General features: G+C 72.0%; 54 protein-coding genes (1 of these 54 running past the window's edge). 14 read left to right on the forward strand and 40 right to left on the reverse strand.

Annotated elements, in window-relative coordinates:
• Positions 1–2: 2 nt before the first annotated feature.
• A complete protein-coding gene (locus LEL83_RS10245; RefSeq protein ID WP_225558733.1) occupies positions 3–917 on the forward strand; it encodes an alpha/beta hydrolase in 915 nt (304 codons plus the stop codon).
• A 42-nt stretch (positions 918–959) separates the two neighbouring features.
• On the opposite strand, the gene LEL83_RS10250 is transcribed toward LEL83_RS10245, so the two are convergent.
• Positions 960–2141, reverse strand: coding sequence for a cysteine desulfurase family protein (locus LEL83_RS10250; RefSeq protein WP_225558734.1), 1182 nt, complete (start codon positions 2139–2141; stop codon positions 960–962).
• 60 nt (positions 2142–2201) lie between these two features.
• Between LEL83_RS10250 and LEL83_RS10255 the strand changes: the two genes are divergently transcribed.
• From LEL83_RS10255 to glgB, 3 genes are all read left to right on the forward strand, one after another.
• Complete coding sequence (locus tag LEL83_RS10255) at positions 2202–4274, forward strand: glycogen debranching protein (RefSeq protein ID WP_225558735.1); 2073 nt, start codon at positions 2202–2204, stop codon at positions 4272–4274.
• A gap of 259 nt (positions 4275–4533) precedes the next feature.
• Positions 4534–6534 (forward strand): alpha-1,4-glucan--maltose-1-phosphate maltosyltransferase, encoded by a 2001-nt coding sequence (locus LEL83_RS10260; RefSeq protein WP_198656104.1) that lies wholly within the window; start codon positions 4534–4536, stop codon positions 6532–6534.
• The gene (gene glgB / locus LEL83_RS10265; protein WP_225558736.1) at positions 6531–9083 is read left to right on the forward strand and encodes a 1,4-alpha-glucan branching protein GlgB; all 2553 of its coding nucleotides are present in this window, start codon (positions 6531–6533) and stop codon (positions 9081–9083) included. Before LEL83_RS10260 ends, glgB begins: the two co-directional genes overlap by 4 nt.
• A 202-nt stretch (positions 9084–9285) precedes the next feature.
• Here the strand turns inward: glgB and LEL83_RS10270 are convergent, their stop codons facing one another.
• Together LEL83_RS10270 and LEL83_RS10275 are read right to left on the reverse strand one after the other, a co-directional pair.
• Positions 9286–10278 (reverse strand): tetratricopeptide repeat protein, encoded by a 993-nt coding sequence (locus LEL83_RS10270; protein WP_225558737.1) that lies wholly within the window; start codon positions 10276–10278, stop codon positions 9286–9288.
• On the reverse strand, positions 10275–12017 hold the full coding sequence (locus tag LEL83_RS10275; protein WP_225558738.1) for a DUF8094 domain-containing protein: 1743 nt from the start codon (positions 12015–12017) through the stop codon (positions 10275–10277). Before LEL83_RS10275 ends, LEL83_RS10270 begins: the two co-directional genes overlap by 4 nt.
• Before the next feature lie 185 nt (positions 12018–12202).
• Here LEL83_RS10275 and LEL83_RS10280 point away from each other — a divergent pair, with 185 nt between their 5' ends.
• Entirely contained in the window at positions 12203–14047 is a 1845-nt protein-coding gene (locus LEL83_RS10280) for a coiled-coil domain-containing protein (protein ID WP_225558739.1), read from the forward strand.
• Positions 14048–14130: 83 nt separating this feature from the next.
• Here the strand turns inward: LEL83_RS10280 and LEL83_RS10285 are convergent, their stop codons facing one another.
• From LEL83_RS10285 to LEL83_RS10330, 10 genes are all read right to left on the reverse strand, one after another.
• On the reverse strand, positions 14131–14862 hold the full coding sequence (locus LEL83_RS10285) for an alpha/beta hydrolase (RefSeq protein WP_225558740.1): 732 nt from the start codon (positions 14860–14862) through the stop codon (positions 14131–14133).
• Positions 14859–15161 carry an Rv1322 family protein gene (locus LEL83_RS10290; protein WP_198656110.1) on the reverse strand — a complete coding sequence of 101 codons (303 nt, stop codon included), beginning with the start codon at positions 15159–15161 and terminating at the stop codon, positions 14859–14861. Before LEL83_RS10290 ends, LEL83_RS10285 begins: the two co-directional genes overlap by 4 nt.
• Positions 15162–15173: 12 nt before the next feature.
• Positions 15174–16007 carry an aggregation-promoting factor C-terminal-like domain-containing protein gene (locus LEL83_RS10295; protein WP_225558741.1) on the reverse strand — a complete coding sequence of 278 codons (834 nt, stop codon included), beginning with the start codon at positions 16005–16007 and terminating at the stop codon, positions 15174–15176.
• Positions 16008–16215: 208 nt separating this feature from the next.
• The gene (locus LEL83_RS10300) at positions 16216–16764 is read right to left on the reverse strand and encodes a DivIVA domain-containing protein (protein ID WP_198656111.1); all 549 of its coding nucleotides are present in this window, start codon (positions 16762–16764) and stop codon (positions 16216–16218) included.
• 101 nt (positions 16765–16865) lie between these two features.
• Entirely contained in the window at positions 16866–17810 is a 945-nt protein-coding gene (locus LEL83_RS10305) for a phosphatidate cytidylyltransferase (RefSeq protein ID WP_198656112.1), read from the reverse strand.
• 65 nt (positions 17811–17875) lie between these two features.
• Positions 17876–18430, reverse strand: a complete 555-nt coding sequence (frr, locus tag LEL83_RS10310) for a ribosome recycling factor (protein WP_198656113.1) — start codon at positions 18428–18430, stop codon at positions 17876–17878.
• Between the two features lie 47 nt (positions 18431–18477).
• A complete protein-coding gene (gene pyrH / locus LEL83_RS10315; RefSeq protein ID WP_198656114.1) occupies positions 18478–19197 on the reverse strand; it encodes a UMP kinase in 720 nt (239 codons plus the stop codon).
• A 154-nt stretch (positions 19198–19351) separates the two neighbouring features.
• Complete coding sequence (tsf, locus tag LEL83_RS10320) at positions 19352–20179, reverse strand: translation elongation factor Ts (protein WP_198656115.1); 828 nt, start codon at positions 20177–20179, stop codon at positions 19352–19354.
• 85 nt (positions 20180–20264) lie between these two features.
• The gene (rpsB, locus tag LEL83_RS10325; RefSeq protein WP_225558742.1) at positions 20265–21191 is read right to left on the reverse strand and encodes a 30S ribosomal protein S2; all 927 of its coding nucleotides are present in this window, start codon (positions 21189–21191) and stop codon (positions 20265–20267) included.
• Positions 21192–21512: 321 nt separating this feature from the next.
• The gene (locus tag LEL83_RS10330) at positions 21513–22955 is read right to left on the reverse strand and encodes a sugar porter family MFS transporter (protein ID WP_225558743.1); all 1443 of its coding nucleotides are present in this window, start codon (positions 22953–22955) and stop codon (positions 21513–21515) included.
• Between the two features lie 459 nt (positions 22956–23414).
• On the opposite strand from LEL83_RS10330, the gene LEL83_RS10335 reads away from it, so the two are divergent.
• Positions 23415–24053 (forward strand): murein hydrolase activator EnvC family protein, encoded by a 639-nt coding sequence (locus LEL83_RS10335; RefSeq protein WP_225558744.1) that lies wholly within the window; start codon positions 23415–23417, stop codon positions 24051–24053.
• Positions 24054–24195: 142 nt separating this feature from the next.
• Here the strand turns inward: LEL83_RS10335 and LEL83_RS10340 are convergent, their stop codons facing one another.
• The 9 genes from LEL83_RS10340 to rplS form a co-directional block, all read right to left on the reverse strand.
• A complete protein-coding gene (locus LEL83_RS10340) occupies positions 24196–25146 on the reverse strand; it encodes a tyrosine recombinase XerC (protein WP_225558745.1) in 951 nt (316 codons plus the stop codon).
• 25 nt (positions 25147–25171) lie between these two features.
• Entirely contained in the window at positions 25172–26410 is a 1239-nt protein-coding gene (gene dprA / locus LEL83_RS10345; RefSeq protein ID WP_225558746.1) for a DNA-processing protein DprA, read from the reverse strand.
• The gene (locus LEL83_RS10350; RefSeq protein ID WP_225558747.1) at positions 26407–27930 is read right to left on the reverse strand and encodes a YifB family Mg chelatase-like AAA ATPase; all 1524 of its coding nucleotides are present in this window, start codon (positions 27928–27930) and stop codon (positions 26407–26409) included. The genes dprA and LEL83_RS10350 overlap by 4 nt, the downstream gene beginning before the upstream one ends.
• Positions 27927–28316 (reverse strand): YraN family protein, encoded by a 390-nt coding sequence (locus LEL83_RS10355; RefSeq protein WP_225558748.1) that lies wholly within the window; start codon positions 28314–28316, stop codon positions 27927–27929. Before LEL83_RS10355 ends, LEL83_RS10350 begins: the two co-directional genes overlap by 4 nt.
• Positions 28317–28470: 154 nt before the next feature.
• Positions 28471–28821 (reverse strand): histone-like nucleoid-structuring protein Lsr2, encoded by a 351-nt coding sequence (locus LEL83_RS10360; protein ID WP_198656141.1) that lies wholly within the window; start codon positions 28819–28821, stop codon positions 28471–28473.
• A gap of 114 nt (positions 28822–28935) precedes the next feature.
• Positions 28936–29259, reverse strand: coding sequence for a DUF2469 family protein (locus LEL83_RS10365; protein ID WP_017888251.1), 324 nt, complete (start codon positions 29257–29259; stop codon positions 28936–28938).
• Between the two features lie 89 nt (positions 29260–29348).
• Positions 29349–30056, reverse strand: coding sequence for a ribonuclease HII (gene rnhB / locus LEL83_RS10370; protein ID WP_225558749.1), 708 nt, complete (start codon positions 30054–30056; stop codon positions 29349–29351).
• A complete protein-coding gene (lepB, locus tag LEL83_RS10375) occupies positions 30053–30796 on the reverse strand; it encodes a signal peptidase I (protein WP_225558750.1) in 744 nt (247 codons plus the stop codon). The genes rnhB and lepB overlap by 4 nt, the downstream gene beginning before the upstream one ends.
• A gap of 133 nt (positions 30797–30929) precedes the next feature.
• Entirely contained in the window at positions 30930–31286 is a 357-nt protein-coding gene (rplS, locus tag LEL83_RS10380) for a 50S ribosomal protein L19 (protein WP_198656144.1), read from the reverse strand.
• A gap of 168 nt (positions 31287–31454) precedes the next feature.
• Here rplS and map point away from each other — a divergent pair, with 168 nt between their 5' ends.
• Complete coding sequence (gene map, locus LEL83_RS10385; protein ID WP_225558751.1) at positions 31455–32246, forward strand: type I methionyl aminopeptidase; 792 nt, start codon at positions 31455–31457, stop codon at positions 32244–32246.
• A gap of 158 nt (positions 32247–32404) precedes the next feature.
• Here the strand turns inward: map and trmD are convergent, their stop codons facing one another.
• From trmD to LEL83_RS10410, 5 genes are all read right to left on the reverse strand, one after another.
• On the reverse strand, positions 32405–33097 hold the full coding sequence (gene trmD / locus LEL83_RS10390; protein ID WP_198656146.1) for a tRNA (guanosine(37)-N1)-methyltransferase TrmD: 693 nt from the start codon (positions 33095–33097) through the stop codon (positions 32405–32407).
• Positions 33098–33102: 5 nt separating this feature from the next.
• Positions 33103–33648, reverse strand: a complete 546-nt coding sequence (gene rimM, locus LEL83_RS10395; RefSeq protein ID WP_225558752.1) for a ribosome maturation factor RimM — start codon at positions 33646–33648, stop codon at positions 33103–33105.
• Between the two features lie 19 nt (positions 33649–33667).
• Entirely contained in the window at positions 33668–33904 is a 237-nt protein-coding gene (locus LEL83_RS10400; RefSeq protein WP_017888258.1) for an RNA-binding protein, read from the reverse strand.
• Positions 33905–33907: 3 nt separating this feature from the next.
• The gene (rpsP, locus tag LEL83_RS10405; protein WP_198656148.1) at positions 33908–34321 is read right to left on the reverse strand and encodes a 30S ribosomal protein S16; all 414 of its coding nucleotides are present in this window, start codon (positions 34319–34321) and stop codon (positions 33908–33910) included.
• 164 nt (positions 34322–34485) lie between these two features.
• Entirely contained in the window at positions 34486–36621 is a 2136-nt protein-coding gene (locus LEL83_RS10410) for an FAD-dependent oxidoreductase (RefSeq protein WP_225558753.1), read from the reverse strand.
• An 88-nt stretch (positions 36622–36709) separates the two neighbouring features.
• Between LEL83_RS10410 and LEL83_RS10415 the strand changes: the two genes are divergently transcribed.
• Positions 36710–37849 (forward strand): glutamate--cysteine ligase, encoded by a 1140-nt coding sequence (locus LEL83_RS10415; RefSeq protein ID WP_198656150.1) that lies wholly within the window; start codon positions 36710–36712, stop codon positions 37847–37849.
• A gap of 72 nt (positions 37850–37921) precedes the next feature.
• Here LEL83_RS10415 and ffh read toward each other — a convergent pair whose 3' ends face one another.
• Positions 37922–39475 carry a signal recognition particle protein gene (ffh, locus tag LEL83_RS10420; RefSeq protein WP_198656151.1) on the reverse strand — a complete coding sequence of 518 codons (1554 nt, stop codon included), beginning with the start codon at positions 39473–39475 and terminating at the stop codon, positions 37922–37924.
• A gap of 70 nt (positions 39476–39545) precedes the next feature.
• On the opposite strand from ffh, the gene LEL83_RS10425 reads away from it, so the two are divergent.
• A complete protein-coding gene (locus tag LEL83_RS10425) occupies positions 39546–40340 on the forward strand; it encodes a nucleotidyltransferase domain-containing protein (protein ID WP_225558754.1) in 795 nt (264 codons plus the stop codon).
• 38 nt (positions 40341–40378) lie between these two features.
• Here the strand turns inward: LEL83_RS10425 and LEL83_RS10430 are convergent, their stop codons facing one another.
• The 3 genes from LEL83_RS10430 to LEL83_RS10440 all read right to left on the reverse strand — a co-directional run bounded on the left by LEL83_RS10430 (position 40379) and on the right by LEL83_RS10440 (position 42462).
• Entirely contained in the window at positions 40379–41056 is a 678-nt protein-coding gene (locus tag LEL83_RS10430; protein WP_225558755.1) for a VOC family protein, read from the reverse strand.
• A gap of 93 nt (positions 41057–41149) precedes the next feature.
• On the reverse strand, positions 41150–42028 hold the full coding sequence (locus LEL83_RS10435; protein WP_225558756.1) for a hypothetical protein: 879 nt from the start codon (positions 42026–42028) through the stop codon (positions 41150–41152).
• Between the two features lie 80 nt (positions 42029–42108).
• Entirely contained in the window at positions 42109–42462 is a 354-nt protein-coding gene (locus LEL83_RS10440) for a PadR family transcriptional regulator (protein ID WP_225558757.1), read from the reverse strand.
• Positions 42463–42556: 94 nt separating this feature from the next.
• Between LEL83_RS10440 and lipB the strand changes: the two genes are divergently transcribed.
• Positions 42557–43222: a lipoyl(octanoyl) transferase LipB gene (lipB, locus tag LEL83_RS10445; protein ID WP_225558758.1), complete on the forward strand. Its 666-nt coding sequence runs from the start codon at positions 42557–42559 to the stop codon at positions 43220–43222.
• Positions 43219–44202: a lipoyl synthase gene (lipA, locus tag LEL83_RS10450; RefSeq protein WP_225558759.1), complete on the forward strand. Its 984-nt coding sequence runs from the start codon at positions 43219–43221 to the stop codon at positions 44200–44202. Before lipB ends, lipA begins: the two co-directional genes overlap by 4 nt.
• 190 nt (positions 44203–44392) lie before the next feature.
• Here lipA and LEL83_RS10455 read toward each other — a convergent pair whose 3' ends face one another.
• Positions 44393–45418 carry a TerC family protein gene (locus LEL83_RS10455; protein ID WP_225558776.1) on the reverse strand — a complete coding sequence of 342 codons (1026 nt, stop codon included), beginning with the start codon at positions 45416–45418 and terminating at the stop codon, positions 44393–44395.
• A 232-nt stretch (positions 45419–45650) separates the two neighbouring features.
• Between LEL83_RS10455 and ftsY the strand changes: the two genes are divergently transcribed.
• Together ftsY and LEL83_RS10465 are read left to right on the forward strand one after the other, a co-directional pair.
• The gene (ftsY, locus tag LEL83_RS10460; RefSeq protein ID WP_198656156.1) at positions 45651–46520 is read left to right on the forward strand and encodes a signal recognition particle-docking protein FtsY; all 870 of its coding nucleotides are present in this window, start codon (positions 45651–45653) and stop codon (positions 46518–46520) included.
• 83 nt (positions 46521–46603) lie between these two features.
• Entirely contained in the window at positions 46604–46762 is a 159-nt protein-coding gene (locus tag LEL83_RS10465) for a DUF4175 domain-containing protein (protein WP_137767577.1), read from the forward strand.
• A gap of 196 nt (positions 46763–46958) precedes the next feature.
• On the opposite strand, the gene LEL83_RS10470 is transcribed toward LEL83_RS10465, so the two are convergent.
• The 7 genes from LEL83_RS10470 to LEL83_RS10500 form a co-directional block, all read right to left on the reverse strand.
• The gene (locus tag LEL83_RS10470; RefSeq protein WP_225558760.1) at positions 46959–50726 is read right to left on the reverse strand and encodes an AAA family ATPase; all 3768 of its coding nucleotides are present in this window, start codon (positions 50724–50726) and stop codon (positions 46959–46961) included.
• A gap of 31 nt (positions 50727–50757) precedes the next feature.
• Complete coding sequence (gene mutM / locus LEL83_RS10475) at positions 50758–51729, reverse strand: bifunctional DNA-formamidopyrimidine glycosylase/DNA-(apurinic or apyrimidinic site) lyase (RefSeq protein ID WP_225558761.1); 972 nt, start codon at positions 51727–51729, stop codon at positions 50758–50760.
• Positions 51730–51733: 4 nt separating this feature from the next.
• A complete protein-coding gene (rnc, locus tag LEL83_RS10480) occupies positions 51734–52459 on the reverse strand; it encodes a ribonuclease III (protein WP_225558762.1) in 726 nt (241 codons plus the stop codon).
• A 13-nt stretch (positions 52460–52472) separates the two neighbouring features.
• Positions 52473–52676: a 50S ribosomal protein L32 gene (gene rpmF / locus LEL83_RS10485; RefSeq protein ID WP_017888273.1), complete on the reverse strand. Its 204-nt coding sequence runs from the start codon at positions 52674–52676 to the stop codon at positions 52473–52475.
• Positions 52677–52731: 55 nt separating this feature from the next.
• A complete protein-coding gene (locus LEL83_RS10490; RefSeq protein ID WP_225558777.1) occupies positions 52732–53331 on the reverse strand; it encodes a YceD family protein in 600 nt (199 codons plus the stop codon).
• A 93-nt stretch (positions 53332–53424) separates the two neighbouring features.
• Positions 53425–53910, reverse strand: coding sequence for a pantetheine-phosphate adenylyltransferase (gene coaD, locus LEL83_RS10495; protein WP_225558763.1), 486 nt, complete (start codon positions 53908–53910; stop codon positions 53425–53427).
• A 38-nt stretch (positions 53911–53948) separates the two neighbouring features.
• Entirely contained in the window at positions 53949–56177 is a 2229-nt protein-coding gene (locus LEL83_RS10500) for an ATP-dependent DNA helicase RecG (RefSeq protein WP_225558764.1), read from the reverse strand.
• A 97-nt stretch (positions 56178–56274) separates the two neighbouring features.
• Between LEL83_RS10500 and LEL83_RS10505 the strand changes: the two genes are divergently transcribed.
• Positions 56275–56832, forward strand: a complete 558-nt coding sequence (locus LEL83_RS10505; protein ID WP_198656162.1) for an RsmD family RNA methyltransferase — start codon at positions 56275–56277, stop codon at positions 56830–56832.
• Positions 56833–56865: 33 nt separating this feature from the next.
• Here LEL83_RS10505 and thiL read toward each other — a convergent pair whose 3' ends face one another.
• A protein-coding gene (thiL, locus tag LEL83_RS10510; RefSeq protein WP_225558765.1) for a thiamine-phosphate kinase crosses the window boundary here: on the reverse strand, positions 56866–57671 show its 3' portion. Its footprint extends 190 nt past the window's final position; 806 of the gene's 996 nt are visible here — the last part of the coding sequence; the start codon falls outside the window, past its right edge; the stop codon is at positions 56866–56868.

The following is a 57671-nucleotide window of genomic DNA, read 5'->3' on the forward strand; positions in this document are numbered from 1 at the left end:
CGCTGGACGAACGCGGCGGCTTCCACCTGACGGCCGAGATGCTGCCGGGGATGCGCGAACTCGGCATGACGGAGGCCCAGCTCGACGAGGGCCTGCGTGCCCGCGGTCTCGAGCGGCGCAGCGTCACCGTCCCGGGACACCTCGGCGACCCGATCTCCCTCGCCGTGATCCAGCGCACCGGGCGGACCGGGCCGGCGGCGTGCGCGTACGCCATCCACGGCGGTGGCATGGTGTTCGGCCACCACCTCGGCAACCTCGACTCCTACGACGAGTGGCTGCTCGTGCACGACGTGGTGCTGGTGAGCCCGGACTACCGCCTCGCCCCCGAGCACCCCGACCCCTACCCGGTCGAGGACTGCTACGCCGGGCTGGTCTGGACCGCCGCGCACGCCGACGAGCTCGGCATCGACCCGGAGCGCATCCTGCTGGTCGGGCAGAGCGCCGGCGGCGGGCTCGCGGCCGGGACCGCCCTGCTGGCCCGCGACCGTGGCGGCCCCGAGGTGATCGGACAGGTGCTCATCAGTCCCATGCTCGACGACCGCGACGCGACCTGCTCGGCGCGGCAGTTCGACGGCGTCGGCGTCGCCGACCGTGCGATGGTCGGGTTCGGCTGGGACGCCTTGCTCGGCGACCGGCGCGGTGGCGACGACGTGTCGGCCGCCGCAGCTCCGGCGCGGGCGAGCGACCTGGGCGGGCTGCCGCCCGCGTACGTCGACTGCGGCAGCGCCGAGGTGTTCCGCGACGAGACCGTCGCCTTCGCGAGCGCCCTCTGGGCGGCCGGCGTGCAGGCGGAACTGCACGTCTGGCCAGGCGCGTTCCACGGATCGTCGAGCATGCTGCCGACGGCGACGCTGTCCCGACGCGCGACACATGCCGTGCGGGAGTGGACCGGTCGCCTGCTCGGTCCCGACGCCTGACCGGGCGGCGGCACCGCGCTCCCGCCCGGGCGCGGTGCCGCGCTACCGCCCCAGCAGCGGCTCGCGCGAGGCCATCCCCGCCGCACCGGCCCGTGCGACCGCGTCCGGCAGGGCAGCCAGGAACGCGTCGACGTCGGCGTCCGTCGAGGTGTGCCCCAGCGTGATGCGGAGCGCGCCGCGGGCGTCCTGTTCGGACAGGCCCATCGCGAGCAGCACGTGCGAGGCCTCGGGGACCCCGGCCTGGCAGGCCGACCCGGTCGACACGGCGACCCCGGCGGCGTCGAGCAGGAACAGGAGCGAGTCCCCCTCGCACCCGGGGAACGTGAAGTGCGCGTTGCCGGGCAGCCGGTCGGTCGGGTCCCCCATCAGCACCGCCGACGGCACGGCCGCGCGCACGCCGTCGACCAACCGGTCACGCAGGGCGGCGAGCGACGGGTGCGGCAGGGGCTCGGCGACGGCCGCGGTGGCCGCGACGCCGAACGCGGCCGCCGCCGGGGCGTCCTGCGTGCCGCTCCGCACCTGCCGCTGCTGCCCACCGCCGTGGATCAGGGGCTCGACCGTGGCCCGCCGACCGAGCACGAGGGCACCGATGCCGACCGGGCCGCCGACCTTGTGCGCCGAGACGCTCAGCGCGTCGAGGCCGGACGCGGCGAACGACACGGGCACCTGCCCGTAGGCGGCGACGGCGTCGCTGTGCACGGGCACGCCGACGGCGTGCGCGAGGTCCACGATCCGTGACACGGGCTGGACGGTGCCCACCTCGTTGTTCGCCCACAGGAACGTGACCAGGGCGACGTCGTCGGCGGAGGCGAGTCGCGCCTCCAGGCCGGCCAGGTCGACGCGACCGTGCGCGTCCAACGGGACCACGTCGATCACCGCGCCCTCGTGCGTCTCCAACCAGGTGAGGGTGTCGACCGTGGCGTGGTGCTCGCCGCCCGGGACGACGATGCGCGGTCGCGCGCGGTCGCGCTGGCGCGCCCAGAACAGGCCCTTCACGGCGAGGTTGATGCTCTCGGTCCCGCCCGAGGTGAACACCACCTCGACCGGGTCGGCGTCGAGCGAGCGGGCGACGGCCGCGCGGCCGTCCTCGAGCAGCATCTTCGCGCGCTGCCCGGCGCTGTGGATCGACGAGGGGTTGCCGACGGTGCCGAGCGCCTCGGTGAAGGCGGCGAGCGCCTCCGGCAGCATCGGCGTCGTCGCGGCGTGGTCGAGGTAGACCGTCACGTGCACCCCTTCGGATCGAGCGATGTCCAGGATACGCGCCGGTCCTCGTACCCTTGACGCGTGCACGAGACAGCGATCGACCACACGCCGGGGTTCTCCCTCGGGGGGACCGTCCCGCGGTTCACCCTGCGGTCCGCCTCGGCGACGGACGTCGTGCTGGTGGTGCAGGGCGCCGGTGGTCCGCCGGTCCGGCACCCGCTCGACCGCGTCGCCGGGACCGACGTGTGGACCGTCGAGGTCCCCGGGGTCGCACCGGGCGACCGGTACCACCTGCTCGTCGACGGGCCGTCGGGGCCCCGCCACGAGTTCGACCCGGGCCGACCACTGCTCGACCCGTACGCGCGCGGCATCGCGCCGACCGGCTCCGACGAGCACGACGGCCCGCGCTGGACCAGCGTCGTCGTCGACGAGGCGTTCGACTGGGGCGGGGTCACGAAGCCACTGGTCCCCCTCGACCGGGCCGTGGTCTACGAGGCGAACGTCCGGACCCTGACCGCGGCGAACCCGCACCTGCCGGAGCACCTGCGCGGCACGTACGCCGGGGTCGCGCACGAGAGCACGATCGCGCACCTGCACCGGATCGGCGTCACGACGCTCGAGCTGCTGCCCGTGCACGCGTTCGACACCGAGCGGTGGCTGCGCGACGCCGGTCGGGAGAACGCATGGGGCTACAACACGCTCGGGTTCTTCGCGCCGCACGCCGCGCACGCCTCGGTACCCGCCCGGCACGAGGGCGCCGGCGCCGTCCTGCGGGAGTTCAAGGGCATGGTCCGGCTGCTGCACGAGGCCGGCATCCAGGTCGTCCTCGACGTCGTCTACAACCACACGGCAGAAGAGGGCCTGGGTGGTCCGACGACGAGCCTGCGGGGCATCGACGGTGCGGACCGCTACCGCTGGGCGCCGACCGACCCGCCACGCCGGGACGCGTACTTCGACACCACCGGGTGCGGGAACACCCTCGACACCTCGGTGGAGGCCACCGCCGACCTGGTCGTCGACAGCCTGGTGTACTGGGCGCGCGAGGTGCAGGTCGACGGGTTCCGCTTCGACCTGATGGCCGCCCTGGCCCGCGACGGCGAGCACCGCTTCGACCCGTCGCACCCGGTGCTCGAACGCATCCGGAACCACCCCGACCTGCAGGACACCCTGGTGATCGCCGAGCCGTGGGACGTCGGCCCGGACGGTTGGAAGACGGGAGCGTTCGGAGCAGCGGGATCCCGCACGAGCGAGTGGAACGACGGGTTCCGCAACACGGTCCGCCAGTTCTGGCTCACCGACATCGCCGAGGAACGCCGCACCGGGCTGCCCCAGACGGGGATCGGCGCGCTCGCCGGAGCCCTGACCGGGTCGCGTCACGTGTTCGGCGCCGAGCGCGGCCCGCTGGCGAGCGTCAACTTCGTGACCGCGCACGACGGCTTCACCCTGCTCGACCTGGTGTCGTACGACGGCAAGCACAACGAGGCCAACGGCGAGGACAACCGGGACGGGTCGAACGACAACCGGTCGTTCAACCACGGCATCGAGGGCGACACCGCCGACCGCGGGGTGCGCGCTGCACGGGGTCGGTCGATGCGGAACCTCGTGGCGACGCTCATGCTCTCCGCCGGGGTCCCGATGCTCACCGCCGGCGACGAGCGCAGTCGCACCCAGCACGGCAACAACAACGCCTACGTGGTCTCCGACGACCTGACGCCGGTGGACTGGTCCGACGACGAGGACGCCGAGGCCATGACCGAGGCCGTCGCGGCGCTCGCCCGGCTGCGGGCCGCGCACCCGGCGCTCCGCCCGACCCGGTTCGGCGTCGACGGGCAGGAGACGCCCGGTGCGTCGCGCATGTCCTGGTACGGGCCGGACGGCCACCCGATGACCGTCGAGGGCTGGGACCAGCCGGTGCACCGCGCCCTGCAGTACTTCGTCGCGTCGACGCCGGAGGACGGACCGTCCGACCGCGTGCTCGTCGTGGTGCACGGCAGCGGCCGCACGCGCGACCTGACCCTGCCGGTGCACGAGGACGTGACCGGGTACCGGCTCGCCTGGTCGAGCGAGAAGCACCGCGACCACGAGCGCCTGCGACCGGCCGGCCAGGTCTTCACGGCGTACGGGCCCGGCATCCACCTGTTCGAGGTGGCGTAGGGCGGGGGCTCGCGCGGGCGCTCGCGCGCGCTCGTCCGTCGCGTCGCGCCCCGCTGCCGCCGTCGCGCCCCGGAGCGTCGGGGCGCGACGACCCTAGCGGGGCGCGACACGGTCGTGACCGACAGGCGGACGGGAGGCCCGTGGCGGCCCCGTCCCGCGCCTCCCGTCCGTCCCTGCACAGGCACGGGCGGCCGGCGCGCCGTCCACACGACACGCGTTCCGGGGAACGTCCGGGCGGCTTCCGGGTAGCGTCGCCTCCGTGGCCACCGCAGACCGACCCCGCCGCCCGAAGATCGGGCGCATCCCGATCACCGAGCTCGCCCCGAGGACGCCCAACGGCTTCCCCGGCAAGGCATTCGACGGCGAGGTGATCACGTTCGGTGCGACCGTCTTCCGAGAAGGACACGGCATCATCGGCGCCGACCTCGTCCTCGAGCGCCCCGACGGTGGCACCCGCACCGTCCCCCTGACCCTCGGCACGCCCGGGACCGACCGCTACGAGGCGACCGTGCAGGTCGACCACGTCGGCGTCTGGACCTGGCACGTCGAGTCCTACTCCGACGACTGGGCCAGCTGGCTGCACGCCGCACGCCTGAAGATCGCGGCCGGCGTGGACACCGAGGCCACCCTGCTCGACGGCGCCGTGCTGCTCGACCGCCTGGCCGACGAGACCGGCTCCCCCGCCGCCACCCGGGCGGCCGCGCGCATCCGCGACACCGACCTGGACCCGGCCGAACGGCTCGCCGCCGTCGACGACCCGCGGATCGTCGCCGAGGTCGAGGACGCCCCGCTCACCTCGCTGCGCACGCACTCCGCCACGCAGCTGCTCGACGTCGAACGCACCCGCGCCGGCGTCGGCTCCTGGTACGAGTTCTTCCCCCGGTCCGAGGGCGCGAAGAAGAACCCCGACGGCTCCTGGAAGAGCGGCGACTTCCGCACCGCTGCCCGTCGTCTGCCCGCCGTCGCCCGCATGGGCTTCGACGTGATCTACCTGCCGCCGATCCACCCCATCGGCACGACCGCGCGCAAGGGGCCGAACAACACCCTCACCCCCGGACCGCACGACCCGGGCAGCCCCTGGGCGATCGGCTCCCCCGAGGGCGGCCACGACGCCATCCACCCCGACCTCGGCACCGAGGACGACTTCCGCGACTTCGTCGAGACCGCGAAGAACACCGGCATGGAGGTGGCGCTCGACTTCGCCCTGCAGTGCTCCCCCGACCACCCCTGGGTCACCGAGCACCCGGAGTGGTTCACCCAGCGCGCCGACGGCTCCATCGCGACGGCCGAGAACCCGCCGAAGCGGTACCAGGACATCTACCCGATCCAGTTCGACACCGACCCCGAGGGGCTCGTCGCCGAGGTCGAGCGAGTCCTGCGGCACTGGATCGCGTTCGGCATCCGCATCTTCCGCGTCGACAACCCGCACACCAAGCCGCTGTGGTTCTGGGAGCGGGTCATCCGCGAGATCCGCGACGAGCACCCCGACACGGTGTTCCTCGCCGAGGCGTTCACCCGCCCGGCGATGATGCGCGCCCTCGCCGAGGCCGGGTTCCAGCAGTCGTACTCGTACTTCACCTGGCGAAACACGAAGGAGGAGATCGAGGAGTACTTCACCGAGCTCTCCCACGAGACGAGCGCGTACCTGCGTCCGAACCTCTTCGTGAACACGCCCGACATCCTCACCGAGTACCTGCAGTTCGGCGGCCGTGCCGGCTACAAGGTGCGTGCGGCGCTCGCCGCCACCGGTGCCCCGACCTGGGGCATGTACGCCGGGTACGAGCTCTTCGAGGACGTCGCCCGCCCGGGCTCGGAAGAGAACATCGACAACGAGAAGTACGAGTACAAGCCCCGCGACTTCGCGCTCGCCGAGGCCGAGGGCGCGTCCCTCGCGCCGTACGTCACGATGCTCAACCGCCTCCGCGCCGCGCACCCCGCCCTGCGGCAGCTGCGGAACCTGCACGTGCACGCCGCCGAGGACCCGGCGATCGTCGTCTACTCGAAGCACCTGCCGGGAGCGTTCATCCGGTCGGGCCGCGACGACACCGTGATCGTCGTCGCCAACGTCGACCCGCACTCCGCTCGTGAGACCACCGTGCACCTGGACCTCGCCGCCCTCGGCCTGCCCGCCGACGGCCTGTTCGACGTCCGTGACGTCGTGACCGGCCAGCGCTGGGTCTGGGGCGCGTCGAACTACGTGCGCCTGGACGCGTTCCAGGAGCCCGTGCACCTGCTCGTCGTGGAAGGACCGCACCGATGACCAACGACCCGACCGACCCCACGAAGCGCGGACCGGGCGTGCCCCCGGTGCCGCCTCCGCCGCCGGCCGTGCGCCGCACCGAGCCGCGGGTCTCCGCCCCGCACGAGGACCTGCCGGGCGCCCCGACGCCCGAGCGCGAGGCCCCCGACCGCGGTGTCGACGAGTCCGCCACGCTCGCCGGACACCCGGCCGACGCGACGCACCCGCGGGTGCCGCCCGTCGACGCCGCCCCGACCGCCGCCGTCCCCGGCGTGCAGAGCGTCCCTCCGGGAGGCGCCACCCCCGTCGTCCCGCCGGCCTCCGTCGAGACGCCGGTCGCCACGACGGCCGCGCCCCCGGCTCCTGCAGGTGCCCCCACGGACCCCCGTCCCGCTCCGATCGAGGACTGGCTGCGCCAGCAGGTCGCCGAGGGCCGCTGGTCGCAGCCGCACGACGTGCTCGGCCCGCACCCCGTCGACGGCGGTACCAGCGTGCGGGTCGTCCGGCACCTCGCCCGAGCGGTGCGGATCGTCCGCCCCGACGGCGACGACGTCGAGCTCACCCACGAGGGCGACGGCCTCTGGGCCGGTGCGACGTCCGACGACCTCGGGCGCTACCGGGTCGAGGCAGACTACGACCGCGACGAGTCGAACGACGACGACGCCACCTGGACCACCGACGACGCGTACCGGTTCGCGCCGACGCTCGGCGAGCTCGACCTGCACCTGTTCGGCGAGGGCCGTGACGAGCAGCTCTGGCACCACCTCGGCGCCCACGTCCGCACGGTCGACGGCGTGGACGGCGTCGCCTTCGCCGTGTGGGCGCCCCGCGCCACCGCGGTCCGCGTGATCGGCGACTTCGAGGGCTGGGCGGGCCGCACGACCGCGATGCGCCGCCTGAGCGACCTGGGCGTCTGGGAGCTGTTCTGGCCCGGAGCCGTCGCCGGACAGCGCTACAAGTTCCAGATCCTCACCGACTCGGGCTGGGTCGAGCGTGCGGACCCCTTCGCCCGCGAAGCCGAGATCGCCCCCGCGACCGCGTCCGTCATCACGGAGTCCACCTACGCGTGGTCCGAGGGCGACCGGGCGTGGATGGAGCAGCGCGCCCAGAGCACCACGCACGACAAGCCCATGAGCGTCTACGAGGTCCACCTCGGCTCGTGGCGTCCCGGCCTGTCGTACCGCGAGGTCGCCGACCAGCTCATCGGCCACGTGCAGTACACCGGCTTCACCCACGTCGAGTTCCTGCCGCTCGCCGAGCACCCCTTCGGCGGCTCGTGGGGCTACCAGGTCACCGGGTACTACGCGCCGACCGCGCGGTACGGCTCCCCGGACGACCTGCGCTACCTGATCGACCGCCTGCACTCTGCCGGCATCGGCGTGATCATGGACTGGGTCCCCGGACACTTCCCCAAGGACGAGTGGGCGCTCGGTCGCTTCGACGGACACGCGCTGTTCGAGCACCCGGACCCCCGCCGCGGCGAACAGCTCGACTGGGGCACCTACGTGTTCGACTTCGGGCAGCCGCAGGTGCGGAACTTCCTGGTCGCCAACGCCCTGTACTGGCTCGAGGAGTTCCACATCGACGGCCTACGGGTCGACGCCGTCGCCTCGATCCTGTACCTCGACTACTCCCGCACCGACTGGCTGCCGAACATCCACGGCGGCCGCGAGAACCTGGACGCCGTCGCGTTCCTGCAGGAGACCAACGCCACGGCCTACAAGCGCTACCCCGGCATCGTCATGATCGCCGAGGAGAGCACCTCGTGGCCGGGCGTCACCCAGCCGACGAGCGCGGGTGGCCTCGGGTTCGGTCAGAAGTGGAACATGGGCTGGATGCACGACACGCTCGAGTACGTGCAGCGCGACCCGGCGTACCGCAGCTACCACCACGACGAGATCACGTTCTCGTTCGTCTACGCCTTCAGCGAGCAGTTCACCCTGCCGATCAGCCACGACGAGGTCGTGCACGGCAAGGGTTCGCTGTACGGCAAGATGCCCGGCGACGAGTGGCAGAAGCTCGCGAACGTGCGCGCCTACCTGGCGTTCATGTGGGCGCACCCCGGCAAGCAGCTGCTCTTCATGGGCCAGGAGTTCGCCCAGCCCTCCGAGTGGTCCGAGGCCAAGGGGCTCGACTGGTGGCTCCTCGACCAGCCCGGGCACCGCGGCGTGCAGGACCTGGTCGCCGAGCTCAACCGCGTGTACAAGGACTCCCCCGCGCTCTGGACGCACGACGCGACGGCCGAGGGCTTCGAGTGGATCGAGGGCGGCGACGCGCCGCACTCGACGCTCGGGTTCCTGCGGAAGGACGGCGACGACCGGGTCGCGGTGTTCGTGAACTTCTCGGGTGTGCCCGTGGAGCGCCGGTTCGGTCTGCCGGCTGCCGGCGAGTGGCACGAGGTGCTCAACTCGGACGCCACGGAGTACGGCGGCTCCGGTGTCGGCAACTACGGCGTCGTCACCGCGGACGAGACCCCGTGGGCGGGCCGACCGGCCTCGGCGAACCTGGTGGTGCCGCCGCTCGGCGCCGTCTGGCTGAAGCTGGCGCAGGAGCCCGACGCGCGTTCCTGACGCGACCACCTGACGGACGGGAGGCCCGGTGCCAGCTGGCACCGGGCCTCCCGTCTGTGCACACGCGACGCGGCAGTGAGTCACGCGTGCGCGCGACGCCGTCGTGTCATCGAGACGCCCCGGACGTGACGAGACGCCGCCGGATCCGGCGGCGTCTCGTCACGACGACGGCGTCATGTTCGCCGCGTGGTGTCTCCCGGGCCTAGTACAGGGCGCTCGCGAGCCGCCGCCGAGCCGCGACCACGCGCGGGTCGTCGCTGCCGATGAGCTCGAAGTACTCGACGAGCCGGACCCGCAGGGCCTCGCGGTCCTCACCGAACACCGTCGGCACCAGGTCGAGCAGCCGCCCGAAGGCATCCTCGACGTGCCCGCCGGAGATGTCGAGGTCGGCGACCGCGAGCTGGGCCGGCACGTCCTTGGGGCCCGCGGCCGCAGCGGCACGGACCTCGTCGGCCGTCCGACCGTTCAGCCGGTCGAGCAGCGACACCTGCGCCAGTCCGGCCACGGCCATCTGGTCGTGCGGGTCCTGCGCGATGGCCGTCTTGTACTCCTGGATCGCCGTGGCGTAGTCGCCCTGCTCGATCGCGTCGTACGCGGCCTGGTGGTGCGGCGGCAGGGGCTCCGGCTCGGGCTCGCCCTGCTCGGCGGCGTCGACCGGGGCGGCCCCGTCGACGGTGACCCGACCGGACACACCGTTCTGCTCCGCCGCCTGGAGCACCTGCTCGTAGACGTCGCGGACCTGCGCTTCGGGCAGCGCCCCGACGAAGAGCCCGAGGGGACGTCCGCCGATGAGCGCGGCCACGGTCGGGATCGACTGCGCCTGGAACGCCTGCACGAGCTGCGGGTTCGTGTCGGCGTCGACCTTGGCGAGCACCACACGGCCGTCGTACTCGGCGGTGAGCTGCTCCAGGATCGGCGACAGCTGCTTGCACGGACCGCACCACTCGGCCCAGATGTCCACGATGACCGGCACGATGGTCGAGAGCTGCAGGACGTCCTGGAACGACTGGTCGGTGACGTCCATCACGAGCGACGGAACGGTCAGGTCACCGCCGGCGTCGGGGCCGGGTACCACCGCACCGTCCGGAGCGGGGGCTCCGGTGGGCGGCTGCGGCGGACGCTGTGCGCGGTCGACCAGGGACGACAGGTCGACGGCGCCACGGAGTCCGGACGGGGTCGGGGGGATGTTGCTCATTGCACCTCACTCGCTGCGGTCAGGCCCTGCGTGAACCCGAGCAGGACCACTTTGTCATCCGAGGCGACCGGCGGCACGTAGAACAGCAGCTGGACGCTGTACGTGGCGCTGATCCCCTTCTTGCTGGTGTCGACACCGGACAGGGCCTTGACGGCGCCCTCGGTGTTCACCTCGGCACCCGACGCGGTCGGGGTCACCTTCTCGACCTCGTTGAGGTCGGCGGACACGAGCGCACCGGCGTCGTCGGTCGCGATGGCGACGGCGGAGTCGGCCGGCACCTCGGACGAGTACTCGATCTCCGCCGTGTCCGGCAGCGCCTTCGCCTTCTTGTCCTTGTAGGCCTTGCCGATGGTCGTGCGCAGGCCGTCGCCCTCGGTGGCGAACAGGTCGGCGTACTCGCTGCCGGTGTCCTTCGACAGGACGTCGCCGTAGGCGGTGGCCACCTGGTCCGGTGCGATCGTCAGCAGCTTCGACTGCGGCGCGAGCAGCGCGGCACCGACGCTGGTCGGGGCGAGGCTCGGGATCGTCGCGTCGGCCTCGAGCGAGACGTCGTAGGCGACCTTGTACGGGTCGCGCGCGGAGTCCTGCACGAGCGTCAGGGCCTGCGGAGCCGACTTCGCGTCGCAGTCCTCGGCGACGATGGTGAACACGGTGCGCGGCCAGGTGTCGGTCTGCTGCGGCAGTGCCACGCACACCTGGGCGGCCGAGATCGCCGGCGGCGCCTTGACGTCCGAGTCCTTGCCGCGGATCGAGTAGTTGGCCTGGCGCAGCTCGAGCGCGGCGCCGGTGAAGCGGGTCTCGGCGAGCTCGCCGTCCCGCGCTCCGTCGGCCTGCTTCGCGACCGCTGCGATGCGCTGCACGACGCGCGTGATCTGCTGCTTCGTCGCCGCGGTCGGCTCGGTCGTCTCGGGTGCACCCGTCGCCGTCGCGGTCGGGGTCGGGGTGGCGAGCGAGGCGTCCCCGCCCTGCGGCCAGTAGTCCGAGGAGCAGCCGGCCAGGGTCAGGGCGCCGGTCAGCAGCACCGGCACGGCGACGAACGCGCGGGAGCCACGACGACCGCGGCGCGGCACCTGTGCCCCGGCGGCGGCGGCACGGCGCGAGGCACGCACGCGCGGCGGACGGGAGCCGCCGCTCCGACGGCGGGGTCCGCGGCCGCGACGCTGGTGCAGGAACGCGAGGACGAGCAGCACGAGGCCTCCCAGGACGAACACGCCACCGGCGACGAGCAGCGGGCCGACAGACGGGGTCGCCGTGTCGCGGGGCCACGTGACCGAGATGTCGGCCGGTGCCGCCGACTTGCCGTCGCTGACGACGAGGACGGAGACGTCCTGCGGCAGCCGCACGGTGAACTGCCCGGCGCCGTCGTACTCCTGGTACCAGAGGTCGCTCCCCTCCGGCGACGGCACGCTCGTTCCGGAACCGGTCGTCGACCCGACCAGGGCGCCCTTCTCGGCGTCGAACCGGAGCGTCGTGTGGGCGGCGTCGCCGACCCACGCGTCGACGTCGGCCGACCGGCCGTAGGCGGCGAAGACCTTGCCGGACCCGGCGACGTTGATCCGCTGGTAGCCGGGGTTGGCGTTCAGCGTCGAGCCCGGGATCACCGTGACCGGTGCCGAGCTCGTGGTCGCGTTCTCGGCGACGAGCGAGGACGGCGGCGCGAACACGGTCCGCTGTCCCACCGCCAGCGCGACGAGCAGCAGGCCGATGACGAAACTGACGATCGCCAGGACGAATCGCACGAACTCTCTCCCTACCGCGCCGGGGTGGGGATGTCGGCGCGCGAATCAGCGACTCAGGATAGCGAGCAACGCTGGACGGCGCATCAATCCGCGCTGTCGTCGGTCTCAGACGACCCGCTCCGGCCCCCACTACACTCGACCGCGGGCCTTTCCTGAGCCCTCCGCCGACCACCCAGGAGCGACACGTGGCGAACGACGAGGCCGAGTTCGGGACCGAACTGCGCGGGTACCGCCGCGACGAGGTGGACCGTTCACTGAACGACCTGCGTCGCGAGCTCATCAAGTCGAACAACGACCGCGCCGACGCCGCCAAGGAGATCCGGCTGCTGCAGGCCCGCGTGTCCGAGCTGCAGGGCGAGCTCGACGAGGCCGGCACCCCGACCTACAGCGGTCTCGGCACCCGGCTCGAGTCGACCCTGCGCGTCGCCGAGGAGCAGTCGACCCGACTCATCAGCCAGGCGGACATCGACGCCCAGCGGCTCCGCGCCTCGAGCCGTGCCGAGGCCGAGCGGACCGTCCGCGAGGCCCGCGAGGAAGCGCGCGACACCCTCGAGGACGCCCGCACCCGCGCCACCGCCGAACTGAGCCGCGCCCGCGCCGAGGCGTCGGACACCGTCGAGCGTGCCCGCGCCGAGGCCGGCCTGCTCACGCAGGACGCCCGCAACGAGGCTGCCGCGGTCCGTGGCGCCGCGGTGACCGAGGCCGCCGAGGTGCGGTCGATCGCGATCCGCGAGACCGACGCGTTGCGCGCCCAGGTCGCGCACGAGGTCGCCGAGCTGCGCGAGACCGTGCAGCGCGAGTCCGCCGACGCCCGCACGGCAGCCGCCGAGCTCGACCGCGACACCGAGCACCGCCGCTCGGTCTTCGAGGCCGACCACGCCCGGCGCACCGCGGACCTCGACCGCGAGGAGACCGCCCGACGCGAGGCCCTCGAGCGCGAGGTGCGCGAGGGCCGCGCCGCCTGGCACCGCGAACGCGACGAGGAGCAGCAGGCGCACGCCGCGGCCCTGGAAGCCGGCCGAGCCGGACTCGACGCCGAGGTCGCGCGCCGCCGTGCCGAGCTCGACAGCGAGCTCGCCGACCGTCGTCGTGTCCTGGACGAGGACCTCGCCGCCGCCCGTGCCGAGTGGGACCGCGAACTCGCCGCGGCCCGCGTCGCACTGGCGCAGGAGGTCGAGGCGGCGCGCGCCCAGCTCCGCGTCGACGAGGAGCAGACCCGGGTCGAGAACGAGCGCCTGGTGCAGGAGACCGCCTCGCGCATCGCGCGCGAGCTCGAGGAGCACGACGCGCGCCTCGCCGAGGAGCGTGCCGAGGCCGACGCCGCGGCCGAGCGCGCCGTCCGGGAGCACGAACAGGCCCTGGCCGCCCGGCGCGAGCGTGAGCACGCCGAGGTCGACACCGAGATCGCCGACCGTCGGGCCGAGGAGCTCGGCACGCTCGAGGCCGAGCGGGAGGCACTCCGCCAGGAGATCGACACCGCCCGCGCGGACCTGGCGAAGGAGCGCGACGAGGTCCGGACCGAGATCGCTCGCGAGCGCGACGAAGCCCGCACCGCCCTGGAGTCCGAGCTCGCGGCGCGCCGGGACGACGCCGAGCAGGAGTACCTGCAGAAGCACCACGAGACGGTCACCGAGACGCAGAAGTACCTGGACGAGGCGAACCTGCAGCTCGCCGAGGCCACCCGTCGCGCGACCGAGGCCCGGCAGCGCGCCGAACGCCTGCAGCAGGAGGCCGACGATCTCGAGCGCACCAGCACCGCCGAGGCGCAGGAGCACGCCCGCACCATCGTCGCCGACGCGCAGGACCGGGTGCACCGGATGGTCGCCGACGCCGAGGAGCGCACCGCCGGGGTGATCGCCGAGGCCGAGGACCGCCTGGCTGCCATCCGCACCGAGCGCGAAGCGGTGGCCGGCTACCTCGAGAACCTCCGTGGCGTCCTCACGAACGCCACCGGCCTGCTCGTCGACGCTCCGGTCGACGCGACGGACGCGACAGACGCGAGCGACGACCGGGACGCCGCCGACCGCTGACGGGACCCGGTCTGGAGGCGCGTGGTGCGCCTCCAGACCGGCTCACCCGGGCGGGCGGTCCGGTCCACGGCGACCGCCGTGCGTCAGACCGGCCAGTGCGTGCGCAGCGGCGCGGTGCCGGGCACGACCAGGTCCGCGACGGCGTCGAGCACGATGCGGACGTACCGCTCCCCCACCCAGAGGTGCTTCGCACCCTCGATCGGGACGACCCGGACGTTCGGGGCGACGGCGAAGCGCTCCGCGGCCGCCTCGGGCTGCAGGAAGTCGTCGTGCTCCGGCACGAGTGCGACCACGGGCACGTCGACGGCGGCCCAGCAGGCCAGTTCGTCGTCCGACGTACGGTGCAGCGGCGGCGACAGCAGGACGACACCGGCGACCCTGCCGGCCTCGACGTGTTCCAGCGCGTGCTTGAGGATCACCTCGGTCCCGAACGACCACCCGACGAGCCACGGCGTCGGCAGGCCGCGGTCGACGACCTCGGTGACGGCGGCGCGCAGATCGAAGCCCTCGGAGACGCCGTCGCCGAAGGTCCCCTCGGAGGTGCCGCGCGGAGAGGTCACCGACCGGAAGTTGAAGCGCAGGACGGCGATGTCGGCGAGGGCGGGCAGCCGGGCCGCGGCCTTCTTGAGCACGTGCGAGTCCATGAACCCGTGCGCCGTGGGCAGTGGGTGGAGCGTCACGATCGTGCCGCGGGCCGGACGGTCGAGGGGCTCGGCCAGTTCGCCGACCAGGGTGAGGTGGTCGTCGGTGACGAGCTCGACGTCGGTGCGCAGCGCCGGTAACTCGGTGGCGGAGCGGATCTCGGTGTCGGTCATGCGATGCTCCAGCAGTGGTTGTGCCAGTGCCGGCGGGACGCCAGGTCGGCGGCGTCGCCGAGGACGCCGTCGGTCCGCCACACCACCACGTGGGCGGTCCCGGGCAGGACCGTCCCGCCGCAGCCCGGGCAGACGTACTCCTTCTGCGCCGACGCGGCCGAGATCGGCTGCACCTGGTACTCGCGCCCCCGACGCACCTCGGTGCGCCGCCAGGAGCTCATCAGGCGGTCGAGACCGGACTCCTCGTCAGGCACGACCTCGCGACCACGGGGACGCCGCGGCCGGTTGCTGCGCGGCACCCGAACTGCCGATCAGTACCAGTTGACGGCCTGGCTGTGACCCCAGGCAGCACACGGGGTGCCGTAGACACCCGCGATGTAGTTGAGACCCCAGGTGATCTGCGTGGCGGGGTTGGTCTGCCAATCAGCGCCGGCCGTCTCCATCTTCTTGCCCGGAAGCGCCTGCGGGATGCCGTAGGCACCGCTCGGGTTGTACGCGTTGACCCGCCAGCCCGACTCCTTGTTCCACAGGGAGACGAGGCAGTTGTACTGGTCGGTGCCCCACCCGCGTGCGGTGACCTGCTCGAGGGCGATGGCCTGCGCGCTGCCCGGGTCGGGCGTCGCGGCGACCGCGGCCAGGGTGTTGCCGGCGGAGACGGGCTCGTCGGCGGTCTCGGCCGGGGCGTCCGTCGTGGCCTCGGCGTCGTCCGTCTCCTCGGCGTCTTCCGCCGGAGCCGGCTTGACGACCTTCGGTGCGGGGACGGTCACGCCGTAGCCGTCGCGGTCGGCGACCACGGCGTCCGCGCCGTTCGCCGTGTACTGCTGCGGCGAGGGGGTCTTGACGAGCACCGGGGTGTCGACGGCCGCACGGGCGACGTCGGCCTGGAGCGGGTTGAAGAGCGAGGCGCCGACGAACAGGAACACGCCGACGAACGCGAAGGCCGGCACCGCGGCGCGCTTGCGGGCGAAGGTGTTCACCGCGGCGACACCGCCGAGGGCCTTCGGTTCCACCGTCGCACGGCGCTGCTGCACGGCGCGGGGGGCGACCGCTGCGCTCGGGACGTCGTGCGCGTAGGCCGCGACGCGTTCGTCCGAGACGCGGTTCGCCGCGACCGACTTCGGCATGGCGACCGGACCGGTGGTCACGGCCGGAGCCTGCTCGTCCGCCCGGATCACCGACGTCGCCGTCGTGCGGGTTCGCTGCATTGCCGCGCGGCGCTCACCGGCAGCCTGGAGGCCGAGGTGCTCGCGGGATGCGCGGTCGGAGCTGATGTCTGCCGTGTGCCTGCCCATGAGTAGGACCAGGGTAACGGAACGATCACGGAAAGCGAAGCACCTCGTGACCGCGCGTCGTCTAGCGGACGGCGAGCATGACCTCGACGACCGCGTCGAGCAGGGCGTCGACCTGTGCCTCGCGGTAGCCGCCGTGCTTCGGACGGAACACGATCGAGCGCACCTCGGTCAGGCTGAGCGGCTTGCCCTCGCGGAAGTAGCCGGCGAGCCGGGTCGCGAAGGCGTCGACGTCCTTCGGGTGGTACCCGGTGCCGAGCACGCTGACCCGGCTGAAGCGCTGACCGTCCGGCCGCTCGAGTCGAGCCACGACGTCCGACGCCTTCGTGCGTGCCTCGGCGTACCAGGCCTTCTTGCCGACCTCGCTCATCTCACGCTCGCGCTCACGGGCCGCGAAGGCGTCCTCCAGACGTTCGAGCGCCGCGTCGACGTGCGACGTGGAGTAGCCGCCCTTGCGCATCGAGAAGGCGGTGGCGCGGATCTTCGCCGCCTCGATGCCGGGGGCGCTGTCGTCGGCCGAGTACGCGCGACGGGCGTCCTCGAGGAAACGCTCGACCTCGTCGACGTCGTATCCGAGGGCGGAACGGGCTGCGGTCGGGAAGGTGGTGGCCACGGCGTCATTCTGCCAGTCCCGCACCATGGCACAACCTGGACGCGCTGCGGACCGCCCCCGGACCGGTGGCGCTCCCGTTCCCGCTCCTGCGCGGACAGGCGTCAGTGGTGGACGATCAGGTACAGCACGTAGGCGACGGCCGCCGACGGCAGGATGCTGTCGATGCGGTCGAGCAGCCCGCCGTGCCCGGGCAGGAACGACGAGATGTCCTTGATGCCGAGGTCGCGCTTGATCATCGACTCGGTCAGGTCGCCGAGGGTGGCGGACCCGGAGATGAGCACACCGAGCACGATGCCGGTCCACCAGGGCAGGCCGAGCATGAGCCAGGTCACCAGGATGCCGACCAGGATGCTCGCCGCGACGGACCCGGCGAAGCCCTCCCAGGTCTTCTTCGGGCTGATGCGCGGCGCCATCGGGTGCTTGCCGAGGTTGAGCCCCGTCGCGTACGCCCCGGTGTCCACCGCGACCACCACCAGGATGAACCCGATGACCCACAGCTGCCCGTCCGGCTGTGCTGACAACAGCACCACGCAGGCGCCGAGCAGCGAGACGTAGGCCTGGGCGAACAGGCCGTTCGTCAGGTCGCGGACGACGTTGCCCGCCGGCGGACGCTGCCGCGACAGTCCGACCTCGACCAGGCGCCACGCGCTGACGACCACGATCCCGCCGAGCAGCGTGAACAGCGCCGCTGCCTGACCGACCAGGAACGCCGCGGGCACGATCGCGATCGCCACCGCGACGCTCGGGATCCGCGGGACGTCGCGCCCGGCGAAGCGCATCGCGCTCGTGAGCTCGTACACACCCACCCCGAGCAGGAACGCCGCCACGACCATGAACGACGGCGTCCAGATGAGCAGCGTGCCGAGCATGACGACGGCGAACGCGAGCGCGATCCCGATCGCCGCCGGCAGGTTGCGGCCGGTGCGGGCGGTCAAGGCCTGGTTCCGCGCGCCGAGGTCGGCCTTGCGCTGCCGGAGCTGCGCCTCGAAGTCGACGCGGGCCGCTCGGGCGCGCGCGTCGAAGTCCTGGCGGAGCCCCTTCTTCACGGGCCCGCTCGATGCGGGCCCGTGCTCTGCTGTGGGGCGGTCACCGCCCTGGTCGGGACGACGCATCAGACCTCGAGGAGTTCGGCTTCCTTCTTCTTCAGCGCGTCGTCGATCTGGTCGACGTGCTTCTTCGTCAGGGACTCCAGGTCCTTGTCGCCGCGCGAGATCTCGTCGTCCGAGATCTCGCCCTTGAGTGCGTCGAGGTCGTCCTTGGCCTTGCGGCGGATGTTGCGGATGACGACCTTGTGGTCCTCGCCCTTGCCGCGCACGAGCTTCACGAACTCCTTGCGGCGGTCCTGGGTGAGCTCCGGGATCGTCACACGGACGATCTCGCCGTCGTTCGACGGGCTGGCGCCGAGGTTCGGGAACGTCGCGATGGAGCGTTCGATCTCCTTGAGCGCCGACTTGTCGTACGGCGTGACGATGAGCGTGCGTGCCTCGGGCGTCTGCAGGGACGCCAGCTGCGCGAGCGGCGTCGGCGTGCCGTAGTAGTCGACCGGGATCTTCTGGAAGAGCGCGGCGTTGATCCGGCCGGTGCGGACGGTCGAGAAGTCGTCCTTGGCGACCTCCACGGCCTTCGCCATCTTCTCGGTGGCTTCGGTCAGGACATCACTGATCACGGTGTTACTCCTTCGGTACTGGCGTCGAGTCTAGTCAGCGCCGGGGCTCAGTTGCTGACCACCGTGCCGATGCGCTCCCCGCGGATGGCGGCCTGGACGTTGCCCTCGCCCTCCATCCCGAAGACGTGCATCGGCATGCCGTTGTCCATGCAGAGCGAGAACGCGGTGGCATCGACGACCTTGAGTCCCTGCAGCAGCGCGTCCTGGTAGGTCACGTGGTGCAGCTTCTCGGCGGTGGCGTCCTTCTTCGGGTCGGCGGTGTAGACCCCGTCGACGCCGTTCTTGGCGACGAGGACCTCGTCGGCCTTGATCTCGAGCGCGCGCTGCGCGGCGACCGTGTCGGTGGAGAAGTACGGCAGACCCGCTCCGGCTCCGAAGATGACGACCCGGCCCTTCTCGAGGTGCCGCTCGGCGCGCCGCGGGATGTACGGCTCGGCGACCTGGGTCATCGCGATCGCGGACTGCACGCGCGTGGCGGCACCCGCCTGCTCCAGGAAGTCCTGCAGCGCCAGGGCGTTCATCACCGTGCCGAGCATGCCCATGTAGTCGGCACGTCCGCGGTCCATGCCGCGCTGCGAGAGCTCGGCGCCGCGGAAGAAGTTCCCGCCGCCGACCACGATCGCGATCTCGACGTCCTGGGCAGCCACCGCGATCTCCTTGGCGATGGTGCCGATCACGTCGGGGTTCACCCCGAGGGAGCCGGCGCCGAACGCCTCTCCCGACAGCTTCAGCAGGACGCGGCGTCGTCCGGTCTTCTCGTCGGTCATCTGGTCCGCACCCTTCGTCGAATGTCTCGTGGGAATCTACCCGGCCGCAGCCGGTCCGGCGGAGGCGGGTCGTGCCTCCGGTCCGTCGTCACGCGCCGCAGCGCGCGAAAACGGGGCCAGGAACCGGATGGTCCCTGGCCCCGTCACGGGTTCGTTACGCGCCGACCTTGACGCGGGCGAAGCCCTGGATGGTGATGCCGGCGTTCTCGGCGGCCTTCGCGACGGAGATCTTGTTGTCCTTCGCGTAGTCCTGGTCGAGGAGCGACACCTGCTTGATGAAGGCGTTGACACGGCCCTCGACGATCTTCGGCAGGGCGGCCTCGGGCTTGCCCTCCTCGCGCGTGATCGCCTCGACGGTCGCGCGCTCCTTCTCGATCGCGTCGGCCGGGACCTCGTCACGCGTCAGGTACGACGGGTTCGCGAACGCGACGTGCTGCGCGATCGAGCGGGCCTCGGCGGCGTTGTCACCCTCGTAGGCGACGACGACGGCGATCTGCGGGGGCAGGTCCTGGCTCGTCTTGTGCAGGTAGATCTCGAAGGCCGAGCCCTCGACACGGCGGACCGTGCGGACCTCGAGCTTCTCGCCCAGCGCGGCGGCAGCCTCGTTGACGACGTCGAGGACGGTCTTGCCGTCCAGCGGCGCGGCGTTGGCGGACGCGACGTCGGTCGCACCGGCGGCGGCGACGGCCCCGAGCACCTTGTCGGCGAGGGTGGTGAACTTCTCGTTCTTCGCGACGAAGTCGGTCTCGCTCGCGAGCTCGACGACCGTGGCGGCGCCGTTCTCGGCGGTCGCGACGACGACACCCTCGGAGGTGGCGCGGTCGTCGCGCTTGGCGACGGCCTTCGCGCCCTTGATGCGGAGCAGCTCGACGGCCTTGTCGTAGTCGCCGTCGGCCTCGACGAGCGCGTTCTTCGCGTCCATCATGCCGGCGCCGAGGTCCTCGCGGAGCTTCTTCACGTCAGCAGCGGTGAAGTTTGCCATTGACTGGAGTCCTTTCTGGACTGTACGTGTGTGGAGAGTGGAGTTGCAGGCGCCGGACCCTGTCGGATCCGGCGCCTGCAGACGGTCACTCGGCGGGGGTGGTCTCCGCGGCTGCGGCGGCCTCGGCCGTCGGCTCCGCGTTCTTGGCCTCGTCGGCGATCGGCTCGCCGATCTCCTTCGCGGCGACCTGCGCATCAGCGTCATTCTCTTCGACGGTGCTGCCCTCGACCGGGGCAGCAGCCTCGGTCGTGGCGGCGGCCTCGCCACCGAGGAGCTCCTGCTCCCACTCGGCGAGCGGCTCGGCCGGCTCGTCGTCGCCACCGTTGTGACGGGTCTTCAGGCCCTCGGCCGCGGCGTCGGCGACGATGCGGGTGAGGAGACCGACGGAACGGATCGCGTCGTCGTTGCCCGGGATCGGGTAGGTGATCTCGTCCGGGTCGCAGTTGGTGTCGAGGATGCCGATGATCGGGATACCGAGCTTCTGCGCCTCGTCGACGGCGAGGTGCTCCTTCTTGGTGTCGACGATCCAGAGCGCGCTCGGGGTCCGCGTGAGGTTGCGGATACCACCGAGGGTCTTGTGGAGCTTGTCCAGCTCGCGCTTCTTGATGAGGAGCTCCTTCTTGGTGAAGCCCTTCGTCGTGTCGTCGAAGTCGATCTCCTCGAGCTCCTTCATGCGCGCGAGGCGCTTGGAGACCGTCTGGAAGTTCGTGAGCAGACCGCCGAGCCAACGCTGGTTGACGTACGGCTGGCCGACGCGGGTCGCCTGCTCGGCGATGGAGCCCTGGGCCTGCTTCTTGGTGCCCACGAAGAGGATCGTGCCACCGTGCGCGACCGTCTCCTTGACGAAGTCGTACGCGCGGTCGATGAAGGCCAGCGACTGCTGCAGGTCGATGATGTGGATGCCCGAGCGCTCGGCGAGGATGAAGCGCTTCACCTTCGGGTTCCACCGGCGGGTCTGGTGTCCGAAGTGGACGCCGCTGTCGAGCAGCTGGCGGATGGTGACGACGGCCATGTGCCGTCCTCCTTCTGTGTTCTCGGCGCGCAGCCGTGCTCTCGCACGTCGCTGCGGACCTGTTGCGGTTGTGTCGACCGCGACCGGAGGTCGTGGTCCCTGGTGTCCTGGCGTACGACCGCCCGCTCGTACGAGCGGGACCGGTGGTCGGACGCCGGGCCGGTGACGGCCTGGTGGACACGCGAAGTCAGCGCGCATCAGCGCGCTGCTGGATAGATGCTAACAGAAGGGAGGCCCGGATCACGCGCGCCTCGCGGCTTGCGTGATCCGGGCCTCCCGTCCGGCGATCCGTGTGGACGGACGCGGTGTGCGGCCGGCCGATCAGGCCTTGGCGTCCGCCGTGTCGCCGTCGGCGGAGATGCCCATCTCCTCGAGCGAGCGCCCCTTGGTCTCCGGGATCTTGGCGATGACGAAGAACAGCGACAGCAGCGCGAACAGCGCGTAGATGCCGTACGTGACGGTCAGGTTGAAGCCGGAGAGCACCGGGAACGAGATCGTGACGATGAAGTTCGCGACCCAGTTCGCGGCCGAGCCGACGCCGAGCGCGGTGGCGCGGATGCGGTTCGGGAACATCTCGCCGAGCAGCACCCACATGAGCGGGCCCCACGTGGCACCGAACGACACCACGAACAGGTTGGCGAAGACGAGGGCGATGATGCCCCACGCGCCGGGCAGGCTCGGGTTGCCGTCGACGATCGTCGCCTGCGAGAACGCGATGGCGACCATGGTGAGCGAGACGAACATGCCCGCGGAACCGGCGACGAGCAGCGGCTTGCGGCCGACCTTGTCGACCAGGAAGATCGCGACGAAGGTGACGGCGACGTTGACCACCGAGGTGATCGTGGAGATGAGGAACGAGTCCTCCTCCTTGAAGCCGACGGCCTGCCAGAGCGTCGTCGAGTAGTAGAAGATCACGTTGATGCCGACGAACTGCTGCAGCACCGCCAGGATGATGCCGACCCAGACGATGGGCTGGAGCCCGAAGCGGTTGCCCCGGATGGAGCCCTTCTTCTCGTTGGCTTCCTTCTTGATGCCGTCCTGGATCTCCTCCAGGCTCGTGTTCACGGTGTCGCGCGGAACGATCTTGCCCATGACCTCGCGGGCGTCGTCGTTGCGACCCTTCGTGAGCAGGTATCGCGGCGACTCCGGCAGGGTGACCGCCAGGATGCCGTAGACCACCGACGGCACGACACCGACCAGGAACATCCAGCGCCACGCGGCCAGGCCCCAGATCTCGGCCGAGGCGCTGCCCGCGGTCACGGCGAACAGCTGGTCGGACAGGAGCGCGGCGAAGATACCGAGCGTGATGGCGAGCTGCTGGAACGACGCCAGACGGCCACGGATGGCCTTCGGCGAGACCTCGGAGATGTAGGCCGGCGCGATGACGGACGCCGTACCGATGCCGAGTCCGCCGACGAGGCGCCAGATGACGAGGTCCCACGTGGCGAACGCGAAGGCCGAGCCGATCGAGCTCACGAAGAACAGGACGGCGGCCCAGAACATGATCCGGGTGCGGCCGAAGCGGTCAGCGAGGCGACCGGCGAAGTAGGCGCCGAACGCACAGCCGATCAGGGCCGAGGCGACCGCGAAGCCGCTGGCGGCGTCGGAGAGGTCGAACTCGCCCTTGATCGCGTCGACTGCGCCGTTGATGACGGACGAGTCGAAGCCGAACAGGAAGCCACCGACAGCCGCCGCGATGGCGAACAGGGTGACCTTCCCCTTGAAGGCACGGTCTTCGCCGTGCCCGGTGTTCGTGGTGGACACGATGCTCCTGGGTTCTGCCGCCGTGCAGTCGTGCAGCACGGTGCCCCGGCGGTCGGCTGGTTCGCCGTCCGAGCGGCGTTGCGGGGTCCGGAGCGGCCCCGACTGTACTCCTCGACGGGCGGGTGGTCATAACCGGGGTCCGCTCGGGTGGACACGGTGCGCGGGTGGCGTCGCTCGTGTGCGACGCTCGTGGCCGACGCGGAACGACGGTGTCGGTGTCGTGCGACACCGGTTCCGTCGCGGCGGGGCGCGGGCGGGGCTCGGGCGCGGGCGTGCGCGGGCGTGCGCGCGGTCGTGGGCGCGGGCGTGCGCCCCGGTGCGACAGCGTCGACGTCGTGCGACACCGGTTCCGTCGCGGCGGTCGCGCGCCGTTCCTCCCCAGCCTGGAGGCGCGGCTCCCCCTCCACAGGCCGCCCTTCCCCCGCCCCGTGGCCTCGCTCCGGAGCAAAGGCTGGGGGCATGCGATCGACTCCCTGCCCAGGACCCGTGGTCCTGCTGCTGACGGTGGTCATGGCCGTACTCGGGTCGGCACCCGTGGCGGGCTCGGCGCCGGCGTCGGCGTCGGCGTCGGCGTCGGCTTCGAGGTTGGTGTCGGTGTGGGCGGCCGGGTCGGGGTCAGCGGCGGCTGGCTCGGGGTCGGGGTCGGCGTCGGTGCCAGCGCGGCCGGACCGTGCCGAGGCCCGGTGGGTCTGGCCGACCGGGTCGCGGGTGGTCGAGCGCGCGTGGGAGGCCCCGTCCTCCGACTACTCGGCAGGGCACCGCGGGCTCGACGTCCCCGCTTCCCTCGGAGCCACGGCGGTCGCGGTGGCGGACGGCACGGTTGCGTTCGCCGGCGCCGTGGGTGGTCGGAGCGTCGTCACGATCGACCACGGCGGCGGGCTGGTCAGCACCCTGGACTCGGCGGAGCCGCTGGTGTCCGCCGGTGACGAGGTCCGGCAGGGCGACGCCGTCGGACGCGTCGCGGTCGGGCACTGTCCTGCGGCCGCGCCCTGCCTGCACCTCGGCGCCCGGGTCGACGGTCGCTACGTCGATCCGATGCCGTACCTGCCCCCGGCGGAGTGGCCGGTACTGCTGCCCGAGTCGGCGTGGCCCGGCTGACCCGGGATCTGCAGTGCGGGTCGACAGCCGGGGAGGCCGGTCACCGAGGCCGCACGGGAGGCGGCCGCTCGGAGTCCGGTCCCGCCGGGGCCACTCGCGGAGTCGGCAGTCGGGGAGCCGGTCACGCCGAGGCCGCTCGCGGTCAGGCGCGCGGGTGAGCCGTGCGGTAGACCTCGCGCAGGCGCGCCGAGGACACGTGCGTGTAGATCTGCGTCGTGCCGAGGCTCGCGTGTCCGAGGAGCTCCTGCACCGCACGCAGGTCGGCTCCCCCGTCGAGCAGGTGGGTGGCCGCGGTGTGTCGGAAGGTGTGCGGGCCGCTCGGTCCCTCTCCGGGCAGGTCGCCGAGCAGGCGAGCGACGACCCGGTATGCACTGCGCACGCCGAGCCGCGCACCCCGGTCGCCGAGGAACAACGCCGTGCAGGCCGCCCCCTCTGCCCGGGCGGCGAGCGCGGGGCGTCCGCGTTCGAGCCACGCCTCGAGCGCGTCGCGTGCCGGCACCCCGAACGGCACGACCCGCTCCTTGCCGCCCTTGCCGAGCACCCGCACGGTCAAGCGCCCGCGGTCGAGGTCGGTGACGTCGATCCCGACGAGCTCACTGACGCGGATCGCCGCCGCGTACAGGAGTTCGACGAGTGCCAGGTCCCGGAGCGCCGAGGGGTCGTCCGTGGCTGCGCGGGCACCGAGCCCGTCCAGCATTGCGCGGACCTGGTCGGCGGAGACCACCCGGGGCAGGTGTGCGCCACCCTTCGGTGCCCGCAGGCGGACCCCCGCGTCGGTCGGCGTCACCCCGGTCTCGCTCGCCCACCGGGTGAAGGCCCGCACCGACGCGGACCGCCGAGCGATCGTCGAGCGGGCGAGGCCGCGCTGGTCGGCCTCCCAGAGCCAGTCGCGCAGGAGTTCGAGGCCGACGTCGCCGACGTGCTCGACACCGTGACGGGCGGCGAACTCCACGAACTGGTCGAGGTCGTTGGCGTACGCACGCACGGTCTGCTCGCTGAGTCCGCGAGGACTCCGGGCATGTGTGAGGAACGCGTCCACCGAGGCCACGAGCCGTCGGTCGGTCCGCGATGCCTGGTCCGCCTGGTCCGCCACGACTTCAGCGTACGGCCGCCGACCCTCATGCCCGCGCCCACCCGCCGTTGCCCACCACGACGAGCCCCTGCAACTGCGCCAGGGCGAGCGCGTCGGTCACGTCGGCGACGGACATCCCGGAGCGCCGGGCGATCTCGCTCTCGGGCAGCGCCCGCCTGCCGAGAGCGTCGAGCACGCGCAGCACCTCGGGGTCCTCCCGGCCGGACAGCAGCGGAGCGTCCGCCGCTCCCGCCCGTCCGTCCGTGACGTCGGGGCGCGCGGCCGCGACCGGGTCCGCGGGGTGGACGACGATCTGCGCCCGCCCCTGCGCGATGAGGCGATGGCACCCGACCGAGGCCGAGGACGCGAACGCTCCCGGTACGGCGAAGACCGGACGGCCGAGCTGCGCGGCGTGGTGGGCGGTGTTGAGCGCACCGGATCGTGCACCGGCCTCGACCACGACCGTCACGTCGGCCAGCGCGGCGATCAGCCGGTTGCGGGCGAGGAAGCGCCACCGCGTCGGTCGCGTCCCCGGTGCCGACTCGGCGAGCAGCGCACCCTGCCGCGCCACGTTGTGGAGCAGCTGCGCGTTCCCCGCCGGGTAGAGCTGGTCGATGCCCCCGGCCAGGACCGCCACCGTGGGCGTCCCGGCGGCGATGGCGACCCGGTGCGCCACTGCGTCGATGCCGTACGCGCCCCCGCTGACGATGGTGCACCCGGCGTCGGCTGCGGTCGACGTGATCTCCGCCGCGGCGTCGGCCCCGGCGACCGTGTTCGCTCGCGATCCCACGACGCCGAGTGCCGGAGCACCGCCACCGAGCTGCGCTGCCGCACTGCGCGTCCAGAGGACCACCGGGGCGTGCGGCCCGAGGTCGTCCATCGCCGAGGGCCACTCGTCGCTCTCGGGGACCAGCAGACCGGCACCGACCGCGCCGGCCGCGGCGAGGACGTCCCCCACGTCGATCGTGGACAGCCGAGGCGTCCACCGTTCCACCGCGGCCTTGAGCCCGTGGAGCAGCGCCGCGGGGTCCTCGGCGCCCGCCACCTCTGCCTCGACACATCGCCCCAGGAGCGTGTCGAACCCGTCGTCCGCCGCGAGCAGCACGGCGCCGAGCGCGCGCTCCGGGCCGAGTCCGCTGAGGAGCTCGCCCGCGACGGAGTCCCCCGGCTCGACGACGGCCGACCACGCGACCCTCGCGGCGGCCTGCGCCGGGTCCACCGCGCCACCGCTCCGACCGAGCAGCCGCACCACGGCGTCGAGGAGCTCCGTGCCCACCGGGGTCACAGCGCGCTCCGCAGCGCCAGGGCACCACGCACGTGGGCACCCGTGGGACGGTCGGCCGCGTCGAGGTCGGCCAGCGTCCACGCCAGACGCATCACCCGGTCCCAGCCACGCATGGTGAGCGTGCCGAGGTCGAGGGCGTGATCGAGGTCCGCGGTCGACCCCGGTTCGATGCGTCCCTCGGCGCGCAGCCACGTCCCGGTGACCTCCGCGTTGCGCGACCAGCCGGTCCCCCGCAGCCGCTCGGCCATGCGCGCCCGGGCCGCCGCGACCGCCGCTCGCGCGTCCGCCGTCGTCGGGGTGCTGTCGTCTGCCCCGCGCATCCGCCCGGTCGTCACGCGGGGCACGAGCACCCGGATGTCCATCCGGTCGAGCAGCGGGCCGGACATCCGACCGAGGTAGCGGCGGACGGTGCTCGCGGAGCACTCGCACGGCTGCCCGTGGGCGCCACCGGCGTTGCCGCACGGGCAGGGGTTCGCCGCGAGCACGACCTGGCAGCGTGCGGGGAACTCGGCGGCACCGGCCGCCCGGTGGATCGTGATGCGACCGGACTCGAGCGGTTGCCGGAGCGCGTCGAGCACGGCCCGCGGGAACTCCGGCGCCTCGTCGAGGAACAGGACGCCCCCGGTGGCACGCGACACGGCTCCCGGGCGGAGCACCCCGGAGCCGCCGCCGATCAACGCGACGGCGGACGCGGAGTGGTGCGGTGCCTCCCACGGGGGCTTCGAGCTCCACGAGGCCGGTCCGAGACCCGCGACCGACCGGACCGCCGCGACCTCGAGCGCGGTCGCGTCGTCGAGGTCGGGTAGCAGCCCGGGCAACCGTTCGGCGAGCATCGTCTTGCCTGCTCCCGGCGGGCCGAGCAGCAGCGCGTGGTGCCCGCCCGCCGCCGCGGCGACGATCGCGCGCACGCCGATCGGGTTGCCGATCACGTCCGACAACTCGGCGACGGGGCGTGGGACCAGGGGCACCGGGGCCGGGAGCACGGGGTCCACCTCGACCGGCGGCAGGAGCGCCCCGGCGTCGATCGCTGCAGCGCGCAACGAGTCCACACCCCGGACCGGCACGCCGGACACCACCCGGGCCTCCTCGAGGTTGCCCACCGGCAGGACGACGCGGTCTGCGCCGGCGTCACGGGCGGCGAGCAGCATCGGGATCACCCCGGGGACGGGCCGGACGCGTCCGTCGAGCCCGAGCTCGCCGATGTAGACGATCCGCTCGGATGCCTGCGGCGCGAGACCGGCACCGGCCAGCACCGCCATCGCGATCGCCAGGTCGAAGCCGGACCCCCGCTTCGGGATGGCTGCCGGCGTGAGGTTGACGGTGATCCGGCGGGCGGGCAGCGGGCACCCGGCGTTGGCGGCGGCGGCACGGACCCGCTCACGTGCCTCGCCCAGCGAGGTGTCCGGCAGCCCGATGATGGTGAAGGCGGGGAGCTGGCTGGTCAGGTGCGCCTCGACCTCGATGCGCCTGCCGGTGACACCGAGCAGCGCGACGGCCGCCGCCCGGCCGATGTCCGTCACAGCACACCCGGCAGGTGCTCGACGACGGTGCGATCGCCGTCGACGTGCACCGCCACGGCGTCGATCCGCACCGATCGAGCAGAGACCCGGGGGTGCGCGTCGAACCACTCGGGCACGAGCCGCCGCATGCGGGCCAGTTTCGTCGCGGTGATCGCCTCGAACGGGTGCCCCGTCGACGTGCCGGAGCGTGTCTTCACCTCGATGAACGCGAGCGTGCAGGAATCCCAGGCGATGATGTCGATCTCCCCCCGTGCACATCGCCAATTCCGTTCGAGCACACGGAATCCCCGTGCTTCCAACCAGGCGACCGCCCGTTCCTCGCCGAACCGTCCGAGTCGCCCGTTCCGCAGTGATCCTCCGGTCGAGCCGTGCGATTGTCGTTCCATGTCGTTGCCTCCACGGCAACGATCCCGTCCGAGTGAGCGACTCGGTGCGCCGTGCCGGGATCTGTGGAAACCATCGTTCCGGCTCGGCGCTGTGCAGGAATGACGAAGGACCCGGGCGATCGGAATCACCCGGGTCCTTCCTGGTCACTGCGACTCAGTGTGCTGCTGCGTACGCTTCCTGCACCTGCGTCGAGATGCGTCCACGCGACGAGACCTCGTAGCCGTTCTCCTTGGCCCATTCGCGGATCTTCCCGAGCTCCTCGGAGTTCCCACGCTTGGGGGCGGACTTCGGAGCGGAACCGCCACCGGTCCGACGGCCAGAGACCTTGCGGGCCGCGGCGATGTAGTCGGAGAGCGCCTCGCGGAACTTGTCGACGTTGTCGTTCGACAGGTCGATCTCGTACGACGAGCCGTCGAATGCGAATTCGACGGTCCGGCCTTCACCGCTGGTGATGGGGGAATCATCGAGATCGTCGACGAGCTGGACGGTGACCTTCTGTGCCATGGAGTGCTCCTGTTCGTGGGGCGGGAAATCCCCACCAGAATAGCGCGGTCAATTGCAGACCGGTTCCACGCACCGGCGATTCCCCCGACAAAGCGGCAGGAAAAGAATTGACGATCACTCGTCGAGTGCGAGTTCCTTCGGCAGTTCGAGTTCCCGCGTCGTGAGTTCTTCGACGTTCACGTCCTTGAACGTCAGGACGCGCACGCCCTTCACGAACCGGTCGGAACGGTAGACGTCCCACACCCAGACGTCGTTCATCGTCAGTTCGAAGTAGAAGTCGTGTTCCGTGTCCCGGCGCACGAGTTCGACCTCGTTCGCCAGGTAGAAACGTCGTTCCGTCTCGACCACGTAGCGGAACTGCGAAACCACGTCGCGGTACTCGCGGTACAGGGCCAGCTCGACCTCGCGGTCGTAGTCGTCGAATTCGTCCTCATCCATCGCGCCCACAGTCTACGGCGACGGACAGCCGAACGGACGACACCCCCGATCCGTCCCGAACAGCCGGACGGACGACACCGCCGCCCGCCTCAGCCCGCGACGGCGTCGAGTTCCTCGAACCCGTCCAACGCCACGCTCGACGCCTGGTGCAACCACGACTTCCGGTGCAGCGCGTGCGCCCCGACGGCCCGGATGGCGTCGTAGTGCGCGGTGGACCCGTACCCCTTGTTCGACGCCCAGCCGTAGTGCGGCACCTCGTCGTGGGCGGCGATCATCACCGCGTCCCGGGCGACCTTCGCCACCACCGACGCAGCAGCGACGGACGCGCAGTCACGGTCGGCCTTCACCCGCACGACCACCTCGAGCGGATCCGCCACGGGTCGGAGCGACGCGGGCACTGCTCGGCTCAACCAGTCGAACGACCCGTCCAGCACCACCACGGCGCCGTCGAGCGACACCCCCTGATCGACCAGGGCCCCGAGCGCCTGGGCACCGGCAGCGCCGAGCGCCGGCACGATGCCCTGCTGGTCGACGTACTCGGCCGGGGCCATGCCCACCGCCGTGCGCGCCCAGCGCCGCACGACGGGCACAAGGTCGGTACGCCGCGTCTCGGAGAGCAGCTTGGAGTCGGCGAGGCCCTGCGGCACGCGGCCGATGTCGAGCGTCACCGCGGCGACCCCGACCCCGACGGGCCCGGCGATCGCGCCGCGACCGACCTCGTCCATCCCGATGACCGTGACGCGCCCCTCGGCGAGCAGACGCTTCTCGACCCGCAGGGACGGGCGGACGGCGGTCACTCGTCCCGCTCCTCCACACCGGCGAACACCTCGGGGTGGTCGTCGAGCCACGTCCAACGGCTGGAGGGCCACGAGATGACGAACGCGCGGCCGGTCACGTCGGACAGCGGCACGAAGCCCTTCGACGGGGTGTCCCCGTTGTAGCGGGAGTCCTTCGAGTCGTTGCGGTTGTCGCCCATCACCCAGATGGTGCCCTTCGGCACGGTGACGGAGAAGTCGGTGGCAGAGGCCGGCGCACCGGGCGGCAGCTTGAGGTACGGCTCCTTGATGGGCACGCCGTTCACCGACATCTGGCCGAGGTCGTTGCAGCACGACACCTCGTCACCCGGCAGCCCGATGACCCGCTTGATCAGGTGGTCGTCACTGTCACCGGTGCCGAGACCGACCTGGGTGAGGAGCCAGTCGATCGCCTTGGCCGGCTGCGTGTCCGGGGTGACGCTCGGCACCCCGGAGCCCGTGAGCCACCCGCCCGGGTCCTTGAACACGACGACGTCGCCGCGCTTGAGCGACACGACGTCCGGGACGAGCTCGTTGACGATCACCCGGTCGTTGATCTGCAGCGTGTTCTCCATCGACGCCGACGGGATGTAGAACGAGCGGATCAGGAAGGTCTTCACCAGGAACGACACGAGCAGTGCCGCGAGGAAGATGATGACGAGGTCGCGGAGGAATGTGAGGACGCCGTTCCGTTGCTTCTCGACTCGGGGCCTGCGCACGGGTTCCTCTGTCGTGTCCGTCATTTCCGCTCTCGTTCACACCGTGTCCGGCCAGATGGAACGAACACAAAGGGAAAGCCCCCCGTCGATGCACAACCGTACATGGACGAGGGGCCCGTAGCGGCGTCCGGCTCGCGGACGCTCACTGTGAAGGCGATCAGGCGTCGCGCTTCTCCTTGATCTTGCGGCGGGCGGCCTTGCCGCGCAGCTCGCGCAGGTAGTAGAGCTTCGCACGGCGGACGTCACCCTTGGTGACGATCTCGATGTGGTCGATGATCGGCGAGTGCACCGGGAACCAGCGCTCGACGCCGACCTGGAAGCTCACCTTGCGGACCTTGAAGGTCTCGCCGATGCCGTGGCCCTGACGGCCGATGACGACACCCTGGAAGACCTGGATACGCGAGCGCGTGCCTTCGACGATGTTGACGTGCACCTTGATGGTGTCGCCGGGGCGGAAGTCCGGGACGTCGGTCCGCAGCGATGCTGCGTCGACGTTGTCGAGGAGCTGGCTCATGGTGGGTTTCACTCTCTGCGGACGCACACGGGTCGCCGCGGATCGAAGGTTCGGAAGGTGGTGGTGCGTGCCCGGTGTCGGCGACTCCCCCGTGGCAGAGTCCAGCCAGGGCACAGCGATCCATACTGCCACAGAGAGCGCGCGGGACAAAACGACGAGGATGGACCCATGATCGAACTCCGCACCCCTGCTGAGCTGGACGGGCTGCGTGTCGCCGGCCGGTTCGTGGCCGACGTCCTCGACGCACTGCTCGAGACGGTCGACGTCGGCGTCAACCTGCTCGACCTGGACCGCGTGGCGGCCCGGATGATCGCCGAGCGCGGCGCGGAGAGCTGCTACGTCGACTACCACCCGTCGTTCGGCAAGTCCCCCTTCGGCAAGAACCTCTGCACCTCGGTCAACGACGCCGCTCTGCACGGTCTTCCGCACGACTACACCCTGCAGGACGGCGACCTGGTGAGCCTCGACTTCGCCGCGAGCGTCGACGGATGGGTCGCCGACTCCGCCGTCAGCGTGCAGGTCGGGACGCCCCGGGACGAGGACCAGGCCCTCATCGCGACGGTCGAGCGTGCACTGGCCGCCGGCATCGCCCAGGCGGCGCCGGGCAACAAGCTCGGCGACGTGTCGCACGCGATCGGGCACGTCGCACGCCAGGCCGGCTACGACGTCAACCTGCAGTTCGGCGGCCACGGCGTCGGTCGCACGATGCACGGCGACCCGCACGTGCCGAACGACGGCCGTCCGGGGCGCGGGCTGAAGCTCCGCCCCGGGCTGGTCGTCGCGATCGAACCCTGGCTCATGCAGTCGACCGACGAGCTGTACCAGGACGACGACGGCTGGACGCTGCGCAGCGTCGACGGCTCGCGTGCCGCGCACGTCGAGCACACCGTCGCGGTCACCGAGGCCGGCCCCGAGGTCCTGACCCTGCGTCGCGCCCAGCGCGCCGAACCGACCGCCTGACGGACGGGAGGCACGGCGCGGGCCCGCCCCGTGCCTCCAGGCCGACACGGCGGAGCCACGTTTCGTGCTCAGCGACAGTTCACGCAGAACGCACCGCGAGGAGTGTCGCTCAGCGCGAAAGTCTTCCAGCGGGCGCGAGCGCGAGCGGCCAACGCGCCCTACTCGTCGGGCAGCAGGTCCGGGCGGACGCGCCGCGTCCGCTCCACCTGCTGCTCGTGCCGCCAGGCACCGACGCGGGCGTGGTGCCCGCTGAGCAGGACGTCGGGGACGTCGAGGCCGCGCCACGACGCGGGCTTGGTGTACGAGGGGTACTCGAGCAGCCCGTCCTCGTGGGACTCCTCGACCAGCGACTCGGGGTTGCCGACGACGCCGGGCACGAGTCGACCGACGGCCTCGATCATGGCCATCGCCGCGACCTCGCCGCCGTTCAGCACGTAGTCGCCCAGCGAGAGCTCGACGACGGTCGCGCGCGACGCCGCCCACTCGAACACCCGGGCGTCGATGCCCTCGTACCGCCCGCAGGCGAAGACGAGGTGCTCCGACGTCGACGCGAGCGAGCGCGCGATCGACTGCGTGAAGGGCGTGCCGGCGGGCGTCGGGACCACCAGGGTCGACGAACCGTCGGGGCGGAACAGCGCCTCGAGCGCCTGTGCCCACGGCTCCGGCTTCATCACCATGCCGGCGCCACCGCCGTACGGGGTGTCGTCGACGGTGCGGTGCCGGTCCGTGGTCCAGGCGCGCAGGTCGTGCACGTGCAGGTCGAGCAGGCCGCCGGAGCGGGCCTTGCCGAGCAGGGACACGTCGAGCACGGAGAAGAACTCCGGGAAGATCGTGACGATGTCGATCCGCACGGCAGCTAGTCCGTGACCGTCTCGGGGCGGGACGTGTCCTCGGGGTCCTCGAACAGCCCCTGCGGCGGCGTGACCGTGACGGTGCCGGCAGCGATGTCGACCGCGGGCACGATGGCCGAGACGAACGGCACGAGGACCTCGCCGCGGGACGGCGTGTCGATCGCGAGCAGGTCCTGCGCGGGCATGTGGTCCACGCGTGCGACGGTGCCGACCTCGACGCCGTCGCGCAGGACCGTCAACCCGACGAGCTGGTGGTCGTACCAGGCGTCGTCCTCGCCGGTCTCGGCGTCGGTGTCCTGTTCGACCCAGAGGATGACCCGGGCCAGGGACTCAGCCGCGGTGCGGTCGTCGATCCCGGCGAAGAACGCGACGGGGTGACCGTTGTACCAGCGGAGCTCGTCCAGCTCGAGGGTCTTGCCCGACCACGGTGAGTCGTCGGGGACCTGGAGCGTGAAGGTGGCGCCCGGGGTGAACCGACGATCCGGGTCGTCGGTGTAGAGCTCGAGCTTGATGCCGCCCTTGAGCCCGTGCGCCTTCGTGATGCGACCCACCCGGAGCTGGGTCGTCTCCCTAGGAATCGGTGTCCACCACGTCGACCCGCACCCGCTTGCCGTCGGCCAGGGCCGTGACGAGGGTGCGGAGCGCCTTGGCGGTACGCCCGGCGCGACCGATCACGCGGCCGAGGTCCTCGGGGTGCACACGCACCTCGAGGACCTCGCCGCGTGGGGAGGTGCTACTGGCGACGCGCACGTCGTCAGGGTGATCGACGATCCCCTTGACGAGGTGCGTCAGCGCGGATTCGAGCAAGGACTACGCCTCGGTCGTCTCGTCGGCGGTCTCGGCGTCGTCGGCCTTGGCGGCGGGAGCCGTCTTCTCCGACTTCGGCTTGAGGACGGCCTTCTTCGACGAGTCGGCCTGGAACGGCTGCTTCGGCTCGGCGACCTTGACCTTGGACTCGGTGTCCTTCTCGCCCTTGAACTTGGCCCAGTCGCCGGTCAGCTTGAGGAGGGCCGCGACCTGCTCGGTCGGCTGCGCGCCGACGCCGAGCCAGTAGAGCGCACGCTCGGACTCGATCTTGATGACCGAGGGCTCCTCGGTCGGGTGGTACTGACCGATCTCCTCGAGGACACGACCATCGCGCTTGGTGCGCGAGTCGGCGACGACGATGCGGTAGTAGGGCGCACGGATCTTACCGAGACGCTTCAGACGGATCTTGACAGCCACAATTGCTCCTGTTTGCTTTCGTTGTGGTTGAACTGGAACCGCGGGCGTGGGGGCACACACGGTGAAAGCTCGAGAGAGATCGCTCACAGCTGGATAGAGGGTCGAGCTGCGGCGATTCGACCGTTCATTCTTACAGATTCCCGGCCCCGATGCGAGCCGACGCGCTACGGCGCGAGTCGCCGGACGGCTTCGAGGGCCTCGGACGTCGCGCGGACCGCGTCCACGCTCCGCGCGTCCCGCGCTCCGCCCACGACGGCGAACGGCACGCCGGCGGCCTGGAGGCCCGTGGCGAGTCCGTCGGACACGTCGCCGCCGCTGTCGCTCGCCCGCTCCTGCCCGGCGCAGACCACCACGGTGTCCGCCGGCACGCCGACCTCGTCCCCGTGCTCGTCGCGGATCCAGAGCACACCGGGTTCGATGCGCAGGTACTCCTGTACGCCGCCGACCATCCGGACCCCGGCGTCACGCAGCCGACCGACGGCGACCCAGCGCGAGGTGATGCCGATGCCCTGGCCGAACTTGCCCGTCCGCCGGAGCACCGTCACCTGGGATCCCGGGCGGGTGGTGCGCGGCGCGGCGGGCAGCCGCTGCGGGACGTCGCCGACGAGCTCGTCCGACACGTCGAGGTCCCAGCGGACGGCGAACTCGGCGGCGCGGACGGCCTCGTCGGGCGACTCGGTCAGGAACGCCGCGGTGTCGACGCCGATCCCGCCGCCGCCGATGACCGCCACGGTCCCCTCGGGCACGCCGTCGCGGAGCGCCTGCTCGTAGCTCACGACGTGCGGCAGTTCGGCGCCCGGGACGTCGATCGCGCGCGGCACCACCCCGTGGGCGAGCACGACGGCGTCGCTGCCGGCCAGGTCCGTGGCGGTGGCACGCCGGCCGAGGTGGATCGTCGCCCCGCGTTCGTCGAGCTCGGCCCGGGCGGACCGGACCGTGGCGGCGTAGTCCTCCTTGCCGGGCACCATCGCGGCGAGGCCGAACTGCCCGCCGAGCTGCTCGTCCGCCTCCCACAGCGTGACCCGGTGCCCGCGACGGGCGGCGTCCACCGCGGCGGCGAGACCGGCCGGCCCACCGCCGACGACGTCGACACGCTTCGGTTCGGTGGTCGGACGGGATGGGAACGCGACCTCGCGGGCGGCGCGGGGGTTCACCAGACAGGACACCGGTGCGCCGACGATCGAGCGGTCGAGGCACGCCTGGTTGCAGCCGATGCAGGTGTTGACCAGGGCGAACCGACCGGCCAGGGACCGTTCGACCAGCGCGGGGTCGGCGAGGAACGGCCGGGCGAGGGCGACGGCGTCGATCAGCCCGTCGGCGAGCACGGCCTCGCCGTCGCGCAGGTCGGTCATCCGGTTCGACGCGATCACGCGGACGTCCGGGTACGGCGAGGCACGCACCACCTCGGCGATCCGCGCCGCGTACGCGAGCCAGGCGCCGTGCGGTACCGCGGCCTGCACGGTGGGGGTGCGGGACTCGTGCCAGCCGATGCCGACCGAGATCCCGTCGAGTCCGAGCGGCAGCAGGTCGTGCACGAGCGCGTCGACCTCGTCGTCCGTCGATGAACCGGGCATCAGGTCGGCGCCGGACAACCGGATCGTCACGGCCAGGTCGGGCACCGCGGCGCGCACGGCCCGGACGACCTCGACCGCGAAGCGCCGACGACGGACGGCGTCACCGCCCCACTCGTCGTCGCGCAGGTTCGTCAGCGGCGACTGGAACTGGTTGATGAGGTACCCCTCGGACCCCATGATCTCGACACCGTCGAACCCGACCGCACGGGCGCTGCGCGCCGCGGCCGCGAAGTCCTCGATGGTGCGCTCGACCTCGGCCGACGTCAGCTCCGTCGGCACGACCCCACGGGCCGCGGCCCACGGCAGGGCCGACGGTGCGACCACCCGCTGGGGTGCGCCGTCGCGGTCGACCATCCCCGACGCCAGCGCGTACCGGCCGGCGTGGAACAGCTGCGCGAGGATCGTCCCGCCCTCGTCGTGCACGGCGTCGACCGCCACGCGGAACCGCTCGTCCGCTCCCCCGACCCCGAACACGGCGAAGTCGGGACCCCCGCGAGCCTCGTCGTTCACCGCGATGCCGCCCGTGATGATGCACGACACGCCGCCCGCCGCACGTTCGCGGTAGAACGCCGCCATGCCCGCGCCGCCGTCGTCCTGCACCTCGAGCCCGGTGTGCATCGACCCCATGACCACCCGGTTGCCCAGGCGCAGGGGCCCGAGGGTCCAAGGGGAGGCGACCGTCCGGAGGGCGGTCGGAACGGTGGGGGCGGAAGCGACGCTGCTCATGTGCTCCATTCTGCGGTCTCCGTCCGCGAACCGCCCGACGGACGGACCGGACACCGCTGCCGGGCGTTCCGGGGACCCGCCGGGCAGGATGGACGGCATGGACATCCGCTTCACCGAGTCCCGCCCGTCGACCATCGGCGTCGAGTGGGAACTCCCGCTGGTCGACCGCTCGACCGGCGACCTCACGCCCCGCGCCCCCGCCGTCATCGCCGCCGTGCACGAGCGGCTCGGCGACCACGACCGGGTCACCGAGGAACTGCTCACCAACACCGTCGAGGTCGTGTCGAGCGTGCACGAACGCGTCGGTGCGGCGACGAGCGAGCTGTCCGGCATCATCGGCGAGGTCATCGACGCCGCCGAGCCGCTCGACGCCCAGGTGATGTGCTCCGGCACGCACCCGTTCGCCCTCTGGGACCAGCAGGAGATCACCGCGGACAGCGAGCACTACACGACCCTCATCGACCGCACCCGGTGGTGGGGGCGCCAGATGCTCATCTGGGGTGTCCACGTGCACGTCGGCATCGACGACCGCGACAAGGCCGTCCCGATCATGAACGCGATGCTCGCCTACGTCCCGCACCTGCAGGCGTTCACCGCGTCGAGCCCGTTCTGGGGCGGCACGGACACCGGCTACGCGTCGAACCGTGCGCTCATGTTCCAGCAGCTCCCGACCGGCGGACTCCCGCCGCAGCTCGGCGCGTGGGCGAACTTCGAGGAGGTCGTCGGCGACCTCACGCACACCGGCGTCATCGACGGCGTGAAGGACCTGCGCTGGGACATCCGCCCGTCGCCGGGCTGGGGCACCCTGGAGAACCGGGTCTCCGACGGCATCTCGACCCTGCACGAGGTCGGCGCCGTCACCGCGCTCGTCCAGTGCCTGGTCACCGCCTGCTCGGACCGGCTCGACGCCGGCGAGACCCTGCCCACGATGCAGCCGTGGTTCATCCGCGAGAACAAGTGGCGCGCGGCCCGCTACGGCATGGAGGCCGAGATCATCACGAACGTCGCCGGCGACGAGCGACTCGTGACCGACGAGGTGCACGACCTGGTGCAGCGACTCGACCCGATCGCCGAGCGGCTCGGCTGCCAGGACGAGCTGCACCACCTCGACACCATGATCGAGCGCGGCGCGTCCTACCAGCGGCAGCTGCGGGTCGCGCAGGAGAACGGCGGCGACCTGCGCGCCGTCGTCCGCCACCTGGTCACGGAGTTCCGCGAGTCGCTCTAGACGCGGCCCGTGGACGGACAGGAGGCCCGTGGCGGGATCGCCACGGGCCTCCTGTCCGTCAGCTGGTCGCGCCTAGCGACCCAGGAACTTCTGCAGGCTCGCGAGCTCTTCCTCGGTCGGCGCCTTGGCGCCCTTGGCACCACCGAGGCCGAGGCCGGACCCCTTCGGGGCCTGCTGCGGCGCAGCCGCGGCGCCGGCCGCGAGGGCGGCACGCTTGGCGGGGTTGCCGACCTTCGACTTCTTCTTGCCGCCGCCCTGCTGCTGCTTCTTGCCGCCGTGCATGCCCGGGATCGGACCCATGCCCGGCATCTGCGGGACACCACCGCGGGCAACGGTCTTCATCATCTTGGCGGCCTGCTCGAACCGGTTCACCAGGGCGTTGACCTCGGTCACGGTCGTGCCGGAGCCCTTGGCGATGCGGAGTCGGCGGGAGCCGTTGAGGAGCTTCGGCAGCTCGCGCTCCTGCTTGGTCATCGACTGGATGATCGCCTCGGTGCGGACGATCTCGCCCTCGTCGAAGTTGTCGAGCGCCTCGCGCATGCCCTTCGCGCCAGGGAGCATGCCGAGCATGCCCTTGATCGACCCCGCCTTGCGCAGCTGCTGCATCTGCTCGAGGAAGTCGTTGAGCGTGAACGAGTCGCTCGCGATCTTCTCGGCGACCTTGCGCGCCTCGTCCTCGTCGAAGGCCGACTGCGCCTGCTCGATGAGGGACAGGATGTCGCCGAGGTCGAGGATGCGGCTCGCCATGCGGTCCGGGTGGAACGGCTCGAAGTCGTCGAGCGACTCACCCGTCGACGCGAACATGATGGGGCGACCCGTGACACTGGCGACCGACAGGGCCGCACCACCGCGGGCGTCACCGTCGAGCTTCGACAGGACGACACCGGTGAAGTCGACGCCCTCCTGGAAGGCGCGCGCGGTCGTCACGGCGTCCTGACCGATCATCGCGTCGATGACGAACAGGACCTCGTCCGGGTCGACGGCCTTGCGGATGTTCGCGGCCTGCTTCATCAGCTCGGCGTCGACGCCGAGACGACCGGCGGTGTCCACGATGACGGTGTCGTACTGCTGGTCGACCGCGGCCTTGATGGCGTTCTTGGCGACCTTGACCGGGTCACCGACGCCGTTGCCGGGCTCGGGTGCGAAGACGTGCACGCCGGCCTGCTCGCCGACGACCTGCAGCTGCTGCACGGCGTTCGGGCGCTGCAGGTCCGCCGCGACGAGCATCGGGGTGTGGCCGTCCTTCTTGAGCCACTTGCCGAGCTTGCCGGCGAGGGTCGTCTTGCCGGCACCCTGCAGACCCGCGAGCATGATGACCGTCGGCGGCTTCTTCGCGAACTCCAGGCGTCGCTGCTGCCCGCCCAGGATGCCGACGAGTTCCTCGTTGACGATCTGGACGACCTGCTGCGCCGGGTTGAGCGCGCGGTTGACCTCGTCGGAGAGCGCACGTTCGCGCACCGAGGCGGTGAACGCCTTGACGACCTCGAGCGCGACGTCGGCGTCGAGGAGCGCCCGCCGGATCTCGCGGACGGTGCCGTCGACGTCGGACGGAGTCAGCCGACCCTTGCTCCGCAGGTTGCGGAAGGTCTCGGTCAGCCGATCGGAGAGTGAACCGAATTGCGCCATGATCCGTCGATTCTACCGGTAGACGAGCAGATCACCGGATCCGGCGTCCAGCGCTCGGTATCGTCGAGGCATGCGCGCCGTCCCCGAGGAGCTCGACCCCGCGGTGGTCGCCGAGATCGACGGGCGCCTCGCGCGTCTGCAGACCGAGCTCGGCGTGACGATCCCCTGGGCGATCGAGAGCGGCAGCCGCGCCTGGGGCTTCCCGTCCCCCGACAGCGACTACGACTGCCGGTTCCTGTACGTGCGACGGCCCGACGACTACCTGTCGCTCTGGCCCAGCCGTGACGTCATCGAGACGCCGTTGGACAAGGTCTTCGACGTCAACGGGTGGGACCTCGCCAAGACGGTCCGCCTGGCGGTGAACGGGAACGCGACGGTCGGCGAGTGGCTGCGGTCACCGATCGTGTACTCGGGCGACGAGGGCTTCCGCGACCGCCTGCTGGCGTTCGTGGCGAGCGTGGCCGACCGCGGGCGCATCGGCCGGCACTACCTGCACGTCGCCGATCGGCAGTACGAGCGCGAGGTCACGCTGAAGCGCTTCTTCTACGTGCTCCGCACCGCTGCCTCGCTCCGCTGGCTGCGGGAGCACCCGGAGAGCGCCACGCCGCCGATGGACCTGCCGACGCTGCTCGCCGAGTCGACGGTCGACCGCGCGGTGGCCGACGCCACGGCGGAACTCATCGCGGTGAAGGCACGGACGCGCGAGGTCGGCACCGGCACCCCGCCCGGTGTCCTCGTCCGTTTCGTCGACGCGGAACTCGACCTGGCACGGTCCTTCGACGACCTGCCGCCCGAGAACTCCTCTGCCGACGCGCACGACCGAGCGGACGCGTACTTCCTCGGCGAGCTCGACCGGCTGCGCTGACGAGGACCCACGGGGCGGTCGGCACAGAGCATGAGGGCTCAGCGGACCACGACCCCCTCGGCGAGCTCGATCGGGGCCGTCAGCCCGACGTCGAGGACCACCGGTGCCGTCGACGGAAGTCGGTCGCCCGTCGGGAACCACCGCCGCTCCGGCGACACCAGGATGACGAGACCGTCGGCGTCACCGACCGCGGCGAAGCCCTCGCCGGGCGAGTTGGCGTAAGGCTCGAGCCCGGCGTGGCGCAGGGTCTCGACGGCACCGAGGACGTCCGGGACGGGGACGCCGACCTCGCTGACCGAAAGGAACGGAACGACGCCGGCGTGTGCCGGTGCGAGTGCGGCGCTCGCGGACCTGGTCGCGACGAGGTCGCGGCGCTCGATCAGCTCGAGCAGCTGCTGATCCGGACCCTCGAAGTACACCGATCGCGAGTTCCAGTTCGGCGGCCCGTCGAACTGATCTCGGCCGTCGGCGTCGACCAGCACGATCGCGATCTCGGCGACCCACGCTGCAGCCGCGTCGAACGTGCCCGTCGGGATCGTGATCGCCAGGTGGAGCGCGCCGGTCATCCCCGGGAGTTCGCGGAACACGAGTTGCGTGGACCCGACCGCGACCTCGACCACCCCGTCGACGAGCTCGACCGGGCAGCCGAGCCGTTCGTAGAAGCGAGCGGTGCCGTCGAGGGAACGGGTGGCGAGCTGTACCTGGCGGATCTCCATGCGCCCATCGGAGCAGCTCAACCGATGTTGCGGTCAAGCACCGGGTTGATGAGCCAGGAACTTTCGTCCGCCCGCCATCAGGACTGCCACGCGTCAGTGCGAGACCGCACGGCGAGGCGTGCGGCGCAGCGCGACGACCGTGAGCGAGACGAGCACGAGCGTTGCGGACCCGATGACCATGATCACCGCGTCCGTGCGTTCGTTCGCGAACCACCGGAGGGCGATCGCCCCCGCGGCGCCCCACGGGATCCAGGCGATGGAGAGCGAGGCCGCCAACTCCTGGCGCCGCTGCACGAGCAGCACGATCACGAGGATCGCGAGCAGGGCGCCGGCGGCCGCGAGCATCCAGGCGGGGGCCACGACGGTCCACATCGCACTGTCGGTCACCGTGGTCAGACGGAACGTGCGCCCGCTCGACGGGAACAGGACCGCGTAGGACGCCAGGCCACCCCCGACGACCGCGAGTCCCCAGAGGAACGCGCCGCGGTGACGCGGATCGCCGCAGTTCGCGAGCAGGATCAGCAGCAGGGTCACACCGGTGGTCGTGGAGTGCGGACCGTTCCAGGACCCGTCGGTCCGCCCGAGCAGCCAGGCCGCTGCGGCACCGAGCACTGCGAGGACTGCCAAGAGGTGTACGCCCCACCGCGACCGCACGGCCGCGGCGAGCGCCATCAGGGCGAGCGGGACGACGACGAGGATCCCGGCGTTCCAGAACGGCCCGAACGTGCGCAAGTCACCGGGGGTCTGCAGTGGGCGCGCGTCCCAGGGTCCCCACACCACGAAGACGCCGTAGACGAGGGCGAACCCGAGGGCCGACCCCGCCCCGATCGACGCGGCGATCCGCCGGACCGCGGAGGGCACCACGGCGTCCGCCCAGCCGCGGAGGCCGTGCAAGCGGAGACCGACCACCTCGCCCCTCGCCGGACGGGTACGCCCGTGGGCGTCCGCGACGTCGAGCAGTGTCCCGAGCATCGCGGCACCGTGCTCTCGTCGCCACCTCGGCGGGTACCACCGGATCGCAGCGCGGTACTCCTCCTCCAGCCTCGTGGTCGTCACGACGCTCCCCCCATCTGGATCGTCCCCGGTCGCCACGTCGACAGTCGCGCTCGTGCCACGGTGGCGTTCGCCTCCAGGCGCCGCACCTCAGCGGCGAGCGCCCGAGCGCCGTCCTCGGTCAGCTCGAAGTAGCGGCGCAGGCGCCCGTCCACGACCTCCTCGCCCGCCGTGCGGACGAGCCCCTGGTCGAGCAAGCGGTCGAGCACCGCGTAAAGCGTGCCGACCTTCAGCTGCACCCGCCCGCCCGACAGCTCGGATGCGCCGCCGATCAACGCGTACCCGTGCTTCCGTCCGCCGACGAGCGCGGTCAGGACGAGCATCGTCGGCTCGCGCATCTCCGTGGTACTCATGCGGAAAGGATACTCACGCAATCAGAGTATGCAAACGGCGCCCGCGAGAACAGGTTGATGTACGGAGTCCAGAAACTGTCGTACGCTGGCGCCCATGCCGGAACTCGAGATCGTCCGGGTGCCCGGGCTGCTCGACTACGACGAGGGCCTCGCACTGCAGCAGCGCCTGAAGGCTGACGTCGTCGCCGCGCGCTCCCCTGGCGCGGTCGTCCTGTGCGAGCACCCGTCCGTGTACACCGCAGGTCGTCGGACGCGGCCGAGTGACCTGCCGACGGACGGCTCCCCCGTGGTCGAGGTCGACCGCGGCGGGCGCATCACGTGGCACGGCCCGGGACAGCTCGTCGCCTACCCCATCCTGCGGCTCGCCGAGCCCCTCGACGTCGTCCCCTGGGTGCGCGACCTCGAGCAGGTCATCATCGACGCCGCCGACGCGGTCGGCATCACGGCGGAGCGCATCGACGGTCGCAGCGGCGCGTGGGTGCCGACCTCGCCGCCGGCGAAGGTCGGCGCGATCGGGCTGCACGTCGCCGAGGGGGTCACAAGCCACGGGATCGCGATCAACTGTGAGAACGACCTCGAGGCCTACGCGACGATCGTGCCATGTGGGATCGCGGACGCGGGCGTCACCACGCTCTCGCGGGCCGCAGGACACCCGGTCGCCGCCGACGAGGTCGCCGACCGCGTCGCTGCCCGGCTGCAGGCGGCGTTCGACGGCATGCACACCGGCAACCGGATCGCACGACAGGAGACCCTCGTATGACCCTCGCCCCCGAAGGCCGCCGCATGCTCCGGGTCGAGGCCCGGAACGCCGAGACCCCGATCGAGACGAAGCCCGCGTGGATCAAGACCCGCGCCACGCAGGGCCCGGAGTTCCGCGACCTGTCGGCCCTGGTGCGGGACAAGCAGCTGCACACCGTCTGCCAGGAGGCCGGCTGCCCGAACATCTTCGAGTGCTGGGAGGACCGCGAGGCCACCTTCCTGATCGGTGGCTCGCAGTGCACCCGCCGGTGCGACTTCTGCCAGATCGACACCGGCAAGCCGGAGCCGCTCGACCGCGACGAGCCCCGACGGGTCGCCGACTCGGTCGCGTCCATGGGGCTCAAGTACGCCACCGTGACCGGCGTGGCCCGCGACGACCTGCCCGACGGCGGCGCCTGGCTCTACGCCGAGACCATCCGCCAGATCCACGAGCACTCCCCCGGCACGGGCGTCGAGATCCTGGTGCCGGACTTCAACGGCCGTCCGGATCAGCTCGGCCAGGTGTTCGACGCCCGCCCGGAGGTCTTCGCGCACAACGTCGAGACGGTGCCGCGGATCTTCAAGCGCATCCGCCCCGCGTTCACGTTCGAGCGCTCCCTCGGCGTCATCACCCAGGGCCGGGACGCCGGGCTCGTGACGAAGTCGAACCTGATCCTCGGCATGGGCGAGGACCGCGCCGAGATCGAGGACGCCCTGCAACGCCTGTTCGACGCCGGCACCGACATCATCACGCTGACGCAGTACCTCCGCCCCTCGCCGCGGCACCTGCCCGTGGCGCGCTGGGTGGCGCCGGACGAGTTCGTCGCGCTGCGCGAGGTCGCCGAGCAGATGGGCTTCGCCGGCGTGCTCGCCGGGCCGCTGGTGCGGTCGTCCTACCGGGCGGGCCGGCTGTGGGCCCGGGCGACGGTGGCCCGCGGTGGCTCGGTGCCCGAGCACCTGTCCCACCTGCTCGACGCAGCGCCGGGCCGCCAGGCCGTCTGACGCTCCGGACGCTCGGCCGCTCGGCCGGATCGCACGAAGCGGCCGACACTTCGCGCCAGGCGACACCTCACGGGCCGGGGAGCACGTGGACTGTCGCTCGGGCCGAACCTCCGCGTCCGGCCGACACCGAGACGGACGGGAGGCGCGGTGCCAGCCGGCACCGCGCCTCCCGTCCGTCAGCTGGGGACGACTACTTCGCGTCGGCCTCGACCGACTCCTTCGGCTGGCCCGAGGGCGTGAGGCCACGCTCCACGCGCTTCTTCGAGACGACGAGCGACGCGACCGTGGCGACCGCGATGGTCAGCGCGATGAAGCTCAGCGAGAACCAGATCGGGATCTCCGGCGCCCACTCGATGTGCTCGCCACCGTTGATGAAGGGCAGCTCGTTGACGTGCATGGCGTGGAAGACGAGCTTCACACCGATGAACGCCAGGATGACGGCCAGCCCCTGACCCAGGTAGATGAGGCGCTCGAGCAGGCCGGCGATCAGGAAGTACAGCTGGCGCAGACCGAGCAGCGAGAACGCGTTCGCGGTGAAGACGATGAAGGCGTCCTGCGTCAGCCCGAAGATCGCGGGGATCGAGTCGAGCGCGAACAGCACGTCGGTCAGGCCGATCGCGACCATGACGAGCAGCATCGGCGTGAACAGGCGCTTGCCGTCGACGCGGGTGGTCAGACGGTCGCCGTCGTAGTGGTCCGACGTCGGGATGATGCGCTTGAGGATGCGGATGAGCCGCGAGTCGCCCTCGTCGCCGTGGTCGTTGCCGCTGCGGGCCTGCGACCAGGCGAGCCAGAACAGCAGCGCACCGAACAGGTAGAAGACCCACGAGAAGTTCTCGATGATCGTCACGCCGAGGGCGATGAAGACACCGCGTGCGACGAGCGCGATCGCGACGCCGACCAGCAGGACCTTCTGCTGGAACTCCTTCGGCACCGCGAAGCTCGACATGATGATGAGGAAGACGAACAGGTTGTCGACCGACAGTGCCTTCTCGGTCAGCCACCCGGCGAAGTACTCACCGCCGGCCTGTCCGCCGCCGAACACCAGGATGCCGACACCGAACAGGATCGCCAGGCCGATGTAGAACACCGACCAGAACGCCGATTCACGGATGTGCGGGACGTGCGGCGTGCGCACGTGCGAGTAGAAGTCGAACACCAGCAGGGCCAGGATGCCTGCGATGGTGATGAGCCAGACGAAGAGTGGGACGTCCACGGTTTCCTTCAGGTAGGGCGTCGCACGGGACACGTGGTGCATGTCGCGCGGGTACGCCGAGGCCCGAAGGTCTCTTCCGTCGCGCTGCACCGGAACCGGTACGGCACGACCGGCGCCCCGGAGCCGGATCGTTCCGGCCCGTACTGACGGGGACACCGAGAGGGAATACTCCCCTTCGTGTCACCGAGCATACCGGGCACGGCGGACATGTGCCGCGCTCTAAGCTGGGAGCATGGCGAGTTCCTGGTCACTGTCCTCACGGCTGCGCGGCCTGTTCCAGCGCAAGACGATCGACGAGACCACGTGGGAGGACCTGGAGACCGCCCTCATCGGCGCGGACTTCGGTCCCGACGTCTCCGAGGCGATCATCGAGGACCTGCACGCCCGCGTCGACCGCTACGGCACGACGGACCCCGCGGACCTGCAGCGCATGCTCCGCGAGGTCCTCGAGGAACGGCTGTCGAAGCTCGACACGACCCTGAAGCTCAGCGCGCGTCCCGCCGTGGTGCTCGTGGTCGGGGTGAACGGCGTCGGCAAGACCACCACCATCGGCAAGTTCGCCAAGTTCCTGAAGACCTACGACCGCACGGTGCTCGTCGGGGCGGCGGACACGTTCCGCGCTGCAGCGGTCGAGCAGGTCGCCACCTGGGCCCAGCGCGCCGGCGTCGACGTCGTCCGGCCGTCGCAGCCCGGGCAGGACCCGGCGTCGGTGGCGTACCAGACCGTCGAGAAGGCGATCCGCGACCAGACCGAGATCGTCGTCATCGACACCGCGGGTCGCCTGCACACCAAGGCCGGCCTGATGGACGAGCTCACCAAGATCAAGCGCGTGGTCGAGAAGCAGACCGAGATCAGCGAGGTGCTCCTCGTCCTCGACGCGACGACCGGGCAGAACGGGCTCGCACAGGCCCAGGCCTTCATCGAGGGTGCCGGCGTGACCGGCCTCGTCATCACGAAGCTCGACGGTTCGGCCAAGGCCGGCTTCGTGCTCAGCGTGCAGGAGAAGACCGGCATCCCGATCAAGCTCATCGGGCAGGGCGAGGGCATCAACGACCTGACGGGCTTCACGCCGCACGTCTTCGTGCAGAACCTGGTCGGCTGAGCGAACGCGATCGCACCCCGAGGAGTAGCGTCTCCGGCGGTCCGGGCATCTGCTCGGTCTCGTTCCAGGGATAGGAGACCCTCATGCCCGCACTGCTGATCATCGCGATCATCGTCGGCCTCGTCCTGCTCTTCAGCGGCATCTTCGTCGGTGCGCTGAAGTTCCTGCTCTGGGTGGGCATCGTGCTCATCCTGCTGGCGGTCATCGGCTGGTTGCTCCGGAGCATCCGCGGTCGCGCGTAGCGACCCGGCGTCCGTTCCGGACGCACGAACGAACGGGAGGCGCGGTGCCAGCTGGCACCGCGCCTCCCGTCTGTCGTCCGGTCGCGTCCCGGCGTCGCGGGCGTGACCGGTCCTCGGGCTGACCGACACCTCACGGAACCGAGGGCGCGTGCGGTGTCGGTGAGCGCGTGAGCACGCGGGCGCCGCGCCGGCGTCGCTACGCGACGGCCCCGGCGCGCTGCTGCACCCGCTGGCCGACCACGGCGGAGACGCCGTCCTGCCGCATCGAGACGCCGTACAGGGCATCGGCGATCTCCATCGTGCGCTTCTGGTGCGTGATGACGATGAGCTGGGACGACTCGCGCAGCCGCTCGAACACGGTCAGCAGGCGCCCGAGGTTGGCGTCGTCGAGTGCCGCCTCGACCTCGTCCATGATGTAGAACGGCGACGGCCGCGCGGTGAAGATCGCGACGAGGAGCGCCACCGCGGCCAGGGACCGCTCACCGCCGGACAGCAGCGTCAGGCGGTCGATCTTCTTGCCGGCGGGCTTCACCTGCACGTCGATGCCGGTGCCGAGCAGGTCGGTCGGGTCGGTGAGCGTGATCGACCCCGAGCCGCCCGGGAACAGGATCGGGAAGATGACGTCGAAGGCGTCCTTCGTGTCGTTGAACGCCGACTCGAAGATCGTCTGCATCTTCGAGTCGAGTTCCTCGATGATCGTCAGCAGGTCCGTCCGGGTCTTCTGCAGGTCCTCGAGCTGCTCGGCGAGGAACGCGTGCCGCTGCTCGAGCGCCTGGAACTCCTCGAGCGCCAGCGGGTTCACCTTGCCGAGCTGCCCGAGGTCGCGCTCGGCCGCCTTCAGCCGGCGCTCCTGCTCGGCGCGGACGTAGGGCACGGTCTCGACGTCGGCCGGGTCGACCTCGTCGGTGGTGTCGAACTCGGCCAGGGCGGGGCCGCCGGGCAGGGTGGACTCGGCGTCGACGAGGGCCACGTCGTCGGCGTCGGTACCGTCGTCCGGACGGGCGGCGCCGTCTGCCCCCGTGCCTGCGTCTGCGTCTGCGTCCGGTACCGGGACGCCCGCCGCCTCGGCAGCCGCTGCCGCCGCCGCCCGCTCGGCGGCACGGTGCTTCCGCGCCAGCACCCGGGGGTCCACGAGCACGTCGACGGGCACCGGCACGTGCGGCCCGTACTCGCGCACGAGCACGGCCTCGGTCAGCCCGAGCTCGCTCAGCGCCCGGTCGAGCACGCCGGACACGTGCAGCTTCTTCTCGTAGATCTCCATCTCGAGCGAGTGCACGCCGTCCGTGATGGTCTGCAGCCGGTCGCGGAGCTCGCGTTCCTCGGTGCGGATGGTCTGCAGCTCGGTGTTGCGCTTCGACCGCTCGGCTTCCTCGGTGGCCAGCTGGACGCGGGCCTCGGCGAGCGAGCGGTCGACGGCGCCGAGCAGCCCGGGCAGGTCGGCGAGGACCTGCTCGGCGGTGCGGATCTGCCCGCGGCGGATCACGGCGAGCCGGGCGGCCTCCTCGGCGGCGGCGCGCTCGGCCTCGAGCTGGCGTTCGAGCTGGTCGGCACGGCCCCGTTCGGCGCGGACCCGCTCGCGCACGGTCTCCACCTGGATGCGCTGCTCGACCTCCGCCGCACGTGCGGCCTCGAGCGCGTCCTGCAGCGCCGGACGCTCCGAGGCGTCGACCACCGGGCGCTCCTGCTCGGTGAACGTCCGCGACGCGGCTTCCGCCTCGGCCAGGGCGGCGTCGGCCGCCTCGACGGCACCGTCCGTCTCGGCCAGGGCAGCCCGCAGTCGCTCCACCTCGGCAGCGGCGTTCTCGGCCTTCGCCCGGGTCGACGCGCTCGTGCGGTCGTACTCGGCCGTCGCCCGCGTGTACGCACGCGACGCCGCGTCGGCCTCGTCCGCACGGCGGCGTGCGTCCTCGACGGCGCTGCGCGCGGCCTGGAGGCCCGTGGCCGCGTCCTCGGCGTCCGTCGCGATCGCGTCGCGCCGGGTGACGGCGTCGTCGCGTTCGGCGGCGAGCTCGATGCGCGAGGTCACGCGCTCCCCGCCGCCGGTCACGCGGACCGCACGGACGAGGTCACCGGACCGCGTGACGACCGTGGCCTGCGGGGCGGCGGTCAGCAGCGCCTCCAGGTCGACGTCGGCGGCGTCGCTCGTGCCGTCCGCGACGAGCGTGTCGCGCAGGATGGCGGCCAGTGCCGGCGGCCCCTGCACCAGGTCGACCGCACGACGGACGCCCGCGGGCAACCGGTCGGGCAGCTGCGTGGGGGTCGTCGGTGCGTCCGCGACCACGACGTCGATGCGACCGAGGTCCGCTTCGCGGGCGTGGTCGACGGCGTCGAGCGCGGTTCCGCGGTCGTCGGCGAGGACGGCGTCGGCGAGACCCTCGAGGGCCGTCGCGATCGCGCCCTCGTACCCGGCGTCCACGGTCAGGCTGTCGGCCAGGCGGCCGACGATGCCGGCGCGGCCGGCGTCGATCAGGGCCTGCGAGCCGTCGCGGACCTCGATCGACATGGCGAGCGCCGTGACGCGGGCGTCCAGGGCGTCGCGTTCGCGTTCCAGGGCGTGCAGTCGGTCCCGGCGCTCGTCGCGGGAGGCCTGCGCGCGTTCCAGGTCGCCGCGGGCCTGCTCGAGGTCCCGTGCCAGCGCGGTCTCGTCGACCCCCTCGGACGGGTCGGTGCCGAGTTCGGCGAGGGCGGCCGCGGCACGTTCGGCGCGCTCCCCCGCCTCGCTCAGTGCACGCTCCCGCCGCTCGCGGTCGGCGACGGCGGAACCGCGCCTCGACCGGGCGACGTCGACCGCGCTCGACAGCCGCTGCGCCTCGAGGTCGTGCTGCGAGACGCGTGCGGCCTGCGCGGCGATCCGTTCGTCCAGGGCGTCGAGCGCGGCACGGGCGTCCTGCACCGCGCGCGCGGTCTCCGCCGACCCGCCCTGCATCGCGTCGGCGCGGGCGGCCAGGCGGTCCGCTTCGGCACGGACGCCGGCGACCTGCTCGGGCGTGACGGAGGGGCCCTGCTGCGGGGCGTCGGCCTGCTGCGCGAGGAACATCAGGCGCTGGTTCGCCAGACTCGACAGGCCGCGCAGGCGTTCTTGCACGCTCTCGAGCCGGTGCACCACCGTGCGGGCGCGGTCGACGTCGTCGCCGACCATGCTCTGCTCCACGTGCTGCTGCCGCGCCCGGGTCTGGTCGAGCCGCTCGGTCAGGACGATCCGCTCGGACTTCCGGCCGGCTTCGACCTCCTGGTGGTCGTGCAGCTCGCGGCGCAGGCGCACCACGTCGTCGGCGAGGATGCGGGCCTTGGCGTCGCGGAAGACCGCGGCGACCGACTGCGCCTTGCGGGCGACCTCGGCCTGGCGTCCGAGCGGCTTGAGCTGCCGCCGGATCTCGCCGGCCAGGTCGGACAGGCGGGTCAGGTTCGTCTGCATCGCGTCGAGCTTGCGGAGGGTCTTCTCCTTGCGTCGACGGTGCTTCAGGATGCCGGCGGCCTCCTCGATGAAGCCGCGGCGGTCCTCCGGGGTGGCGTGCAGCACCTTGTCGAGCTGTCCCTGCCCGACGATCACGTGCATCTCGCGACCGAGGCCGGTGTCGCTCAGCAGCTCCTGCACGTCGAGCAGTCGGCAGTTCTCGCCGTTGATCGCGTACTCGCTGCCGCCGTTGCGGAACAGGGTGCGCGAGATCGTCACCTCGGAGTACTCGATCGGCAGCAGGCCGTCACTGTTGTCGATGGTCAGCAGCACCTGGGCGCGGCCGAGCGGCCCACGGGTCGAGGTGCCCGCGAAGATGACGTCCTCCATCTTGCCGCCGCGCAGGGTCTTCGCGCCCTGCTCCCCCATCACCCAGGCGAGGGCGTCGACGACGTTCGACTTGCCCGAACCGTTCGGACCGACGATGCAGGTGACGCCCGGCTCGAACGCGAAGGTCGTCGGCTGCGCGAAGGACTTGAACCCCTTGATGGTCAGGCTCTTCAAGTACATGCGGTCTCCGGGTGCTCTGGTTGGCGCCAGGCTAACGCGTGCGGGCGCGGGGGCGCGGCTGGCACACGGGGCAGATGTGGCTCGACCGGTTCATGAACGCCTCGCGCACGATCGTCGTGCCACACCGCGGGCACGGCTTCCCCTGCTGCCCGTACACGTTCAGGCGCTGCGAGAAGTACCCGGACTGCCCGTTGACGTTGACGTACTGCGCGTCGAAGCTCGTGCCGCCGTCCTCGAGTGCCCGCCGCAGGACACTGCGGACCTCGTCGAGCAGCCGGCGCAGGTCGGCGCGGGTGAGCCGGTCGGCCGCGCGGTCGTAGTGCAGCTTCGCGGCCCACAGGGACTCGTCGGCGTAGATGTTGCCGATCCCGCTCACCACGCCCTGGTCGAGCAGCACCCGCTTGATGCCGCTCGAACGCTTGCGGGCCATCGCGGTGAAGCGGTCGTCGTCGAACGCGGGGTCGAGCGGGTCGCGGGCGATGTGCGACACCTGCCCGGGCACCCACCGGCGCCACACCGCATCGGGGTCGATCGCGTCGACCTGCCCGCCGAACCCGGCGGGCGCGCCGTCGACCGTCGGGACCATCGCGTCGATCGCCATCGAACCGAACGTGCGCTGGTCGACGAACTCGAGCTCGACGCAGGCTTCGGCGTTCCCGGTCCGGTCGGCCCCCGCCGGCAGCACGTCGATCAGGATCCGTCGGTGCCTGGCCGCCGGTCGACCGCGGCCGAGCAGGATCTGTCCGCTCATGCCGAGGTGTGCGACGAGGGCCTCGGGCCGGTCGCCGTCGTGCTCGGGCTGCAGCGGCATCCAGAGGAACTTGCCCCGGCGGACCGCGGCGGCGATGGTGCGGCCGGTCAGCCGTTCGGCGAAGTCCTCGGACGGACCGTCGTGCCGGGTGAGGGCACGGTCGTCGACGACGTCGACGTGCAGGACCCGCGCACCGCTGACGGCGGGTTCGAGGCCGGCGCGGACGACCTCGACCTCGGGGAGTTCGGGCACGCGGTCAGGCCGCTCGGCCGGACAGACGGGTCCAGGCGTCGAGCGCGGCGGCCATCTCGGCAGCCTTCTTGCTCGACCCGGTCCCGGTGGCGACGTCCTCGCCCTGCAGGACGACGGTCGCGCTGAAGGTCTTGTCGTGGTCGGGTCCGGTCTCGGTGACGCGGTACGCCGGGTTGCCGAGGGACTGGCTCGACGCGAGCTCCTGCAGGCTCGTCTTCGGGTCCATCGCGGCGCCGAAGCGGTCCGGGTCAATCATGAGCGGTTCGACCAGCCGCAGCACGAGCTCGGTCGCGGGGTCGGGACCGGCGGACAGGTAGGTCGCGCCGATGACGGCTTCGACCGTGTCGGCCAGGATCGACGACTTGTCGCGGCCGCCGGTCTGCTCCTCGCCCTTGCCGAGGCGCAGGTAGCTGCCGAGCCCGACCATGCGGGCGATCTCGGCCAGTGCCACGGTCGACACCAGGCTCGCTCGACGCTTCGCGAGGTCACCCTCGTCGAGGTCCGGGAAGGACCGGTAGAGCTTCACGGTCACGGCCTGGCCGAGGATCGAGTCGCCGAGGAACTCCAGGCGCTCGTTGTGCTTGATGCCCCCGTGCTCGTAGGCGTACGAGCGGTGCGTCAGGGCGAGCTGGAGCAGCTCGAGGTCGATGCCGACCCCGAGGATGCCCTGCAGACGAACGACGTCCGGCCCCACGGGGCGAGACCCCGCAGCGCCGGACGTCGTCGACATGCGTTCGGTCCGATCAGACGTCGGCGACCTTGCGGCCCTTGTACTCCATGTACAGGGGGGTGCCGGCCGAGTCCTCGACGACCTTCGCGCGGTGCGGGAGGCTGTAGGTGACCTGACCGTTCTCGATCGTCTTCACGAGCTGGATCGGCGTGGCCTTCCACTGCGAACGACGGGCGTGCGTGTTCGCACGGGACTGCTTGCGCTTGGGAACGGCCATGGTGAATCTCTTTCGGTTGGTCGGTGGTCGGTTCGGGGGCTGGCGGTGTCGGGGCCTACTCGGCCTCGGCCCGCTCCTCGCCCTCGGTGGTCTTCGGTGCGGTGGTGTCACCGTCGGTCTGGTCTGCGGCGCGGTCTTCTGCATCGCTGTCGTCGAGCTGGACCGCGCTGAGCGCCGCCCACCGCGGATCCAGGACCTGTCGAGCGGGCTGCTCGCCGAGGTCGGCCAGGCGCTCACCCGTCACCGGGTCGAGTCCTGGGCAGTCCGGTCGGCAGACCGGCTGGAACGGCAGCGACAGCACCACCGCATCTCGAACGACCTGTTCGGTGTCCACGTGGTCATCGCGAACGAAGAAGTCGAAATCCTCCGAGGCATCATACGCGAACAGCTCGGCGAAATCGACCTCGATGGGTTCGCTGATCTCGATGAGGCAACGCGAGCACTCCCCCGTCGCGTCGGCCGAGGCGTGGCCGGACACGAGGACGCCCTCGTGCAGCCCCTCGAGCTTGACGTCGATCCGGAGCTCGGCGCCCTGTCGGACGGCGATCAGACCGGCACCCATCGCGTCGGGCACCGTGATGTCGAGCGTGTGCTCGCGCATCTCGCCCGGCCGGTGCGCGAGGTCGCGCACGCGCAGGGCGTAGGGGCTGTTCACGGGGGAAGACACGATCGACGAGCCTAGCGCGATCGGGACCGAGAGTCGAGGTGGCGACAGGCGTGTCCGGACGTGGTGGTGCAGCGAGCGTGCTCAGCGCGCCGCGAGGGCGTCCGCGACCGCCTTCGGCACGTACGGCGTCACGTCGCCCCCCAGGGTCGACACCTGGCGGATGAGCGAGCTCGACACGTGCGCCCGCGAGGCCTCCGGCAGCAGGAACACCGTCTCGACGTCGGCGAGGTGGCGGTTCATGATCGCCATCGGGGTCTCGTAGGCGACGTCCTCGCCGGACCGCACGCCCTTGACCAGCACCTTCGCATCGACCTGGCGGCAGTAGTCGACCAACAGCCCGGACGTCCACTCGCCCACGGTCACGGTTTCCGGCGCGCCGACCTCGACGAGCGACTCGCGGATGAGCCGCACGCGGTCGACCGCCTCGAACATCGCGGGCTTCTTGTCCGGGTTGTGCACCACCAGGACGTGCACCTCGTCGAACAGGCCCGCCGCACGACCGATGACGTCGAGGTGCCCGAGGGTGACGGGGTCGAAGGAACCGGGGACCACCGCGATCTGCGCCATGCCAGCGACGATACCGCCAGCGCTGCGGTGGACCGTCGTCAGTTCTTGCCGAGGAACGCCACGTCGGACTCGTCCAGGCGCCGGGCCAGGGCGTCGCGGAGCGCCGGGGAGCCGTCGAGCTCCGGGTCGGGCTCGAGCACGCGCTCGGCTTCTTCGCGCGCGTCGACGATGAGGTCGGCGTGCTCCACCACCCGGAGCAGGTTGAGCGAGGACCGTCCACCGGACTGCCGTTCGCCGAGCACGTCGCCTTCTCGTCGGAGTTCGAGGTCGACCCGGGCGAGCTCGAACCCGTCGTCCGAGGCGGAGACCGCGTCGACCCGCTCACGCGAGGTGGTCTCGAGCTCGGCCGTCGTGACGAGCAGGCACACGCCCGCCCACTGCCCACGACCGATGCGGCCGCGCAGCTGGTGCAGCTGCGAGACCCCGAACCGGTCGGCGTCGAGGACGGCCATCATCGCCGCGTTCGGCACGTCGACCCCGACCTCGATCACGGTCGTCGCGACCAGCACGTCGAGGTCGCCGGCGGCGAAGGACGTCATCACGCGGTCCTTCTCGTCGGCGGTCATCCGACCGTGCAGCACGGCGATCCGGCGCCCCTCGAGCACGGGCATCGTGCGCATCCGCCCGGCGGTCGCGAGCACGGTCGCCGGTGCGCGCCGCGGGGCGTCGTCCTCGCCCTCGGTCGCCGCGGGTTCGCCGTCGTCCTCGGTGTGGGCGTCGTCGATGGCGGGACACACCACGAACGCCTGCCGGCCCTTCGCGAGCTCCTCGGCCATCCGCGACCAGATCCGGGACTCCCACCCCGGGTGCTCGGCGAGCGGGACCGTGAAGGTCTCGACGCCGGCGCGGCCGGACGGCAGACCGGTGATGGTCGAGACGTCGAGGTCGCCGAAGACCGTCATCGCGACGGTGCGCGGGATCGGGGTCGCGGTGAGGACGAGCGCGTGCGGCGGGGTCGCGCCCTTGGTCCGGAGGGCCTCGCGCTGCTCCACACCGAACCGGTGCTGCTCGTCGACGACGACCAGGCCGAGCTCGGCGAAGTCCACCCGGTCGCCCAGGAGCGCGTGCGTGCCGACGACCAGCCGCGAGCTGCCCGACGCCGCTGCCAGCAGGGCGCGCCGGCGTTCGTCGGTGGACTGGGAGCCCGTCAGGATGACCGGTCGGAGCTCGGCGGCCAGGTCCGGTCCGAGGAACTTCACGATGGACCGCAGGTGCTGCGCGGCCAGCACCTCGGTCGGGGCGATGAGCGCGGACTGCCCGCCGGACTCTGCCACGGTGAGCATCGCGCGGATCGCGACGAGGGTCTTGCCGGAGCCGACCTCGCCCTGCACCAACCGGTGCATGGGCCAGGTGCGCGCGAGGTCCTGGTCGACGTCGGCGCCGACGGCCCGCTGGTCGTCGGTCAACGTGAAGGGCAGCGAGGCGTCGAAGCGCTCGAGGATCCCACCGGGAGCCGCCACCCGGGGCGTCGCCGCGGTGCGCCGCGCTGCGATCCGGCGCTGCACCAGGGCGGTCTGCAGCACGAACGCCTCGCGGTAGCGCAGGGCGTCCTGCGCGCGCTTGAAGTCGGCGACCTTCTCGGGGCGGTGCAGCAGCTCGAGGGCGCGGCGGAACGGCACGAGGTCGAGTCGCGACCGCGCGGACGCCGGCACCGGGTCGGGCAGGTCCGGCAGGGTGTCGAGGACGATCCCGATGGACTTCGCGATCTGCCACGACGTGAGCGACGCGGTCGCCGGGTAGATCGGGATCGGCTGGCGCGACCACCGGATCGCTTCGTCGGAACCGGGTTCGGCGGTGGCGCGGGGGTCGTCGGGGTCGAACAGCTCGTAGTCCGGGTGGGCGAGCTGCCGGGCGCCCCGGTAGTCGCTGACCTTGCCGGAGAAGATGCCCCGGGCGCCGGGCACGAGGTCCTTCGTGCGCCAGCCCTGGTTGAAGAACGTGAGGGTGAGCAGGCCCTTGCCGTCGCCGATCTTCGCTTCGAGGATCGAGCCGCGGCGCGCACGCATGGTGCGTTCGCGGACGTCGACCACCTCGGCCACGATCGTGACCGGCTCGCCGATCGCGAGCGAGTCGAGGGCGGTCAGTGCCCCACGCTCGGCGTAGCGGCGGGGCGCGTGCTCGAGGAACTCCCCCACCGTGCGGTAGCCGAAGGCCTTCTCGATCGCGGTCGCCGTGCGGCCACCGAGCACGTTCGCGAGCCGCGCGTCGAGCGGCGCCGGACCGAGGTCGGGCGCGGCCGGCGCAGCGGGGGTTCCGGAGGTGACCACGCTCCAACGGTACCGGGCACGACCGACCCCACCCGCGCCTCCCGAGCGGCCTGTGGAGAACGCCGGGGCGGAGCCGTCGCGCCGGTACGGTGGCTCCATGACCCGCATCATCGCCGGCGCCGCCGGCTCCCTGACGCTCCGGGTGCCGAAGTCCGGTACCCGCCCGACGAGCGACCGCGTGCGCGAGGCGCTGTTCTCGTCGCTCGAAGCACGGGGGCTCGTCGAGGGCACGTCGGTGGCCGACCTGTACGCGGGGACGGGAGCACTCGGGCTCGAGGCGGCGTCCCGCGGTGCGGCAGAGGTGGTCCTGGTCGACCGCGCGTCGGCGGCAGCGCAGGCCTGCCGGGCGAACGCGAAGGCCGTGCAGCAGCGGATCCCCGGCGTGCGGATCGACGTGCAGCCGCAGCCCGTGCTCGGCTACCTGCGCGGCACGGTCCGGACGTTCGACCTGGTCTTCATCGACCCGCCGTACGACGTCACGGAGCACGAGCTGGCCGAGGTGCTCGAGACCCTGGTGCCGAAGCTGACGACCGACGCGGTGGTGGTCGTGGAGCGGAGCAAGCGCTCCCCCGAACCGACCTGGCCCGCCGGGCTCGCGCCGTTCAGCAAGCGGAGCTACGGCGAGACGGTGGCCTGGGAGGCCGTCGCGGACTGAACCGCCCGTGCCGCCCGTGCCGCCCGTGCGGGCTCACCCGGCGGCGCCGTCCCAGTCGGCGTAGGGGTCCCAGCCGGTCGTCGGCACCGGTGCCCCGCCGCGCACGAGGTCCGCGTCGCCGCGTTCCCGCACGACCCCGATGCGCCGGAACCCTCCGGGGAGCGCCCCGTCGGCCGGGAACGTCGCGAGCAGCCCGTGGTCCTCGCCCCCGTGCAGGGCGGCGTCGTCGAACCCGGTCGCGGCGTCGAGCTCCAGCGTGACGCGGCTCGCTCGGGCCATCCGGCCCCCGTCGATCGCGAGCCCGTCGGACAGGTCGAGCATCGCCGTCGCCCCCGCCCCGGCCGCGAGCGGGCCGTCCGCGATCGGCGGGACCGGTCGGCGCTGCCGTCCGACGTCCGGGTCCGTGTCCGCGCCGCTCGCCACGGTGGCCGCGCGGTCCGGCTCGCCGTCCTGGTCGACACCGTCGCGGAACAACCGTGCCAGCCCGCGGGCAGCGCGTCCGAGTTCGCCGGACACCGCCAGGACGTCGCCCGGCCGGGCGCCGGAGCGCAGGACGGGTCCGAGCGGGTGCGGGTCACCGAACGCCGTGACGGTCACGGTGAACGTGGCCGACGTCGACAGGTCGCCGCCCACCACGCCGCACGCGGGGGCCAGGGCCTCCACCGCGAGCCGGAACCCGTCCGCGATGCCCTCGAGCACCGCGGCGGGGGTGTCCTGGGGTGCGGCGATGGCGACGACGAGACCGCTCGGCGTCGCCCCCATGGCGGCGACGTCGGACAGGTTCGTGGCCGCAGCCTTCCACCCGACGTCCTCGGGCGAGGACCACGCCCAGCGGAAGT

Source organism: Curtobacterium oceanosedimentum, from assembly GCF_020297365.1.
GTDB lineage: Bacteria > Actinomycetota > Actinomycetes > Actinomycetales > Microbacteriaceae > Curtobacterium.

Bases quoted from the DNA above. Each gene is read 5' to 3' on its own strand.
- LEL83_RS10365 (WP_017888251.1), bottom strand. From the start codon at position 29,259: ATGGATGAGGACGAATTCGACGACTACGACCGCGAGGTCGAGCTGGCC.
- pyrH (WP_198656114.1), bottom strand. From the start codon at position 19,197: ATGACCGACGAGAAGACCGGACGACGCCGCGTCCTGCTGAAGCTGTCG.
- ftsY (WP_198656156.1), top strand. From the start codon at position 45,651: ATGGCGAGTTCCTGGTCACTGTCCTCACGGCTGCGCGGCCTGTTCCAG.
- map (WP_225558751.1), top strand. From the start codon at position 31,455: ATGATCGAACTCCGCACCCCTGCTGAGCTGGACGGGCTGCGTGTCGCC.
- rpsB (WP_225558742.1), bottom strand. From the start codon at position 21,191: ATGGCCGTCGTCACCATCCGCCAGCTGCTCGACAGCGGCGTCCACTTC.
- LEL83_RS10285 (WP_225558740.1), bottom strand. From the start codon at position 14,862: ATGACCGACACCGAGATCCGCTCCGCCACCGAGTTACCGGCGCTGCGC.
- LEL83_RS10425 (WP_225558754.1), top strand. From the start codon at position 39,546: ATGCGCGCCGTCCCCGAGGAGCTCGACCCCGCGGTGGTCGCCGAGATC.
- LEL83_RS10410 (WP_225558753.1), bottom strand. From the start codon at position 36,621: ATGAGCAGCGTCGCTTCCGCCCCCACCGTTCCGACCGCCCTCCGGACG.
- lepB (WP_225558750.1), bottom strand. From the start codon at position 30,796: ATGACGGACACGACAGAGGAACCCGTGCGCAGGCCCCGAGTCGAGAAG.
- glgB (WP_225558736.1), top strand. From the start codon at position 6,531: ATGACCAACGACCCGACCGACCCCACGAAGCGCGGACCGGGCGTGCCC.
- LEL83_RS10430 (WP_225558755.1), bottom strand. From the start codon at position 41,056: ATGGAGATCCGCCAGGTACAGCTCGCCACCCGTTCCCTCGACGGCACC.
- rpmF (WP_017888273.1), bottom strand. From the start codon at position 52,676: ATGGCCGTTCCCAAGCGCAAGCAGTCCCGTGCGAACACGCACGCCCGT.
- rnc (WP_225558762.1), bottom strand. From the start codon at position 52,459: ATGTCGACGACGTCCGGCGCTGCGGGGTCTCGCCCCGTGGGGCCGGAC.
- tsf (WP_198656115.1), bottom strand. From the start codon at position 20,179: ATGGCAAACTTCACCGCTGCTGACGTGAAGAAGCTCCGCGAGGACCTC.
- LEL83_RS10465 (WP_137767577.1), top strand. From the start codon at position 46,604: ATGCCCGCACTGCTGATCATCGCGATCATCGTCGGCCTCGTCCTGCTC.
- LEL83_RS10360 (WP_198656141.1), bottom strand. From the start codon at position 28,821: ATGGCACAGAAGGTCACCGTCCAGCTCGTCGACGATCTCGATGATTCC.
- LEL83_RS10355 (WP_225558748.1), bottom strand. From the start codon at position 28,316: ATGGAACGACAATCGCACGGCTCGACCGGAGGATCACTGCGGAACGGG.
- LEL83_RS10335 (WP_225558744.1), top strand. From the start codon at position 23,415: ATGCGATCGACTCCCTGCCCAGGACCCGTGGTCCTGCTGCTGACGGTG.
- LEL83_RS10470 (WP_225558760.1), bottom strand. From the start codon at position 50,726: ATGTACTTGAAGAGCCTGACCATCAAGGGGTTCAAGTCCTTCGCGCAG.
- LEL83_RS10440 (WP_225558757.1), bottom strand. From the start codon at position 42,462: ATGAGTACCACGGAGATGCGCGAGCCGACGATGCTCGTCCTGACCGCG.
- ffh (WP_198656151.1), bottom strand. From the start codon at position 39,475: ATGGCGCAATTCGGTTCACTCTCCGATCGGCTGACCGAGACCTTCCGC.
- coaD (WP_225558763.1), bottom strand. From the start codon at position 53,910: ATGGCGCAGATCGCGGTGGTCCCCGGTTCCTTCGACCCCGTCACCCTC.
- LEL83_RS10505 (WP_198656162.1), top strand. From the start codon at position 56,275: ATGACCCGCATCATCGCCGGCGCCGCCGGCTCCCTGACGCTCCGGGTG.
- lipB (WP_225558758.1), top strand. From the start codon at position 42,557: ATGCCGGAACTCGAGATCGTCCGGGTGCCCGGGCTGCTCGACTACGAC.
- LEL83_RS10435 (WP_225558756.1), bottom strand. From the start codon at position 42,028: ATGCTCGGGACACTGCTCGACGTCGCGGACGCCCACGGGCGTACCCGT.
- rplS (WP_198656144.1), bottom strand. From the start codon at position 31,286: ATGAGCCAGCTCCTCGACAACGTCGACGCAGCATCGCTGCGGACCGAC.
- LEL83_RS10415 (WP_198656150.1), top strand. From the start codon at position 36,710: ATGGACGGCATGGACATCCGCTTCACCGAGTCCCGCCCGTCGACCATC.
- LEL83_RS10270 (WP_225558737.1), bottom strand. From the start codon at position 10,278: ATGAGCAACATCCCCCCGACCCCGTCCGGACTCCGTGGCGCCGTCGAC.
- lipA (WP_225558759.1), top strand. From the start codon at position 43,219: ATGACCCTCGCCCCCGAAGGCCGCCGCATGCTCCGGGTCGAGGCCCGG.